At 73.7% G+C, this 52,689-nt stretch carries 59 protein-coding genes and 4 tRNA genes (2 of these 63 running past the window's edge); 25 read left to right on the top strand and 38 right to left on the bottom strand.

Annotated features, from left to right (window positions below; genetic code table 11):
* Positions 1–1,141, bottom strand: partial view of a threonine--tRNA ligase gene (gene thrS, locus ACTHM3_RS08835; RefSeq protein WP_440405726.1) — the 5' portion only. 827 nt of this gene lie to the left of the window's left edge; 1,141 of the gene's 1,968 nt are visible here — the first part of the coding sequence; it begins with the start codon at positions 1,139–1,141; its stop codon lies off the left edge, out of view.
* 56 nt (positions 1,142–1,197) lie between these two features.
* On the opposite strand from thrS, the gene ACTHM3_RS08830 reads away from it, so the two are divergent.
* The 4 genes from ACTHM3_RS08830 to ACTHM3_RS08815 are packed head-to-tail and all read left to right on the top strand — an operon-like array spanning position 1,198 to position 5,028.
* Positions 1,198–2,712 (top strand): MmgE/PrpD family protein, encoded by a 1,515-nt coding sequence (locus ACTHM3_RS08830; protein ID WP_440405725.1) that lies wholly within the window; start codon positions 1,198–1,200, stop codon positions 2,710–2,712.
* On the top strand, positions 2,712–3,620 hold the full coding sequence (gene prpB / locus ACTHM3_RS08825; protein ID WP_440405724.1) for a methylisocitrate lyase: 909 nt from the start codon (positions 2,712–2,714) through the stop codon (positions 3,618–3,620). The genes ACTHM3_RS08830 and prpB overlap by 1 nt, the downstream gene beginning before the upstream one ends.
* 5 nt (positions 3,621–3,625) lie before the next feature.
* Positions 3,626–4,750, top strand: coding sequence for a bifunctional 2-methylcitrate synthase/citrate synthase (locus ACTHM3_RS08820; RefSeq protein ID WP_440405723.1), 1,125 nt, complete (start codon positions 3,626–3,628; stop codon positions 4,748–4,750).
* Complete coding sequence (locus ACTHM3_RS08815; protein ID WP_440405722.1) at positions 4,747–5,028, top strand: putative quinol monooxygenase; 282 nt, start codon at positions 4,747–4,749, stop codon at positions 5,026–5,028. Before ACTHM3_RS08820 ends, ACTHM3_RS08815 begins: the two co-directional genes overlap by 4 nt.
* Before the next feature lie 166 nt (positions 5,029–5,194).
* On the opposite strand, the gene ACTHM3_RS08810 is transcribed toward ACTHM3_RS08815, so the two are convergent.
* The 3 genes from ACTHM3_RS08810 to ACTHM3_RS08800 all read right to left on the bottom strand — a co-directional run bounded on the left by ACTHM3_RS08810 (position 5,195) and on the right by ACTHM3_RS08800 (position 5,476).
* A tRNA-Val gene (locus tag ACTHM3_RS08810) sits at positions 5,195–5,266 on the bottom strand.
* A 28-nt stretch (positions 5,267–5,294) separates the two neighbouring features.
* Positions 5,295–5,365 (bottom strand) — tRNA-Cys (locus ACTHM3_RS08805).
* Positions 5,366–5,403: 38 nt separating this feature from the next.
* Positions 5,404–5,476 (bottom strand) — tRNA-Gly (locus tag ACTHM3_RS08800).
* A 122-nt stretch (positions 5,477–5,598) separates the two neighbouring features.
* On the opposite strand from ACTHM3_RS08800, the gene ACTHM3_RS08795 reads away from it, so the two are divergent.
* Both ACTHM3_RS08795 and ACTHM3_RS08790 read left to right on the top strand, forming a co-directional pair.
* Positions 5,599–5,671: transfer RNA gene (locus ACTHM3_RS08795), tRNA-Val, on the top strand.
* A 91-nt stretch (positions 5,672–5,762) separates the two neighbouring features.
* A complete protein-coding gene (locus tag ACTHM3_RS08790; RefSeq protein ID WP_440405721.1) occupies positions 5,763–6,140 on the top strand; it encodes a hypothetical protein in 378 nt (125 codons plus the stop codon).
* A 32-nt stretch (positions 6,141–6,172) separates the two neighbouring features.
* Here the strand turns inward: ACTHM3_RS08790 and ACTHM3_RS08785 are convergent, their stop codons facing one another.
* From ACTHM3_RS08785 to ACTHM3_RS08755, 7 genes are read right to left on the bottom strand one after another with little or no spacing between them, the layout of a single operon-like run.
* A complete protein-coding gene (locus tag ACTHM3_RS08785; protein ID WP_440405720.1) occupies positions 6,173–6,358 on the bottom strand; it encodes a hypothetical protein in 186 nt (61 codons plus the stop codon).
* On the bottom strand, positions 6,355–6,879 hold the full coding sequence (locus tag ACTHM3_RS08780; protein WP_440405719.1) for a pyridoxamine 5'-phosphate oxidase family protein: 525 nt from the start codon (positions 6,877–6,879) through the stop codon (positions 6,355–6,357). Before ACTHM3_RS08780 ends, ACTHM3_RS08785 begins: the two co-directional genes overlap by 4 nt.
* The gene (locus ACTHM3_RS08775; RefSeq protein ID WP_440405718.1) at positions 6,879–7,295 is read right to left on the bottom strand and encodes a pyridoxamine 5'-phosphate oxidase family protein; all 417 of its coding nucleotides are present in this window, start codon (positions 7,293–7,295) and stop codon (positions 6,879–6,881) included. The genes ACTHM3_RS08780 and ACTHM3_RS08775 overlap by 1 nt, the downstream gene beginning before the upstream one ends.
* Positions 7,292–7,738, bottom strand: a complete 447-nt coding sequence (locus ACTHM3_RS08770) for a BON domain-containing protein (RefSeq protein WP_440405717.1) — start codon at positions 7,736–7,738, stop codon at positions 7,292–7,294. The genes ACTHM3_RS08775 and ACTHM3_RS08770 overlap by 4 nt, the downstream gene beginning before the upstream one ends.
* Positions 7,739–7,785: 47 nt before the next feature.
* On the bottom strand, positions 7,786–8,409 hold the full coding sequence (locus ACTHM3_RS08765) for a response regulator (RefSeq protein ID WP_440405716.1): 624 nt from the start codon (positions 8,407–8,409) through the stop codon (positions 7,786–7,788).
* Complete coding sequence (locus tag ACTHM3_RS08760) at positions 8,406–10,097, bottom strand: GAF domain-containing protein (protein ID WP_440405715.1); 1,692 nt, start codon at positions 10,095–10,097, stop codon at positions 8,406–8,408. The genes ACTHM3_RS08765 and ACTHM3_RS08760 overlap by 4 nt, the downstream gene beginning before the upstream one ends.
* 52 nt (positions 10,098–10,149) lie before the next feature.
* Positions 10,150–10,917: an SDR family NAD(P)-dependent oxidoreductase gene (locus tag ACTHM3_RS08755; protein WP_440405714.1), complete on the bottom strand. Its 768-nt coding sequence runs from the start codon at positions 10,915–10,917 to the stop codon at positions 10,150–10,152.
* A 133-nt stretch (positions 10,918–11,050) separates the two neighbouring features.
* On the opposite strand from ACTHM3_RS08755, the gene ACTHM3_RS08750 reads away from it, so the two are divergent.
* Positions 11,051–11,905, top strand: a complete 855-nt coding sequence (locus ACTHM3_RS08750) for a universal stress protein (protein ID WP_440405713.1) — start codon at positions 11,051–11,053, stop codon at positions 11,903–11,905.
* Here the strand turns inward: ACTHM3_RS08750 and argF are convergent.
* Genes argF through ACTHM3_RS08735 form a run of 3 tightly spaced genes read right to left on the bottom strand, consistent with a single transcriptional unit; the run spans position 11,902 to position 15,586 of the window.
* On the bottom strand, positions 11,902–12,897 hold the full coding sequence (gene argF / locus ACTHM3_RS08745; RefSeq protein ID WP_440405712.1) for an ornithine carbamoyltransferase: 996 nt from the start codon (positions 12,895–12,897) through the stop codon (positions 11,902–11,904). The genes ACTHM3_RS08750 and argF overlap by 4 nt on opposite strands.
* Positions 12,894–14,147 carry an arginine deiminase gene (locus ACTHM3_RS08740; protein ID WP_440405711.1) on the bottom strand — a complete coding sequence of 418 codons (1,254 nt, stop codon included), beginning with the start codon at positions 14,145–14,147 and terminating at the stop codon, positions 12,894–12,896. Before ACTHM3_RS08740 ends, argF begins: the two co-directional genes overlap by 4 nt.
* On the bottom strand, positions 14,144–15,586 hold the full coding sequence (locus ACTHM3_RS08735; protein WP_440405710.1) for an amino acid permease: 1,443 nt from the start codon (positions 15,584–15,586) through the stop codon (positions 14,144–14,146). Before ACTHM3_RS08735 ends, ACTHM3_RS08740 begins: the two co-directional genes overlap by 4 nt.
* A 122-nt stretch (positions 15,587–15,708) precedes the next feature.
* Here ACTHM3_RS08735 and ACTHM3_RS08730 point away from each other — a divergent pair, with 122 nt between their 5' ends.
* A complete protein-coding gene (locus tag ACTHM3_RS08730) occupies positions 15,709–16,260 on the top strand; it encodes a flavodoxin family protein (RefSeq protein WP_440405709.1) in 552 nt (183 codons plus the stop codon).
* Positions 16,261–16,267: 7 nt separating this feature from the next.
* Here the strand turns inward: ACTHM3_RS08730 and ACTHM3_RS08725 are convergent, their stop codons facing one another.
* The 3 genes from ACTHM3_RS08725 to ACTHM3_RS08715 form a co-directional block, all read right to left on the bottom strand.
* Positions 16,268–16,702, bottom strand: a complete 435-nt coding sequence (locus tag ACTHM3_RS08725; protein WP_440405708.1) for a pyridoxamine 5'-phosphate oxidase family protein — start codon at positions 16,700–16,702, stop codon at positions 16,268–16,270.
* Positions 16,703–16,896: 194 nt separating this feature from the next.
* On the bottom strand, positions 16,897–17,568 hold the full coding sequence (locus ACTHM3_RS08720; protein ID WP_440405707.1) for a BON domain-containing protein: 672 nt from the start codon (positions 17,566–17,568) through the stop codon (positions 16,897–16,899).
* Positions 17,569–17,575: 7 nt separating this feature from the next.
* Positions 17,576–18,244 carry a BON domain-containing protein gene (locus ACTHM3_RS08715; protein ID WP_440405706.1) on the bottom strand — a complete coding sequence of 223 codons (669 nt, stop codon included), beginning with the start codon at positions 18,242–18,244 and terminating at the stop codon, positions 17,576–17,578.
* A 122-nt stretch (positions 18,245–18,366) separates the two neighbouring features.
* Between ACTHM3_RS08715 and ACTHM3_RS08710 the strand changes: the two genes are divergently transcribed.
* From ACTHM3_RS08710 to ACTHM3_RS08700, 3 genes are read left to right on the top strand one after another with little or no spacing between them, the layout of a single operon-like run.
* Positions 18,367–19,233: a universal stress protein gene (locus ACTHM3_RS08710; RefSeq protein WP_440405705.1), complete on the top strand. Its 867-nt coding sequence runs from the start codon at positions 18,367–18,369 to the stop codon at positions 19,231–19,233.
* Between the two features lie 13 nt (positions 19,234–19,246).
* On the top strand, positions 19,247–19,978 hold the full coding sequence (locus ACTHM3_RS08705) for a hypothetical protein (RefSeq protein ID WP_440405704.1): 732 nt from the start codon (positions 19,247–19,249) through the stop codon (positions 19,976–19,978).
* The gene (locus ACTHM3_RS08700) at positions 19,975–20,439 is read left to right on the top strand and encodes a hypothetical protein (RefSeq protein ID WP_440405703.1); all 465 of its coding nucleotides are present in this window, start codon (positions 19,975–19,977) and stop codon (positions 20,437–20,439) included. The genes ACTHM3_RS08705 and ACTHM3_RS08700 overlap by 4 nt, the downstream gene beginning before the upstream one ends.
* A gap of 3 nt (positions 20,440–20,442) precedes the next feature.
* Here ACTHM3_RS08700 and ACTHM3_RS08695 read toward each other — a convergent pair whose 3' ends face one another.
* The 6 genes from ACTHM3_RS08695 to ACTHM3_RS08670 all read right to left on the bottom strand — a co-directional run bounded on the left by ACTHM3_RS08695 (position 20,443) and on the right by ACTHM3_RS08670 (position 29,156).
* Complete coding sequence (locus tag ACTHM3_RS08695; RefSeq protein WP_440405702.1) at positions 20,443–22,260, bottom strand: heavy metal translocating P-type ATPase; 1,818 nt, start codon at positions 22,258–22,260, stop codon at positions 20,443–20,445.
* Between the two features lie 73 nt (positions 22,261–22,333).
* Positions 22,334–24,748: a phosphoketolase family protein gene (locus ACTHM3_RS08690; RefSeq protein WP_440405701.1), complete on the bottom strand. Its 2,415-nt coding sequence runs from the start codon at positions 24,746–24,748 to the stop codon at positions 22,334–22,336.
* 71 nt (positions 24,749–24,819) lie between these two features.
* Positions 24,820–25,950 carry an acetate kinase gene (locus tag ACTHM3_RS08685; protein WP_440405700.1) on the bottom strand — a complete coding sequence of 377 codons (1,131 nt, stop codon included), beginning with the start codon at positions 25,948–25,950 and terminating at the stop codon, positions 24,820–24,822.
* Positions 25,947–28,022: a phosphate acetyltransferase gene (gene pta / locus ACTHM3_RS08680; protein WP_440405699.1), complete on the bottom strand. Its 2,076-nt coding sequence runs from the start codon at positions 28,020–28,022 to the stop codon at positions 25,947–25,949. Before pta ends, ACTHM3_RS08685 begins: the two co-directional genes overlap by 4 nt.
* A gap of 26 nt (positions 28,023–28,048) precedes the next feature.
* The gene (locus ACTHM3_RS08675) at positions 28,049–28,477 is read right to left on the bottom strand and encodes a universal stress protein (RefSeq protein ID WP_440405698.1); all 429 of its coding nucleotides are present in this window, start codon (positions 28,475–28,477) and stop codon (positions 28,049–28,051) included.
* Positions 28,478–28,481: 4 nt separating this feature from the next.
* The gene (locus tag ACTHM3_RS08670; protein WP_440405697.1) at positions 28,482–29,156 is read right to left on the bottom strand and encodes a universal stress protein; all 675 of its coding nucleotides are present in this window, start codon (positions 29,154–29,156) and stop codon (positions 28,482–28,484) included.
* 111 nt (positions 29,157–29,267) lie between these two features.
* Here ACTHM3_RS08670 and ACTHM3_RS08665 point away from each other — a divergent pair, with 111 nt between their 5' ends.
* On the top strand, positions 29,268–30,113 hold the full coding sequence (locus ACTHM3_RS08665) for a universal stress protein (protein WP_440405696.1): 846 nt from the start codon (positions 29,268–29,270) through the stop codon (positions 30,111–30,113).
* A gap of 68 nt (positions 30,114–30,181) precedes the next feature.
* On the opposite strand, the gene ACTHM3_RS08660 is transcribed toward ACTHM3_RS08665, so the two are convergent.
* From ACTHM3_RS08660 to ACTHM3_RS08650, 3 genes are all read right to left on the bottom strand, one after another.
* Entirely contained in the window at positions 30,182–30,598 is a 417-nt protein-coding gene (locus ACTHM3_RS08660; RefSeq protein ID WP_440405695.1) for an Hsp20/alpha crystallin family protein, read from the bottom strand.
* Complete coding sequence (locus ACTHM3_RS08655; protein ID WP_440405694.1) at positions 30,595–31,263, bottom strand: BON domain-containing protein; 669 nt, start codon at positions 31,261–31,263, stop codon at positions 30,595–30,597. The genes ACTHM3_RS08660 and ACTHM3_RS08655 overlap by 4 nt, the downstream gene beginning before the upstream one ends.
* An 89-nt stretch (positions 31,264–31,352) precedes the next feature.
* On the bottom strand, positions 31,353–32,345 hold the full coding sequence (locus ACTHM3_RS08650; RefSeq protein ID WP_440405693.1) for a zinc-binding alcohol dehydrogenase family protein: 993 nt from the start codon (positions 32,343–32,345) through the stop codon (positions 31,353–31,355).
* A 112-nt stretch (positions 32,346–32,457) separates the two neighbouring features.
* Here ACTHM3_RS08650 and ACTHM3_RS08645 point away from each other — a divergent pair, with 112 nt between their 5' ends.
* From ACTHM3_RS08645 to ACTHM3_RS08625, 5 genes are all read left to right on the top strand, one after another.
* On the top strand, positions 32,458–32,895 hold the full coding sequence (locus ACTHM3_RS08645) for a universal stress protein (protein ID WP_440405692.1): 438 nt from the start codon (positions 32,458–32,460) through the stop codon (positions 32,893–32,895).
* Positions 32,892–33,248: a DUF805 domain-containing protein gene (locus ACTHM3_RS08640; protein WP_440405691.1), complete on the top strand. Its 357-nt coding sequence runs from the start codon at positions 32,892–32,894 to the stop codon at positions 33,246–33,248. The genes ACTHM3_RS08645 and ACTHM3_RS08640 overlap by 4 nt, the downstream gene beginning before the upstream one ends.
* Complete coding sequence (locus ACTHM3_RS08635; protein WP_440405690.1) at positions 33,245–33,679, top strand: hypothetical protein; 435 nt, start codon at positions 33,245–33,247, stop codon at positions 33,677–33,679. Before ACTHM3_RS08640 ends, ACTHM3_RS08635 begins: the two co-directional genes overlap by 4 nt.
* A gap of 3 nt (positions 33,680–33,682) precedes the next feature.
* A complete protein-coding gene (gene mgtA, locus ACTHM3_RS08630) occupies positions 33,683–36,208 on the top strand; it encodes a magnesium-translocating P-type ATPase (protein ID WP_440405689.1) in 2,526 nt (841 codons plus the stop codon).
* A 68-nt stretch (positions 36,209–36,276) separates the two neighbouring features.
* The gene (locus ACTHM3_RS08625; protein ID WP_440405688.1) at positions 36,277–37,068 is read left to right on the top strand and encodes a universal stress protein; all 792 of its coding nucleotides are present in this window, start codon (positions 36,277–36,279) and stop codon (positions 37,066–37,068) included.
* Positions 37,069–37,071: 3 nt separating this feature from the next.
* Here ACTHM3_RS08625 and ACTHM3_RS08620 read toward each other — a convergent pair whose 3' ends face one another.
* Together ACTHM3_RS08620 and ACTHM3_RS08615 are read right to left on the bottom strand one after the other, a co-directional pair.
* Positions 37,072–37,923, bottom strand: coding sequence for a universal stress protein (locus ACTHM3_RS08620; RefSeq protein WP_440405687.1), 852 nt, complete (start codon positions 37,921–37,923; stop codon positions 37,072–37,074).
* A 45-nt stretch (positions 37,924–37,968) separates the two neighbouring features.
* Positions 37,969–38,643 (bottom strand): phosphoribosyltransferase, encoded by a 675-nt coding sequence (locus ACTHM3_RS08615; RefSeq protein WP_440405686.1) that lies wholly within the window; start codon positions 38,641–38,643, stop codon positions 37,969–37,971.
* Between the two features lie 103 nt (positions 38,644–38,746).
* On the opposite strand from ACTHM3_RS08615, the gene ACTHM3_RS08610 reads away from it, so the two are divergent.
* Both ACTHM3_RS08610 and ACTHM3_RS08605 read left to right on the top strand, forming a co-directional pair.
* Complete coding sequence (locus ACTHM3_RS08610) at positions 38,747–39,172, top strand: hypothetical protein (protein ID WP_440405685.1); 426 nt, start codon at positions 38,747–38,749, stop codon at positions 39,170–39,172.
* Between the two features lie 100 nt (positions 39,173–39,272).
* Positions 39,273–39,470, top strand: coding sequence for a hypothetical protein (locus ACTHM3_RS08605; RefSeq protein ID WP_440405684.1), 198 nt, complete (start codon positions 39,273–39,275; stop codon positions 39,468–39,470).
* A gap of 1 nt (position 39,471) precedes the next feature.
* On the opposite strand, the gene ACTHM3_RS08600 is transcribed toward ACTHM3_RS08605, so the two are convergent.
* On the bottom strand, positions 39,472–40,734 hold the full coding sequence (locus ACTHM3_RS08600; RefSeq protein WP_440405683.1) for an erythromycin esterase family protein: 1,263 nt from the start codon (positions 40,732–40,734) through the stop codon (positions 39,472–39,474).
* A gap of 134 nt (positions 40,735–40,868) precedes the next feature.
* On the opposite strand from ACTHM3_RS08600, the gene ACTHM3_RS08595 reads away from it, so the two are divergent.
* The gene (locus ACTHM3_RS08595; protein ID WP_440405682.1) at positions 40,869–41,114 is read left to right on the top strand and encodes a hypothetical protein; all 246 of its coding nucleotides are present in this window, start codon (positions 40,869–40,871) and stop codon (positions 41,112–41,114) included.
* Between the two features lie 146 nt (positions 41,115–41,260).
* Here ACTHM3_RS08595 and ACTHM3_RS08590 read toward each other — a convergent pair whose 3' ends face one another.
* From ACTHM3_RS08590 to ACTHM3_RS08580, 3 genes are all read right to left on the bottom strand, one after another.
* The gene (locus ACTHM3_RS08590) at positions 41,261–41,734 is read right to left on the bottom strand and encodes a DUF6069 family protein (protein ID WP_440405681.1); all 474 of its coding nucleotides are present in this window, start codon (positions 41,732–41,734) and stop codon (positions 41,261–41,263) included.
* 66 nt (positions 41,735–41,800) lie between these two features.
* Positions 41,801–43,453 (bottom strand): alkaline phosphatase family protein, encoded by a 1,653-nt coding sequence (locus ACTHM3_RS08585; RefSeq protein WP_440405680.1) that lies wholly within the window; start codon positions 43,451–43,453, stop codon positions 41,801–41,803.
* Complete coding sequence (locus tag ACTHM3_RS08580; protein WP_440405679.1) at positions 43,450–43,686, bottom strand: YgaP-like transmembrane domain; 237 nt, start codon at positions 43,684–43,686, stop codon at positions 43,450–43,452. The genes ACTHM3_RS08585 and ACTHM3_RS08580 overlap by 4 nt, the downstream gene beginning before the upstream one ends.
* 134 nt (positions 43,687–43,820) lie before the next feature.
* Here ACTHM3_RS08580 and ACTHM3_RS08575 point away from each other — a divergent pair, with 134 nt between their 5' ends.
* The 4 genes from ACTHM3_RS08575 (at position 43,821) to adhP (ending at position 46,897) form a co-directional block, all read left to right on the top strand.
* A complete protein-coding gene (locus ACTHM3_RS08575) occupies positions 43,821–44,513 on the top strand; it encodes a response regulator transcription factor (protein WP_440405678.1) in 693 nt (230 codons plus the stop codon).
* 82 nt (positions 44,514–44,595) lie between these two features.
* Entirely contained in the window at positions 44,596–44,802 is a 207-nt protein-coding gene (locus tag ACTHM3_RS08570; protein WP_440405677.1) for a DUF1508 domain-containing protein, read from the top strand.
* Positions 44,803–45,023: 221 nt separating this feature from the next.
* Entirely contained in the window at positions 45,024–45,800 is a 777-nt protein-coding gene (locus ACTHM3_RS08565; protein ID WP_440405676.1) for a hypothetical protein, read from the top strand.
* Positions 45,801–45,886: 86 nt separating this feature from the next.
* A complete protein-coding gene (gene adhP / locus ACTHM3_RS08560; protein WP_440405675.1) occupies positions 45,887–46,897 on the top strand; it encodes an alcohol dehydrogenase AdhP in 1,011 nt (336 codons plus the stop codon).
* Here adhP and ppsA read toward each other — a convergent pair.
* The 5 genes from ppsA to ACTHM3_RS08535 form a co-directional block, all read right to left on the bottom strand.
* Positions 46,887–49,292 (bottom strand): phosphoenolpyruvate synthase, encoded by a 2,406-nt coding sequence (ppsA, locus tag ACTHM3_RS08555; RefSeq protein WP_440405674.1) that lies wholly within the window; start codon positions 49,290–49,292, stop codon positions 46,887–46,889. The two genes, adhP and ppsA, sit on opposite strands and share 11 nt — an antisense overlap.
* Positions 49,289–49,744, bottom strand: a complete 456-nt coding sequence (locus ACTHM3_RS08550) for a pyridoxamine 5'-phosphate oxidase family protein (protein ID WP_440405673.1) — start codon at positions 49,742–49,744, stop codon at positions 49,289–49,291. The genes ppsA and ACTHM3_RS08550 overlap by 4 nt, the downstream gene beginning before the upstream one ends.
* A complete protein-coding gene (locus ACTHM3_RS08545) occupies positions 49,741–49,959 on the bottom strand; it encodes a hypothetical protein (protein ID WP_440405672.1) in 219 nt (72 codons plus the stop codon). The genes ACTHM3_RS08550 and ACTHM3_RS08545 overlap by 4 nt, the downstream gene beginning before the upstream one ends.
* A gap of 13 nt (positions 49,960–49,972) precedes the next feature.
* A complete protein-coding gene (locus tag ACTHM3_RS08540; RefSeq protein ID WP_440405671.1) occupies positions 49,973–50,641 on the bottom strand; it encodes a BON domain-containing protein in 669 nt (222 codons plus the stop codon).
* Between the two features lie 82 nt (positions 50,642–50,723).
* Positions 50,724–51,188, bottom strand: coding sequence for a universal stress protein (locus ACTHM3_RS08535; RefSeq protein WP_440405670.1), 465 nt, complete (start codon positions 51,186–51,188; stop codon positions 50,724–50,726).
* A 370-nt stretch (positions 51,189–51,558) separates the two neighbouring features.
* On the opposite strand from ACTHM3_RS08535, the gene ACTHM3_RS08530 reads away from it, so the two are divergent.
* A complete protein-coding gene (locus tag ACTHM3_RS08530; RefSeq protein ID WP_440405669.1) occupies positions 51,559–52,044 on the top strand; it encodes an FBP domain-containing protein in 486 nt (161 codons plus the stop codon).
* Here ACTHM3_RS08530 and ACTHM3_RS08525 read toward each other — a convergent pair.
* Positions 52,010–52,689, bottom strand: partial view of a hypothetical protein gene (locus tag ACTHM3_RS08525; protein ID WP_440405668.1) — the 3' portion only. Its footprint extends 382 nt past the window's final position; 680 of the gene's 1,062 nt are visible here — the last part of the coding sequence; the start codon falls outside the window, past its right edge; its stop codon occupies positions 52,010–52,012. The two genes, ACTHM3_RS08530 and ACTHM3_RS08525, sit on opposite strands and share 35 nt — an antisense overlap.

The raw sequence follows: 52,689 nt of genomic DNA, 5'->3' as shown, positions 1-52,689 counted from the left end.
AGAGCTCGTTGCGATAGACCGTGCCGTTCTCCGCCAGCCGCATCGGGAGGTCGCGGTAGCTCCGCGCGCGCTCCTTGTAGATCAGGATGTGCATCGGGCAGTTCATCGGCTTCAGGTAGTAGTCGGTGCCCTGCTTGGTGATGGTGCCCTCGGCGTCGCGCTCCTCGTCCATGTTGATGGGCGGGAACATGCCCTCCTTGTAGGTCTGGAGGTGGCCGGAGGTGCGGAACAGGTCCTGCTTGGAGATGTGGGGCGTGTACACGTAGGTGTAGCCCGCGTCGACGTGGCGCTTGCGGGCGTGCTGCTCCATCTCCATGCGGACGATGCCGCCGCGCGGATGCCAGACCGACAGGCCGGAGCCGATCTCGTCCGGGAACGAGAAGAGGTCGAGCTCGCGGCCGAGCTTGCGGTGATCGCGCTTGGCGGCCTCCTCGAGGCGCTCGAGGTACGACCGGAGCTCGTCCTTGGTCGGCCAGGCGGTGCCGTAGATGCGCTGCAGCTGCGGGTTCTTCTCGGACCCGCGCCAGTAGGCGGCGGCGATCCGCATCAGGCGGTAGACGCCGAGGGCGCCCGTGTTCGGCACGTGCGGGCCGCGGCAGAGGTCCTTCCAGGCGGTGTTCCCGTCGCGGTCGACGTTGTCGTAGATGGTGAGCTCGGCGCCGCCGACCTCGACCGACTCCCCGTCGTCGCCCGATCCCTCGCCGTGCCCGACGCGGCCCTTCAACCCGATGAGCTCCAGCTTGTAGGGCTCGTCGGCGAGCTCGGCGCGCGCCTCGTCCTCGGTGACGACGCGGCGCACGAACCGCTGCCCGGAGCGGATGATGCGGTCCATCTCCTTCTCGATCGCCTTGAGATCCTCCGGGGTGAAGGGCTCGGCGACGTCGAAGTCGTAGTAGAAGCCGTCGGTGACGGGCGGCCCGATCCCGAGCCTCGCCTCCGGGTTGATGCGCTGCACCGCCTGCGCCATGACGTGCGCGGTGGAGTGGCGGAGGATGGCGAGGCCGTCGGCGGAGTCGACGGCGACGGGCTCCACACCCTCGGTCGTCGTGAGCTCGGTCGCCTTGTCCTTCAGCTCGCCGTTCACGCGGATCGCGATCACGGAGCGGTCGGGGAACAGGTCGAAACCGGTCTGTGCGCTCACCCTGCCAACGATATCGTCGCGACCGCGCGGGCTCGTTCCTGCCTAACCTGGACCCGATGAAGACCGTCGTGGTGCGCCCCCGTCCGAGTTCCGAGCCGTTCCCGCGCGAGGAGCAGCTCGCCTGGCGCATCGCCGAGGTCGCCGCCGACCCGGTGGAGGTCGCTCCCGAGGTCGCGGAGATGATCGTGAACCGGGTGATCGACAACGCCGCGGTCGCGGTCGCGTCGCTCGGCCGGGCGCCGGTGACGGCGGCCCGCGACCAGGCGCTCGCGCACCCGGCCGCGCCCGGGGCGGCGGGTCCCGGCGCCGCGGTGTTCGGGGTGACGGAGCGGGTGTCGCCGGAGTGGGCGGCGTGGGCGAACGGCGTCGCCGTGCGCGAGCTCGACTACCACGACACGTTCCTCGCCGCGGAGTACTCGCACCCGGGCGACAACATCCCGCCGATCCTCGCGGTCGCGCAGCACGCCGGCCGCTCGGGCGCCGAGCTGGTGCGCGGGATCGCGACCGGGTACGAGGTCCAGATCGACCTCGCGAAGGCGATCAGCCTGCACGCGCACAAGATCGACCACGTGGCGCACCTCGGGCCGAGCGCGGCCGCGGGCATCGGGACGCTGCTCGGGCTCTCTCCCGAGGTGATCTTCCAGGCGATCGGGCAGGCGCTGCACGTGACCACGGCGACCCGCCAGTCGCGCAAGGGCGAGATCTCGACCTGGAAGGCCTACGCGCCGGCGTTCGCGGGCAAGATGGCCGTCGAGGCGGTGGACCGGGCCCTGCGCGGGCAGACGTCGCCGTCACCGATCTGGGAGGGCGAGGACGGCGTGATCGCGTGGCTGCTCGACGGCCCGGAGGCCCGCTACGAGGTCCCGCTGCCGGAGCGCGGCGAGGCCAAGCGCGCGATCCTCGACTCCTTCACCAAGGAGCACTCGGCGGAGTACCAGGCGCAGGCGTTCATCGATCTCGCCCGGCGGGTGGGCGCCGAGCACCCGGAGCTGCGCGACCCGGAGAGGGTCGCCTCCATCGTCCTGCACACCAGCCACCACACCCACTACGTGATCGGATCGGGCGCGAACGACCCGCAGAAGTACGACCCGACCGCGAGCCGCGAGACCCTCGACCACTCGGTGCCCTACATCTTCACGGTGGCGCTGCAGGACGGCGCGTGGGATCACGTGGGCGCCTACGCCCCGGAGCGCGCGGGCCGCGCCGACACGGTCGCGCTGTGGCGCAAGGTGACGACGCTCGAGGACCCGGAGTGGACGCGCCGCTACCACTCGCTCGACCCGAAGGAGCAGGCGTTCGGCGGTCGGATGGAGGCGACGCTGACCGACGGCAGCCGCATCGTGGAGGAGATCGCGGTCGCGGACGCGCACCCGCTCGGCGCCCGGCCCTTCCAGCGCGCCGACTACGTGCGGAAGCTGCGCACCCTGGCCGACGGCGTGATCGACGGCGCGGAGATCGACCGCTTCCTCGCCCTGGCGGAGCGCCTGCCGGAGCTGACCGCCGACGAGGTGCGCGAGCTCAACGTCGTCGCACCCGCGGGGCTCCCGACCGGACCGAAGGGACTGTTCTGATGCTGCACTCCACCGTCACGCCGTCGCAGAAGCGGCAGGCGTTCCGCGCCGGGCTCGCGAGCGGCACCATCCAGCGGTTCCCGGGCGCGTTCACGCCGCTCAGCGCGCGCCTCATCCAGGAGAAGGGCTTCGAGGGCGTCTACATCTCCGGCGCCGTCATGGCCAACGAGCTCGGGCTCCCGGACATCGGCCTGACGACGCTCACCGAGGTCGCGCAGCGCGGGGCTCAGATCTCGCGCACCACCGACCTCCCGACGCTCATCGACGGCGACACCGGGTTCGGCGAGCCGATGAACGTCGCCCGCACCGTGCAGCTGCTGGAGGACGCGGGCGTCGCCGGCGTCCACCTGGAGGACCAGGTCAACCCCAAGCGCTGCGGGCACCTGGACGGCAAGGAGGTCGTCGACCAGGCGACCGCCGTGAACCGGATCCGCGCGGCGGTGCAGGCGCGCCGCGATCCCGACTTCGTGATCATGGCCCGCACCGACATCCGCGGCGTCGAGGGCCTCGAGGCCGCGACCGAACGGGCGAAGGCGCTGGCCGACGCCGGCGCGGACGCGATCTTCGCGGAGGCGATGGCCGACCTCTCCGAGTTCGAGGCGATGCGCCGCGCGGTCGACGTGCCGATCCTGGCCAACATGACCGAGTTCGGCAAGAGCGAGCTGTTCACCGTGCAGCAGCTGCAGGACGTCGGCGTCAACATGGTGATCTTCCCGGTGTCGCTCCTGCGGATCGCGATGGGCGCCATCGAGCGCGGGCTCGACGCGCTCGCGGCGGAGGGGTCCCTCCAATCGCAGGTGCCTACCATGCAGACCCGCGCCCGCCTCTACGAACTCGTCGACTACGAGGCGTACTCCGCCTTCGACGCCGACGTCTTCACCTTCGACCTCGCCAACAACAGGAGCTGACCACCATGACCGACATCAAGAAGGGGCCGGACATTCGAAAGGGACTGGCCGGCGTCGTCGTCGACACCACCGCGATCTCGAAGGTCAATCCCGACACCAACTCGTTGCTCTACCGCGGCTACCCGGTGCAGGAGCTCGCCGACCGGTGCTCGTTCGAGGAGGTCGCCTACCTGCTCTGGCACGGCGAACTGCCCGACGAGCTGCAGCTGGCCGAGTTCGAGCGGGCCGAGCGCGGGCAGCGGCACCTCGACGAGCGCGTGAAGCGGGTCATCGACGACCTGCCGCGCGACGCCCACCCGATGGACATCGTCCGCACCGCCGTGAGCTTCCTCGGCGCGGAGGACCCGACCGCCGCCGACGACACCCCGGAGGCGAACCTCGCGAAGGCGACGACCCTGTTCGCGAAGCTCCCCGCGATCGTCGCGTACATCCAGCGCCGCCGGCACGACCTGCCGCTCGTCGAGCCGCGGGACGACCTCGGCTACAGCGCCAACTTCCTGCACATGGCCCTAGGCGAGGTCCCGGAGCTCGTCGTGGTCGAGGCGTTCGACGTCTCCATGACCCTCTACGCCGAGCACTCCTTCAACGCCTCCACCTTCACCGCCCGCGTCGTCACCTCCACCCTCGCCGACATCTACTCCGCGGTCACCGCCGCGATCGGCGCCCTCAAGGGCCCGCTGCACGGCGGCGCCAACGAGGCCGTCATGCACGTCTTCGACGAGATCGGCGACGCCTCCCGCGCCGAGGCCTGGCTCGACGAGGCCCTCGCCGAGAAGCGCAAGATCATGGGATTCGGTCACCGCGTCTACAAGAACGGCGACTCCCGCGTGCCGACCATGCGCGCCGCCCTCGACACCCTCGTCGCCGAATACGACCGCCCCGACATCATCGCGATGTACGACACGCTCGCCGACGCGATGGACGCCCGCAAGAGCATCAAGCCCAACCTCGACTACCCGTCCGGCCCGGCCTACCACCTCATGGGCTTCGACACCGAGGTCTTCACGCCGCTGTTCGTCGCGGCGCGGGTGACCGGCTGGACCGCGCACGTGATGGAGCAGCGGAGCGCCAATGCGCTCATCCGGCCGCTGTCGGAGTACGTCGGACCCGGCGAGCGGCACGTGCCGTGACCTGCGCGGTGGTGTCGGTCCATTCGCCGCGGCCCGAGCATCGGGCGGCGGTGCTCGATTCGATGCAGCGCTATAGCCGGGTCGCGCGGACCCGCCCGGGCCTCGTCTGGACCGGGGTCGTCGACGACGACGGCGGTCGCTTCGTCGGGGTCGCCGTGTGGGAGTCGGAGGAGGCGGCCAGGGCAGCATCACCGGCCCTCATGGCGGAGGTGGGCGACGATCCGTTCAGCGACTGGGACGTACGACCGATCGACGGACTGCGCGGACCGGTTCGCTGAGCGCGTGACTCCCCGGCACGGGTGGCCGCGAGGCGCGCCGTCCGACGCCACCGTCGACGGCTCGATCGTCGAGCCGGACAAGTACCGGAACTGGTGAGTGCGCGGGTGGCGCGAGCGGGTTTCCAAGAGCGGCGAAATGCCGCTTTCACCTGGGATTTCCTCGTTGTGGGCGATACTGGGATCGAACCAGTGACCTCTTCCGTGTCAGGGAAGCGCGCTACCGCTGCGCCAATCGCCCGTTCCGACTCGCGTCGGGGGTCCTGCCGAGGTGGCGACGGGATTCGAACCCGTGTGGACGGCTTTGCAGGCCGCTGCCTCGCCTCTCGGCCACGCCACCAGGTGTGCGGTCCTGACGAACCGTGAGACTTTTCCTCGAGCGGATGACGAGACTCGAACTCGCGACCCTCACCTTGGCAAGGTGATGCGCTACCAACTGCGCTACATCCGCATTGCCGCCTTGCGGCGACTCGGATGACTTTAGCATCTCCGGCCGGGTCGCCAAATCGTGTGACACCCGGCGCGTCGAGCGGCGCGGGAGCCGGTTCCCCGTGTGGCAAGATGGTGGACCGCGGGCGATTGGCGCAGTTGGTAGCGCGCTTCCTTCACACGGAAGAGGTCATCAGTTCGAGTCTGGTATCGCCCACCGATTCGCCACAGAAGCCCCCCGCGTCCGGAGTGCGGTGCGTGCGTGACCGGCTCAGCATGTTCGTGGCCGGCCGAGCTCGTGTCGCGGAATGCTCCCTGTGCGCCCTGTCCGGCTCGCCGTCGCGGTGTCGCTGTTCGGCGGCGCCCTCGCAGCTGCTGCCGGTGCGGGCTTCGGCATCTACGCGCTCAATCGCAATGCGCTGTACGTCTGCACCGGGACGCTGTCACCTCAGGGTGCTCGACCCCATGAAGCGGGATACGCCGGCAGCGGAGCAATGGTGTTCCCTGTCGCGGGGACGCGCTGCGACTGGAACGGCATCGACGGGACGGTGTTCAGCACCGTCGACGGGCAGCCGGTCACGACGGCCCTGGTCTGGACTGCGGTGGCCCTCGCGGTTGCCGGGGCCGCGGTCCTCGTGGTTCGCGCGATCCGACACCGGTGGCGCATGAGCTCACCAGGACGGTGACAGCGGAGCTCCTCCGCGCGGCCGCCGGATGATCAGCGGCGGATTCCGACGGAGAGCTCCGGCCCTCGGCTGAGCGGGAGCGCGGCGCGGGAGCCGCGACCGAAGATCCGGCGGGACAGCTGCGCCGCGAGGATGACCACGGCGATCGCGGCACCCAGGACGACCGCCGCAGCGCCGAGCGCCGCCTCCTCCGCCGCCTCGGAGGCGCCGGCCGTCATCGTCCCAGCCAGATCGACGCCGCGCCGAGGATCAGCGCGGCCGACCCGACGACGATCGCCAGCGCGATGAGCGGCACCGAGCCGGTGAAGACGCGGAACTCGCGGCCGGAGACCACCTCCGGGGTGAGCTTCACGTAGTTGAACTTCTCCCCGTGGTGCAGGGCGGGCAGCTCGCGGACGCCGGAGTCGAGGATGTCGGAATCCAGGTTCATGCGCACGGCGCGCCCGCGCGCGACGACGCTCCAGGCGCGCCCGCGACCGCGACCGTCGATCTCGAACGCCGCGTCGCCGTGTCGGGCCAGCTGCAGCATCTTCCGGCCGGGGGCGCTGCGGAGCACGATGGAGTGGTCGTGCACCAGGTAGGTGACCGGGAAGATGTCGACGCCGTCGTCGGTGGCGAGCGCCAGCCGGCCCGTCGAATGCCAGCTGAGTCGGCGCCAGCACTCCGCGACGGTCAGCTCTTCGGACGGAGGCTCCGGCGGCGCAGCGCGCTGAGCCCGCGGGCGTGTCTGAGTCGCCATCAGTACCGGGCCGGCTCGGCGGCGCGCTCGAAGGCGACGCCGCGGACGAAGGTCGGCACGATGCGGACCCAGCGGTATTTGGGCGTGGGGATCCAGGGAAGCAGGGGCAGCCGGTCCGCCTCATCGATCTCCGACTGGAGCTCCAGCCTCTCCGCGACTCCCTTGACCACGACGCTGCGGGCCTCGCCGTAGGTCCAGCTGTCGATCTCGAAGGCGACGCGCTCGTTCACCGTGAGCTCGAGCAGCTTCGACCCGGGTGCGGTGCGGAAGTAGAGGGCGCCCTCGTGCGCCACGAAGTTGATGGGGAAGACGTCCGGCTCGTTGCGGACGGAGACCGCGAGCCGGCCCAGCTGCGCGTGACGCAGGTCGGTCCAGCACTCCGCCTCGCTGAGATCGCGGACGTGCGGCTCGCTCATCGATATCCGATCTCCACCTCGTTGTCGACGAAGTCGACCCCGGGAACGGTCTCGACGACGTGACGGATGAGGGCGCGTTCGCGGAGCGTCGGCACGCGACCGGTCAGCGCGACGACGTGGTGGTCGACCGTGAAGTCGACGCCGCCCGACTCGACGAGAGCGAGCCCCAGACGACGCCGGACATCGTCGGCGATCTCGGTGTCGGGGATTCTCCAGCGCTCCCCGTACGGGCGCACGCCGAGCTCGTTGACGACGTCGGCGCCCGGGGTGAAGCGCCGGGTCAGGGCGACGGCCTCCAGCTTCTCGGCATAGCTGCCGACCACGCCGTGCAGGTGCGCGACGCCGCCCTCCACCGTGACCTCGACCGCGAACGCGTCGACGGCGGGATCCGCGTCGAGCGCGTCGCGGATGCGGCGGAGGAGCAGCTCGTCCGGAGAGGGCATGCGAGCATCGTGACCGGGCGACCGGGCACGCCGCAGGGCCGAAGGTCCTACCGCTTGCGCGCCGCCCCGTAGACCGCCGCCTGGGTGCGGCGCTCCATGCCGAGCTTCGCCAGCAGGCCGGAGACGTAGTTCTTGACCGTCTTCTCGGCGAGGTCGAGGCGCTCGCCGATCTGCCGGTTCGTCATCCCGTCGGCGATGAGGTCGAGCACCTGCCGCTCGCGGAGCGACAGGTCGATCCGCGATCCTCCGTCCTCGGCCCTGATCGCCTCGACGACGCGTGCCGGAATGCCCGGGCGGAGGAGCGAGCCGCCGCGGGCGACCTTGCGGATGCCCTCCAGCAGCGACTGCCCGCGCACGTCCTTGAGCACGTAGCCGCTGGCCCCGGCGAGGACGGCGGCGCGGCTGGCCTCGTCGTCGTCGTACGCGGTGAGCATGAGGCAGCGGGTCTCGGGCAGGTCCGAGCGGATCTCGCGGCAGAGGTCGATGCCCGAGCCGTCCGGCAGCCGGACGTCGAGCACCGCGACGTCGGGGCGGGTCGCCTGGATGCGGCCGAGCGCCCGGGCTGCGGAGTCCGACTCCCCCACCACCTCGAGGTCGGGCTCGGCGTCGACGAGCTCGGCGATGCCGCGACGCACGATCTCGTGATCGTCGACCAGGAACACACGGATCATGGGGCTGCCTCCTCGTGCACGGGGATGCTCCAGGTCACGACCGTGCCGCCGCCGTCACCGGGGCGGATGTCGCAGCTGCCGCCGAGCCCGTGCGCCCGGCTGATGAGGTTGGCAGTGCCGCTCCGCGGCACGTCCGGCGGGATGCCGACGCCGTCGTCGGTGACGGTCACCGTGAGAACGGACCCGTCGACGCGCACGTCGACCGACGTCGAGCGGGCGTGCGCGTGCCGGACCACGTTGGTCAGCGACTCCCTCACCACGGCGACGACATCGTCGACGAGGTGCAGCGGCACGACGAGATCCACCGCGCCGGAGAACGAGAGGTGCGGCGGAGCGTGCATCGCCGGGGCGATCTCCCCCACCACGTCGAGGATCCGGTGGCGCAGCGAGACGCCGGTGCGGCCCGAGGAGAGGGCGAAGATCACGGTGCGGATCTCGGAGATCGCCGTGTCGATGGCGGCCACCTGCTCGGTGAGCCGGTCGCGGGCGCCGGGCTCGGCCCGCGCCGCTTCGGCCTGGACGGCCAGGCCCGCCGCGAACAGGCGCTGGATGACGTGGTCGTGCAGGTCGCGGGCGATCCGGGAGCGGTCGTCGATGCGCTCGAGCTCCTGCTGATCCAGCCGCCCCTGCGCGATGCGGAGCGCGATGCTCGCCTGGAACGCGAACTCCGTCGCGCGGAGCCGCTCGCCCGTCGAGAAGTGCGCGGCTCCCATCGGGCGGGAGATCGACAGCGCCCCGATCGGCTGGTCGTCCGTGATGAGCGGCACGACCAGCGTCGGCCCGAGCGCCGGCTGACCCGGGAACTGCACGTCGGCCGGCTGCGACGCCGAGACGACCGACTCGTGCGTTCGCATCACCTCGCCGGCCAGTGAGCTCTCGGCGCCGTAGACCCGGCCGCGCACCTCGTCGGCGCCGCTCCCCCGGGCGGCCGCGACCCGAAGGGCCCCGTCCGCCTGCGGCACGATCACGCAGGACAGGTCGGCGTCGACCAGCTCGGCGATGCGCTCCACCACCACGGAGAGAGGATCGGATTCCGCGGAGAGGAAGGCCGACGTGACGTCGGCGAGAGCCGCCGTCCAGCGCTCCCTCTCGCGCACCTCCTCGTACAGGCGCGCGTTCTCGATCGCGACCCCGGCCGTCGCGGCCAGGACGCCCACCAGCTCCTGGTCCTCGTTGGTGAACCGCCCGGCGTGCGGCTCCGTGAGGTAGAGGTTGCCGAACACGCGGTCGCCCACGTGGACCGGGACGCCCATGAACGCGTCCATCGCGGGGTGGTGCGGGGGGAACCTGCTCGACCGCGGGTCGTCACGCAGGTGCTCGAGGCGGATGGGGGCCGCCTCGCGGATCACGGCGCCGAGCACGCCGCGACCCTCCGGGAGATGGCCGATGAGCCGGGCGTCGTCCTCCGACATGCCCACGTGGATGAAGCGCTCGAGCCCGCCGTCCACGCCGATCACGCCGAGCGCCCCGTAGCGCGCGTCGACGAGATCCACGGCCGCCTCGACGATGCGCCGCAGCACCTCCTCGATCTCCAGACGCTCGACCACGACGCGATTGGCATGCAGGAGGCTGCGCAGCCTGCCCTGCGTGCGCAGCACCTGCTGCGCACGCTCCACGAGCTCCTCGATGGTCCGCTCCAGCTCAGAGCGGGGCGTGTCCGGGAAGCCGATCTCCTCGACGGAGGCCACGGCCGAGAGTGTAGCTCCGGCCTCGTCGACGATCAGCGGGTCACCGCCGCGGTCACACGGCCGCCCATCCGCCGTCGACGGGCAGGATGGCGCCCGAGACGTCGCTCGCGTCGTCGCTCAGCAGCCAGGTGATCGCCGCCGCCAGCTGGTCGGGCTGGGCCACGCCGGGGATCGTCGCCTGCATGAACGGGCCGAGCCGCTGCTGTGCCCACTCCGATCGGAACGGAGCCTCGATGTTGGTGGCGACCGCGCCGGGGGCGACGGCGTTGCAGCGGATGCCCTTCGGCGTGTAGAAGAACGCCGTGCTCCGAGTGAAGCCGTTCACCGCGTGCTTCGACGTCGTGTACGCCGTGCCGGCGGCGGAGGCGCGCATCCCCGCCTCGGACGAGACGTTGACGATCGCGCCCTTCCCGGCCCGCAGCATCGGCCCCAGCGCCGCGCGCGTGAACCGCATCATCGCGGTGAGGTTGACGGCCAGCACGCGCTCCCAGGTGGCGTCGTCGAGCTCGGCCGCGGGGAGGAATCCGTCCATGATGCCCGCGATGTTCGCGAGGCCGTCGATCCGGTCGCCGGCGGCCTCGACGGCCTGAGCGACGGTCGCCTCGACGCTCACGTCGCCGGCGACGGTCACGAGATCGCCGCTCGCGAGGGCGTCGCCGACCTCGTCGGCGAGAGCGGCGAGCCGCTCCGGGAGGAGGTCGACCGCGACGACGCGCGCGCCCTCCATCAGCAGGCGGCGGGCGGTCGCGTGCCCGATGCCGGACCCCGCCCCGGTCACGACGACGGTCCAGCCGGAGAAGCGGTGCTGGGTCAGGTCCATGTCGACTCCTTCCGTGCCCATCCCAGCGGCCGACGGGCCGGGACCGTGGGACGAAGGTCCCGCGGGACCTCCGACCCTGGGCGCGAGTCCCGCGCCGCGGCAGCCTGACGGCACCCGAGCACCAGGAGCATCCATGGAGAAGATCGTCATCGGCGTCGCCGACCTCGCCGCGCAGCACGGAGCCGTCGAGTGGGCGATCCGACGGTCCGAGCACCACCGGTGCCACGTGGTCCTCGTCCGGGCGTTCGACCTGGTCGTGTCGGATCCCGTGGTGGAGCAGCGACGGCTGGACGAGCTCCGGACCGCTTGGCTGCGCCGCTCACCCGAGACCGTCGTCGAGACCTCGATCGTGACCTCGTCCGTGCCCTCCGCCCTTCTCGAGGCATCCCGCGACGCCGACCTGCTCGTCGTGGGCACCCATCGCGGCCACCCCTTCTTGTCCGCGATGGCGGGGTCCCTTCCGCTGCGGGTCGCGGCGCAGTCGCACTGCGCGACCGTCCTCGTGCCGGAGGACTGGGCGCCCTCCCTCCGCCGCCGAGTGGTGCTCGGCCTCGCCGCCGACGGGTCCAGCGACCGTGCCGCGCTCTTCGCCGCACGGGAGGCGGCCGGCACGCTCGCCGAGCTCGAGGTCGTGCACGCCTGGACGGCGTCCGTGCCGTCGGTCCGCGAGGAGGAGCCGTCGCCCGAGCGCCTCGCGCACCGCCGGATCCTGCAGGAGGCCCTCGATCGCATCCGCGCCGCGTACCCGCGGGTGCGTCTGCGCGGACTGCTCGGGCAGCGGCCGCCGGTCTCCCTGCTGGCGGGTCGCGCGGACGACGCGGAGATGCTCGTGCTCGGGAGCCACCGTCACGCGATCGGCATCACGCTCGGCACGTGCGCCCGCGACCTGGTGCCGCTCAGCGCCACGCCGATGTGCATCGTGCCGCCGGCCGTGCGGAGCCGGGTCGACGGCGGCGTCCCCGCGGCGGCGGGTGCCGCGGCGGGTTAGGCGAGCTGCGCCACCAGGAGGGCCTTGATGGTGTGCAGGCGGTTCTCCGCCTGCTGGAACACGACCGAGCGCGGTGAGCGGAACACGTCGTCGGCGACCTCCGCGCCGACCAGGCCGGTCAGCCGGTGCAGTCGCTGACCGACGGTCGTCGAGGCGTCGTGGACGGCGGGGAGCGGGTGCAGGAACCGCGCGCGGGGCGAGCCGGTCGCCGCCATCAGGTCCGCGTCGACGCGGTAGCTGCGCAGGGCCTGGGCGCGCTCCTCCCAGAGCTCGTCCGACTCCCCCATGCTCACCCAGACGTCCGTCATGACGGCGTCGGCCCCCGCCACCGCCATCCGCGGGTCGGTGGTGATGGCGACGGTGCCGCCGCTGCCGACGGCGAGCCGGCGCGCTGTCTCGACGACGTCCTCCCGTGGCGCCAGCTGGGCCGGGCATCCGACGCGCACGCGGGCGCCGAGGGCGGCTCCCGTGACGAGGAGGCTGTGGACGACGTTGTCGCGCCCGTCGCCGACGAACGCGACCGTGATCTCGGAGGCGGGTCGGCCGACGCACTCCTCGAGGGTGAGGAAGTCGGCGAGGGCCTGGGTCGGATGCCAGTCGTCCGAGAGCGCGTTCCACACCGGCGCGCTCGACGCGGCGGCGAGCTCGACGAGGCGGGACTGCGCGAAACCGCGGTACGCGATGCCGTCGTAGATGCGGCCGAGCACGGTGGCCGTGTCCTCGACGCTCTCGGTCTCGCCGAGGTGCGTCTGGCGCGCGTCGATCGCGGTGACATGGGCGCCCTGCTGGACGCCGGCCAGCTCGAATGCGGTGCGGGTGCGGGTCGACGGCTTCTCGAACAGCAGCGCGATGGCACGGCCGCGGAGCCGGAGCACCTCGTCACCGTCGCGGTGCTCGCGCTTCAGGCGCGCGGCGAGGTCGAGGAGGTGCCGCGCGTCGGGAGCCATGCCCACGTCGTCGAGGAGGCCCCGCGCCGCGGCCACCACGGTCATGGCTCGGTCACCAAGTCGCGCCGGATGGGGCAGGTCATGCAGCGGGATCCGCCGCGCGCCCGACCGAGCTCGCTGCCGGCGATCGTGACGACCTCGATGCCGTGACGGCGGAGGGAGGTATTCGTCGCCACGTTGCGCTCGTAGCCGACCACCACGCCCGGCGAGAGGGCCAGGAAGTTGTTCGCGTCGTCCCACTGCTCGCGCGCAGCCGACCACTCGTCCTCCTCGGTCCGCAGCACCGTCATCGCGGTGTCGAGGGCCTCCTCGATCATGCGCAGGAGGGGGCGGCGCTCCGAGACCTCGACGTCCCGGCCCGAGCCGGGCTCCAGGAGCCAGCCCTCCTGTGCGGCCGGGTCGAGGCCCGCTCCCATGGCGATGACGCCGCGGTCGACCATCGTCATGAGGGTGTCGAGGTGCATCGTCGCGTGCGACCTCGGGATCGCGACCACGATGACCCGATCGGCCTGCCCGGTCGCGAACAGTCGGCTCGCGAGGCGCTCGATGCCGGCCGGCGTCGACCGCTCGCCCATGCCGATCAGGACGGAGCGGTTGCCGATCACGAGGATGTCGCCGCCCTCGGTCGCGGCGGCGGCGCCGGTCCGTGCGGGGTCGTCGTAGCGCAGAGCGTCGACGAAGCGCGGGTGATACCGGTAGATCAGGTCGACGAGCAGCGACTCGCGATGCCGGGCCGGCTTGGCCATCGTGTTCACCTGCACCCCGCCGTAGATCCACGCCGAGCTGTCGCGCGGGAATCCGATGTTCGGCACCGGGGGCAGCAGGAATCCACCCGGGGCGGCCGCCTCCATCGCGAGCGATCGGCCGATGCGGGCGTCGATGTCCAACGGGACGAGTCCGCCGACGAGGACGTCGTAGAACCAGCCGACGGGGGCGTCCTCGGCCTGGTCGCGCAGGACCCGTCCGAGCCGTGGTCCGAACCGCTCGTCGGTGAGCACCGCCGCGATCGCCTCCTCCCGCGCGTCGTCGTGCCCGAGCGCCGTGCGCAGGAGGTCCCCGTACAGGTGGACGGAGATGCCGCGGGAGCGCAGCTGCTCGACGAACGCGTCATGCTCGGATCGGGCGCGGGCGAGCCACAGCACGTCGTCGAAGAGCATCTCCTCGACGTTGTCGGGGGTGAGCCGGGTGATCTCGACCCCGGGGCGGTGGACGATCACCTCGCGGAGCACGCCCACCTCGGAGTCGACCCGCAGACCGGTCGTCGCCTCGAGGAGGGGCGTCTCGGCGATGGTCATCGGACCGACTCCAGGGTCGCCGCGCGCTGCTCGGTCTCGGCGTCGGGCGCCGGAAGGGGACCGCCGAGGCGCGCATCCGGGGACGATGCGGCCTCGGCGGTCGGCTCGGGGAGCAGATCGTTGGCCCGGCGCCGCGCCGCGCGGGTCATCGCGTACAGCGGGATCGCGAGCAGCACGCACGCGGTGCCGGCGAAGACGGCCTCCTGCCCGCTGCCGAGCAGCGCCCAGAAGGTGAACGCGAGGGCGATGATCGCGATCGTGAGATCGCGGGCGAAGCGCGCGCCCCGCACTCCGCGGCCCCGCACGAGGTCGAGGATCTGCGCCCCCGCCGAGAACATGTACGGCACGACCGACGTGAAGACCGTCAGGAGCGCGACGAGCACGAAGACCTGGTCGAAGCTCGTGTACGCGAGCACGGTCAGCAGGCTCGCCAGCACGGTGGAGACCACCACGCCCACGATCGGGACGTTGCGGCGCTCGGTCAGGAACACGCGCGGGAAGAGGTCGTGCTGCGCGGCCGCGAACGGCATCTCGCCGATGATGAGCGTCCAGCCGATGAGGCAGCCGAGCCCGGAGACGATCGCGAACACCGCGATCACCTGTCCGGCCCAGGTGCCGCCGAGCATCGCGTTGGCGGCATCGCTGAACGGGGCGGTCGACGTCCGCAGCGCGGCGTTGGAGACGAGCCCGAAGACGGCGAGCGTGCCGAGGATGTAGACGATCGCGCTGATGAGGGTCCCGATGACGGTGGCGCGGGGGACGTTGCGTTCGGGGTCGCGGACGCGTTTGGCGGCGACCGACGCCGTCTCGATACCGAGGTAGGCGAAGAGGGCGAGCGCGCCGGCGCCGGCGAGGGCGGTCCACCCGTCGGAGCCCGACGAGTTGAAGGCGCCGAAGTTCTCCGGCCGGATGAAGAAGACCCCCACGAGCGCGATGAAGGCGAGCGGGATGATCTTCAGCACGGTGAAGACGGTCTGAGCTGCCCCCATGGAGCGGAGCCCGAGAGCGTTGACCAGCACGGGGATCCAGAGGCCGACGAGGGCGATCACGAGCGACCACCACCGGTTGTGGTCGGTGTTGACGAACACCTCGACGTAGCCGACGAGCGCCACGACGATCGCGGCGTTGCCGGCCCAGGCCGTCACCCAGTACGTCCAGGCGTTGAGGAAGCCGGCGAACTCGCCGAACGCCTCGCGCGCGTAGACGTAGGGGCCGCCGGATGCATCCCCGGCACGCCGGGACAGCGCGCCGAACACGAGGGCGAGCGCCAGCGCGCCGACCGTGACGAGGACGAAGGCGACGAGGCTGATCGGACCGAAGCCCGCGAGGCCGGCGGGGATCCCGAACACGCCGATCCCGATGACCGACCCGACGACGAGCGCGGTGGCGGCGGGGAGGCGCAGCTGGTGGGCGGCCGGACGCGTGCGGTGTGTGCTCATGGGCCCTCACGCTCGCCACGGCGCGGTCGACGGTCCAGGGGCGAAGGTCCCGGCGCGGCGGTCCGTGGGCGGAGGGACCTTCGCCCCTGAGCGCCGAGGGGCTCGGCGACGACGCTCGGGCCATGGATGAGACCACGCCGCGCGCCCTGGTCGCGTACGAGTCGCTGTTCGGATCGACCCGGCAGGTGGCGGAGGTGATCGCCGCCGGGATGTCGCAGTCGGTGCCGACCGACTGCCGCGACGTGCGGCGCCTCTCGCCGTACGAGCTCCGCGGGTTCTCCCTCCTCGTCATCGGCGCGCCCACGCACGCCCGCAGCCTGCCGACCCCGGCCTCGCGGGCGGAGGGGGCGAAGTGGCTCGAGAACCGGATGTACGGCCGCACGCTCGAGGGGCGCGCGCTGACCCCGGGCATGCGCGAGTGGCTCGGCGCGACGGCCCTCACCGGCCTGCGCCTGACGACCTTCACCACCCGCACCGACCTGCCGCGGCTGCTGAGCGGGTCGGCGCTCCCGGCCATGGCGCGGCTGGCGCGTCGCGCCGGCGCCTGGGTCGACGGGCGCGGCTTCGAGGCCGTGGTGGACGAGAAGGGACAGCTGGTCGCGGGAGAGCTCGACCGGGCGCGCGAGTGGGGGCTGCTCCTCGGCCGGAGCCTGCGTCGACCGGTCCGCGCCTGACCTGTCGCTAGGCGTTCCAGAGGCTGCCCGGCTGCGGCGGCAGGAAGCGCCGGCCGCTGATCGACCGCGGCCGGAGCCGGATCACCATGTGCTTCGGCGAGGGATGCAGCGCCACGAGGTCGTCGAGCCGTCCGAGCAGCGACGGGTCGTCGGCGCCCAGGATCGTGACGTCGCCGTCCACGACGACGCTCCAGAACTCGTCCTGATCGCGCCCGTCGACCTCGAACGCGGCACGCGGATGCGCCGAGCCGGCGAGCATCTTGAGGCCCGGCCCGCTCCGGAACACGACCGCCCCGTCGAGGACCAGGTGGTTGACCGGGAAGATCCGCGGACCGCCGCCCGACTCGACCGCGAAGCGCCCGATGCGCTCCCCCGCGAGCCGCCGCCAGCACTCCTCTTCGGAGATCACGTCGGCGGGTTGCGTCCGGGGGTCGATCGTCATGCTCGCAGCCTGCCGACACGACGGATCGGCGCCGAGGGCCGTTGGTCCCTTCTCCCTCGTGGGACGGCGGAGCACACTGGACGCACCGCGGACCGGTCGGAGGGTCCACCGGCCGGGGCGCACCGCCGACTGCGGCTACGCGCCCGCCCTCGGGACGGAGGCCGCCGGCGGCACTCATCCCGCGGGCGTCCGCCTCACTGCTCGCCGGTGACCGTCAGACGGTTCTCGACCGCCGTGACGTTGGGCGAGCCCCACGCGGCGTGCTCGGCATGGCGGCTCTCGGCGGGCGTGCGGACCGTGCCCGTGAGGGTGACCCGCGTCCCGACCGCCGCGACGTGGACCGAGGGCTCGTCGACGTGCGCGTGCCGGCGGAGCGCGTGCCGGATGACCTCCTCCGTCTCCGCCGCTGAGGCCCGCAGCGACAGGACGATGCGATTCTTCACCGCGCGCACACCGCGGGTGCGCGCGGCGAGGTGCTCGGCGGCCTGCCGCTGGTGCTGCCACATGACCTCGCCGTGAAGGGTCGCGACCCCGTCGCGCACCACGACCTGCACGCCGTCCGGCACGTCGGTCGCCCAGGCCAGGCCGTGCTCGATCGCGTGCGCGATCGCGGAGTCGGACAGCCCCTCCCCCGTGACCGGACGGACCCGCAGCTCGTCCGCGAGGGCCGTCACGCCGCGGACCCGGAGCGCCGCCTGCGCCGCCGCGACGCGTTCGATGTAGCTGTCGACCTGCCCGGTCAGCGTGACGGTGCCGTCCTCGACGGCGACGCCGATCCCCGCCGCATCCACGTCCGGCGTCCACCGCAGCTCGGCGAGCACGTCCTCCTGGATCTGCTCGTCGGTGCGCCCCTCCGTCGCGTTCATGACGGCGTCACGGTGCGATGGTCAGGAGGTCGACGACGCGCTCGACGTGGGGCGACCCCCAGGCGGCGTGGACGGCCTCGCGGCGTTCGAGGGCGGAGTGGACGCGTCCGGTCAGTGTGACGGTGGTGCCGTCGACCGCGACCTCGATGTCCTGCGCGTCGAGGGCGGCCCGGCGCACGAGGGCGGCGTGGATCCGCTCGGCGGTGTCCGGCGCAGACAGCCGAGGCGTCAGCTCCGTGCGATCGACGACCTCGCGGACACCGACCACGGCGCGCGCGAGAGCCCGCGCGGCGCGGCGCTGGTAGTCCCACTCCACCTGGCCCGTGATGGTGACCCGGCGGTCGTCGACCGCCGCATCGACGGAGGCCGGCACCGCGCTCGACCACGCGAACGCCTGCTCGACGGCGCGGGCGATGGCGCGGTCGTCGACCTGCTCGTCCGGGGGGCCCGCGACCACGAGGTCGTCGGCGAGGGTGACGACGCCCCGGACCCGCAGGCCGGCGCGCGCGGCGGCCCGGCGTTCGTCGAGGGTGAGGACCTCGCCCGAGAGCATGACGGCGCCGGCGTCGACCGCGACGTCGACCGCGTCCGCCCGGACGTCGGGCGCCCAGTCGAGCTCGTCACGCACGGCCTGCAGGATCTCGAGATCCGTCCGCGCGGCCGGGGATGTGCTCATGCGCCGAGCATCGGCCGGGGCGCCGACCCCGTCGAGGGCCGAAGGTCCTCCGCACGAAGGGGACCTTCGGCCCTCGTCGTGCGGGGATCGGCCGGCGAGCGTGGGGGTGGGAAGGACCGGTCATGGAGCGCATCGCAGTGGGGATCGGGGGCGCCGCATCCCGGCCGGCCGTCGACTGGGTGATCGAGCGCGTGCGGCGACGGCCCGCCGAGATCGAGCTGGTCCGCGCCTTCGACATGCTGGCGTCGGACCCGTCCGAGAACCGTGCGGAGCTCGAGCGCACCCGCCGGCGCGTCCAGGAGGCGCTGCCGCACGCGGAGGTCCGGACCTCGCTCGAGATGAAGACCGTGCCGGATGCACTGGTCGATGCCGCCGAGCACGCCGATCTGGTCGTCGTGGGCGCGCGCCGCGATCACCCGGTCCAGTCGACCCTGCACGGGTCCGTGCCGCTGCGCATCGCGTCGCGCTCTCGCGCCGTCACCGTGATCGTGCCCGCTGACTGGACGCCGGGACCCACCCGTGACGTCGTCGTCGGCCTCGACGAGGGCGACACGAGCGACGAGGCGCTGGAGTTCGCCGCGCACGAGGCGGTCGCGGCGCACGCCCGACTGACGGTCGTCCACACCTGGGCGGTGCCGGTGCAGTCGCGCGCCAACCTCCTCTCCCTCATCACCGACGAACCGGACTTCCGCGACGCGCACCGGAAGGAGCTCACGGAGGCCGTCGAGCGCCTCCGCGACGAGGTGCGCCATCTGGATGCGCACGGGGTCCTCGAGGAGCGGCCGGCGGCGGACGCCCTCGCCGAACACGCCCGCGACGCGGGGATGGTCGTGATCGGCAGCCATCGTTGGGGCCCCCTGACCGGCCTCGTCCTCGGCTCCACCGCGCGGGCGCTGCTCGCGCGCACCGCCGCGCCGATCTGCGTCGTCGCCCCCTCCCCCGCGTACGGCGCGGCGATCGAGGCCGACGCCCTGGCCGCCGACGCCTGAGAGAAGGACCGAGATGACCGAGACCTTCCGCTCTGCCGACGTCGAACACGATGCCGGGGAGTTCGAGCCCTTCGCCCACGTCTGGGTGGCCGACGACGGCGGGTCCGCCGCGCACCGGGCCCGCGCCTGGGCCGAGGAGCGCATGGCCATCCGCGACATCCCCCTCGACGCGTTCCGCGTCGGGGACGACGGCGATCCCGAATCGATGCCCACGCTGCCGATGCCGCATCCCGCGGACGTCGTCGTCGTGGGCGTCTCGGACGCCGAGAGCCGCCGGCGCGCCCGGGGGCTCGTCACGCTCTTCGGGTGCTCCGTCGCGATCGTGCCGGAGGACGCGGCGCCGGGATCGGGGATCGTCTGCGGCGTCGACCGCCTCAGCGACGCGGGGATGACCGCCGCCGCCGCGGGAGCCGAGGCCGAGCACGCGGGAGCGCCGCTCCTGCTGGTCCACGCCGTCGCCGCGCGCTTCGAGCCGTTCTCCACGCGCGAGGGCCGCACCGACCCCGCCCTCCGCATCGGGCGCGCGACCGTCGAGCGCCACCACCCGACCGTGGAGCTGAGTTCGCGGGTGCGCTCGACCGCCGCTGCGCACGCGCTCCTCGACGAGTCCCGCGGGCGCGAGCTCCTCGTCGTGGGCGGTGAGCGGATCAGCTCGCCCGCCTCGGTGCTCGGCGAGCTCATCGATCGGACGGCGATCCCGCTCCTGGTCGCCCGCGGGGGCGGCTCGAGCCGGCTGCGGGAATGATCGCGACCGTCGTCTACGACGCGACGGCACCCGTCGTCCGTGAGGTCGCGGAGGCGATCGCCGAGGGTCTGCGGGTGCGCTACACGGTCCGCTGCGTATCGAGTCGCGAGGCGGACGACGCCACGATCCGCGACGCCGGACTCGTGGTGCTCGGCGCTCCGACCCGTCGCGGGACCCTGCCGGACGTCGAGGGCGGGCTTCGGCGCTGGATCGACGCGCACCACCTCGACGACCACGGGGTCCTCGTCTTCACGACCCGCCCGCGGCGGCGTCTGCTGCCCGATACCGCGCTGCGCGCGCTCCGGCGCCGGGCGCGGCGGGCGGGCGGGGCGCTGCTGAGCGCGGGGCGCGGATTCCGGGTCGACCCGTCGGCGGCGCAGCTCGCCGGCGTGCTCATGGAGGCGCGCGACTGGGGCCGCCTGATCGCCCTCGGCCGACCGGGCTGGGACCGACCCGACTGAGTGTCAGGACCGGCCGGCGCGGGTAGCGCGGAGCGCGTTGAGGATGGTGAGGACGTCGACGGCCTCCTGCGCCACCGCCCCGAGGATCGGCGGGAGCACGCCGGTGGTCGCCACGAGCATCAACGCGACGCTGATGCCCGCCCCGAGCCAGACGCTCTGCCGGGCGATGCGCCGGGTGCGGAAGGCGATCCGCCGCGCCGCGAGCAGCGCGTCCAGCCGCCCGGTCAGGATCACCGCGTCGGCCGACTCCCCGGCGGCGCCGAGACCGGATCGGTTCATGGCGACGCCGATGTCCGCCGAGGCCAGGACGAGCACGTCGTTGATGCCGTCGCCGACCATCATCGCCGGTCGCGGAGAGAGCGCCGCGACGATCCGCGCCTTGTCCTGCGGGCTCAGGGCCGCGTGGACCTCCTCGATGCCGGCCTCCGCGGCGACGGTCCGCGCCGTGCCGACGTCGTCGCCGGTGACCATCGCGATGCGCTCCACCCCGTCGGCCCGCAGCGCCGCGATCACCTCGCGCGCGTCCGGCCGGATCGGGTCGCGCAGCACGATGCGCCCGCGTTCGCGTCCGCCGACGGCCACGTGCACGATCGCCTCTCCCGCGGCCGGGCGAGGCTCCGCCCCGGTGAATGCGGCGGCGCCCACCCGCAGCTCCTGGCCGTCGAGCCGGGCCGACATCCCCTCGCCGGGATGCTCCTCGACCCCCGAGAGCGCGGGCATCGCCACGGCGTGCTCACGGGCCGCCGCGACGACGGCAGCGGCCAAAGCGTGCGACGACGCCGATTCCGCCGCGGCGGCCTCCCCCAGCACCGCGGCCTCGTCGCTGCCGGCCTCCACCTCGACGCGGGAGACCGAGGGCGAACCGCCGGTGAGCGTGCCGGTCTTGTCGAACGCTGCCGCCCGCACGGAGGCGAGGCGCTCGAGGGCGGCGGCGTTCTTCATGACGACGCCGGCGCGGGCCGTGCGTCCCATGCCGGCGACGAATGCGGCCGGCGCGGCGATGAGGAGCGAGCACGGCGTGGCCACGACGAGGACCTCGGCGAAGCGCAGGAAGGAGCCGGAGACGGCCCAGGCGATTCCGGCGATCGCGAGGGAGACGCCGGTGAACGGGACCGCGATCCGGTCCGCCAGCCGCACGAATCCGGAGCGGGAACCGGCAGCCGCCTCGACGGCGCGCACGATCCGCTGGTATTCGCTCGCCTCCGCCACCACGGCGCAGCGCACCCGCACCGGGGCCGTCGTGGCGACGGCGCCGCTCGGCACCCTCTCGCCCGCCCGGCGGGTCTCGGGCAGGCTCTCGCCGGTGATCGCCGACAGGTCGAACGCGCCGCGCGCGTCGACCACGTCCGCGTCGACGGGCACGACGTCGCCCGGCCGGATGAGCAGCACGGCGCCGATCGCGATCGCGGCGACCTCGATCTCGACGGGCGGCGCGTCGGGCGCGTCTGCCGGCGGCAGGCGCAGCGCCGTCCGCGGCGCGCGCTCCAGCATCGCCTGGATCTCGCCGTGCGCCCGGTGCGACGCGTACGCCTCGAGCGCGTCCCCGCCGGTCATCATCACCGTGATCACCCAGGCCGCCCAGAACTCGCCGACGACGACGGTGCTGCCGACGGCCAGCACCGCGAGCACGTCGACGCCCCAGCGCCGGTCGCGCAGGTCGGCGATCATCCGCACGAGCCGCCACGCGGCGACCGCGACCGCGAAGGAGGCGAGGACCCAGGCGACCGCGGCGGCGGCTCCGGCCGCGGCGAGGACGCCGGCCAGGGCGCCGTCGACGAGCGTGGCGCCGAGGAGCACCATCGACGCCGCGAACGATCTCACTCCTCGACCGTGCCGGGGCGGCGCCGCCGCGGCCAGGGCCGGAGGTCCCGGATCCCGGACGGATCCCCGGAGGTCAGCGCGGCGTCCAGCGCCAGTCGCGCACCTCCGGCAGGTCGTCGCCGGTCTCGCGCGTGTGCGCGCGGGCGCGGAGGCGCGCGTCGACCAGCTCCTGGCGGAGCTCCGCGTGCGCCGCCCCCAGCCCCGGCACCCGGTCGAGCACGTCGATCGCGAGGTGGAAGCGGTCCAGGTCGTTGAGCATGACCATGTCGAACGGCGTCGTGGTGGTGCCGCGCTCGAGGAATCCGCGCGCGTGGATGTTGTCGTGGCCGTGGCGGCGGTAGGTCAGCCGGTGGATCATCCAGGGATAGCCGTGGTAGGCGAAGATCACCGGCTTGTCGACGGTGAACAGCGCGTCGAACTCGATGTCGGACAGCCCGTGCGGATGCTCGCGCTCGGACTGGAGGCGCATCAGGTCGACGACGTTGACGACGCGGATCGCGAGCTCCGGGATCCGATCGCGGAGGAGCTCGGCGGCGGCGATCGTCTCGAGCGTCGGCACGTCGCCCGCGCAGGCGAGCACGACGTCCGGCTCCTCGCCGTCGCGCTCCGTGCTCGCCCACGGCAGGATGCCGAGGCCGCGCGTGCAGTGCTCGACCGCCTCCTCCATGGTCAGCCACTGCGGGGCGGGCTGCTTGCCGGCGACCACGATGTTCACGTAGTCCTCGGAGCGGAGGCAGTGGTCGTAGGTCGACAGCAGGGTGTTGGCGTCGAACGGGAAGTAGACGCGCACGACCTCCGCGCTCTTGTTGACGGCCAGGTCGACGAATCCCGGGTCCTGGTGGCTGAAGCCGTTGTGGTCCTGCCGCCAGACGTGGCTCGAGAGCAGGTAGTTGAGGCTCGAGATCGGGCGCCGCCAGGGGATCCGGCGCGAGGACTCCAGCCACTTCGCGTGCTGGTTGAACATGGAGTCGACGATGTGCACGAACGCCTCGTAGCAGTTGAAGAGGCCGTGCCGGCCCGTGAGCAGGTACCCCTCGAGCCAGCCCTGGCACTGGTGCTCGCTCAGCATCTCGAGCACGCGCCCCGCGCGGGCGAGGTGCACGTCCTCGTCGAGGTAGGCGCCCTCCCACTGCTTCGCCGTCGCCTCGTACACCGCGGGCGCGAGCCGGTTGGACGCGGTCTCGTCGGGCCCGACGATGCGGAACGTGTCGGGGTTCATGCGGATGACGTCCGCCAGCCAGCGCCCGAGGACCGCGGTGGCCTGATCGTCGGCGGCGCCGGGGACCGTCACCTGCACGCCGTAGTCGCGGAAGTCCGGGAGCCTCAGCGGCACCCGGAGGAGGCCGCCGTTCGCGACCGGGTTGGCGCTCATCCGCCGGTCGCCCTCCGGGGCGAGCGCGACCACCTCAGGGAGCGGCGCCCCCGCCTCGTCGAACAGCTCCTCCGGGCGGTAGGACCGCATCCACTCCTCGAGCACGCGGAGGTGGGCCTCGGTGTCGCGCGCATTGGCGAGCGGCACCTGGTGCGCGCGGAAGGTCCCCTCGACCGGGACCCCGTCGATCTCGTCCGGGCAGGTCCAGCCCTTCGGGGTGCGGAGGACGATCATCGGCCACGCCGGTCGTTCGCCGTCCTCCCGCGCGGACGCCTTGATGTCGCGGATCCGGTCGAGGACGACGTCGAGGGTCGCGGCGAGCCGGGCGTGCACGTCCCGCGGATCCTCCCCGTCGAAGCCGCCGCTGACCACATAGGGCTCGTGTCCGTACCCGCGCAGCAACGAGAGCAGCTCCTCCTCCGGGATCCGCGCGAGCACGGTCGGGTTCGCGATCTTGTAGCCGTTCAGGTGCAGGATCGGCAGCACGACCCCGTCGCGCACCGGGTTCAGGAACTTGTTGGAGTGCCAGCTCGTCGCGAGGGCCCCCGTCTCGGCCTCGCCGTCGCCGATCACGCAGGCGACCAGCAGGTCCGGATTGTCGAAGGCGGCGCCGTAGGCGTGGCTCAGCGAGTACCCGAGCTCACCGCCCTCGTGGATCGACCCGGGGGTGTCGGGCGAGGCGTGGCTCGGGATGCCGCCCGGGAACGAGAAGCGGCGGAACATCCGCAGCACGCCCGCCTCGCTGCGGTCGACCTCCGGGTAGAGCTCCGAGTAGGTGCCGTCGAGCCAGGCGCTCGCGACCAGGCCCGGGCCGCCGTGGCCGGGGCCGCAGATGAAGATCGTGTCGAGGTCGCGCTCGCGGATCGCGCGGTTGAGGTGCGCCCACAGCAGGTTGAGGCCGGGGGTGGTCCCCCAGTGGCCGAGCAGCCGCGACTTGACGTGCTCCGGTCGGAGCGGTTCGCGCAGCAGCGGATTCGCCAGCAGGTAGATCTGACCGATGCTGAGGTAGTTGGCGGCGCGCCACCACGCGTCGATCCGATCGATCGTCTCCTCGGTGACGGCCGGGGTGCTGAGGCCCGGAGTGCTGACGGCAGGGGCGACGGGTGCGGTGTCCACGCGCCCAGCCTGACGCCGGCGCCGCCGTGCTCCCAGGGCCGGAGGTCCCCTCCCACCCGATGCACACGGGATCAGCGCCGGGTGACCGCCGCCGTCTCGCGGGCGATCTGCCACTCCTCGTCGGTCGGGACGACGAGCACCGCGACCGGACCGTCCGCGGGCGAGATGCACCGCGCTCCGTCGTCGGCCGCGTTGTTGGCGGCCGCGTCGACGGCGATCCCGAGGAAGCTGAGCCCTTCGACGGCGCCGGCCCGCACCGGGGCGCTGTTCTCCCCCACTCCCGCGGTGAAGACGAGCGCGTCGATCCCGCCCAGGACGGCGGCGTAGGCGCCGATGTAGTGGCGGATCCGGTGCAGGTAGACGTCGAGCGCGAGCCCCGCCGCCCGGTCGCCGCCGGTCGCGGCCTCCACCACGTCGCGCATGTCGGAGCGTCGCGCGAGGCCGAGGAGCCCGCTGCGACGGTTCAGCAGCGCGTCGAGCGCGTCGACGTCGAGGCCGGCGTGCCGCGCGAGGTAGAGCGGGATCGCCGGGTCGAGGTCGCCCGATCGGGTGCCCATCACGAGGCCCTCCAGCGGGGTGAGGCCCATCGACGTGTCGACGGACCGGCCGCGGTCGATGGCCGCCGCCGACGCGCCGTTGCCGAGGTGCAGCACCACCATCCGCAGCTCCGCGAGCGGGCGCCCCAGGAGCTCGGCGGCCCGCTCGCTCACGATCCGGTAGGACGTGCCGTGGAACCCGTACCGGCGGACGTCGTGCCGGGCGGCCAGCTCGGCGTCGATCGCGTACGTCGACGCGGCGAGCGGCAGCGTGTGGTGGAAGGCGGTGTCGAAGACGGCGACGTGCGGCACGCCCGGCAGCGCGCGGCGGGCGGCGCGGATGCCCGCGAGGGCCGGCGGGTTGTGGAGCGGCGCGAGCGGGGCGAGCTCCTCGATCGCGGCCTCCACGTCGGCGTCGATGACGACGGCCTCGGTGAACCGCGCCCCGCCGTGCACGACCCGGTGGCCGACGGCGTCGAGGGCGGGGCCGTCCAGGTCGGCGAGGATGCGCTCGATCGCGGCCGCGTGATCCGGCACACCGGACCCCGGCTCGCCGACCCGCTCCACGATCCCGTCGGCGTGCGCCTCGCCGGTCGACGCGTCGAGCAGCCGGTACTTGACCGACGATGAGCCGGTGTTGAGCACGAAGACGGTCGGACCGCTCACGCATCCTCCTGGGCCTGGATCGCGGTGATCGCGATGGTGTTCACGATGTCGCGCACGAGCGCGCCCCGCGAGAGGTCGTTGATGGGCTTGGCGAGACCCTGCAGCACCGGGCCGATCGCGACCGCTCCGGCGCTCCGCTGCACCGCCTTGTAGGTGTTGTTGCCCGTGTTGAGGTCGGGGAACACGAACACCGTCGCCCGGCCGGCGACGTCGGATCCCGGCATCTTCGCGGCGCCGACGTCGGGGTCGGCGGCCGCGTCGTACTGGATGGGTCCTGCCACGGGCAGCTCGGGGTCGCGTCGTCGCACCAGGTCGGTCGCGGCCCGCACCTCGTCGACGTCGGAGCCGCTGCCCGACTCCCCCGTCGAGTAGCTGAGCATCGCCACGCGCGGCTCGATCCCGAAGCGGCGGGCCGTGTCGGCCGACGAGATCGCGATGTCGGCGAGCTGCTCGACGGTCGGCTCCGGGATCACGGCGCAGTCGCCGTAGACCAGCACACGATCGGCCAGCGCCATGAGGAACACGCTCGAGACCACCGAGACGCCCGGCCGCGTCTTCACGACCTCGAACGCCGGCCGGATCGTGTGCGCGGTGGTGTGCACGGCGCCCGACACCATGCCGTCGGCCAGGCCGAGGAGCACCATCATGGTGCCGAAGTAGGCCACGTCGGTCACGACCTCCGCGGCGCGTTCGAGCGTGACGCCCTTCGCGGCGCGACGCCGGTGGTACTCCTCCGCGAACCGGGCGACGAGCTCGGGGTCGTGCGGCGACACGACCGCGGCGCCCGCGATGTCGACGCCGAGCTCCGCCGCCCGCGCGCGCACCGCCGCCTCCTCGCCCAGGATCGTGATGTCGGCGATGCCGCGCTGCAGGGCGGCCGCCGCCGCGCGGAGGATGCGGTCGTCTCCGCCCTCCGGGAGGACGATCCGACGACGGTGGGCCCGCGCGCGCTCGACGAGCAGCTGCTCGAACCGGAGGGGCGTCATGACCGGCGAGGCCGGGACGCTGAGGAGCCGCACGATCTCGCCGAGGTCGACGTGGCGCTCCGCCAGTCCGAGCGCCAGGGCGTACTTCTCGGGCGAGTCGGCGGCGAGCCGGCTGCGGGCGCGGGTGATCCGCACCGCCGTGTCGTAGGTGCCGAGCGCGGTGCGGGCGATCGGCACGCGGGCGCCGAGGCCGTCGAGCAGGCGGGTGACCGGCTCCGAGGTCGCGAACCCGCCGTTCAGCACGATGCCGGCGAGCGTCGGGAACGTCTGCGCCAGATGGGCGACGACGCTGCCGATCAGCACGTCGCTGCGGTCGCCGGGGACCACCACGACCGCGCCCTCCTGCAGGCGAGGGAGCACGTTCTCCATCGTCATCGCGGCGACGACCGCGCCGCTGACCGGGCGGGACAGCAGCTCGGGATCGCCGCGCCAGAGCTCCGCGTCGGCCGCGGCGAGCACCGTCGAGAGCAGCGGCGCCGAGAGCGTCGCATCCTCCGGGATCGCCCAGGTGGGTGCGCCCGTGCGCTCGCGCACCGCGTCGGCGATCGCCGGGAGCGCGCCGGGGTCGGCGCGGTTGACCACGATCGCGATCGGGCGCGCGTGCTCGGCGCGCAGCTCGGCGACGGCGATCCGCCCGACCTCGGCGACCGCCGAGGCGGAGCGCCACGCGCCGTCCGGGTCGCGGCCGGCGAGCACGAGCACGACGGGGGCGTCGAGGGTCGCGGCGATGCGCGCGTTCACCGCGAGCTCGGTCGGCGCGGCGACGTCGGTGTAGTCGGAGCCGAGGATGAGCACCGCGTCGGCGTCGTCCTCCAGCGCGCGGTACCGCTCGAGGATGCGCGCGAGCGCGGCGTCGGGGTCCGCGTGCAGGTCGTCGTAGCCGACGCCGATCGCGTCCCCGAGCGGGACGGTCGCGCCCGAGTGCGCGCGGAGCGCCTCGAGCACGTAGTCGTCCGCACCGCGTGCGATCGGACGGTAGACGCGGACCGCCGCCGCGGAGCCCGTCAGGGCCTGCAGGAGCCCGACCGCCACCGTCGACTTGCCGGATCCGCCCTCGGCGGAGGTCACGAACACGCGTGTCGCCACGCGGTCCACGGTACGCGGCTCGGGTGTCAGGCGGCGCTCGGGTGCACGACGAGCACCGGGCAGCCCGCGTGCTCGGCGCACTCCGCGCTCACCGACCCGAGCAGGAGCCCGGCGAAGCCGCCGTGTCCGCGGCTGCCGACCACGAGCATCGCCGCTCCGTGGCTCGCCGCGATGAGCGCCGCCGCAGCCGGCCCGTGCACGATCTCCACGTCGATCGCGTGCCCAGCGCCGAAGACCGACTCGACCGCGTGGTGGACGACGCGGGTGATGTCCTCCTCGGGCGTGTAGTCGGGCGTGACGAGCGGGTCCCACATGAACGGCCACTCCCAGGCTCCGACGACGCGCACGTTCGCGCCGAGCGCGTCGGCCAGCTCCTTGGCGTGCCGCAGCGCCTCGATCGAGTGGTCCGATCCGTCGACGCCGGCGACGATGACCGGCCGTGTGCTCTCGCTCATGGGGTCAGGGTCCGCCCTCCGGCACGAGCGGCCACAGGGGCGAAGGTCCCGGTCGGCTCGTCGGGGGCGAGGAGGAGCGGGCAGGGCGGCGGGTCAGGAGGCGCCGTCGGACGGCGATGGAGCGGCGGACCACCAGGAGCCCGGCGTCGCGCAGGCGGCCGGGCTCGGTCTCCGGGCCGACGACCCGCAGCGCGCCGCCGAGCCGCCACTCGGCCTCGCGCCCGAGCACCGCGACGGGCGAGTCGGAGGGCACCCGCTCGACGAGCAGGTCACCCGCCGGTGCGCCCGCGCGCATCGGGAGCAGCAGCACCGGGCACGGCGCCTCGCGCGCGATGCGCGCGCTCCGACTCGGCGCCGACCCGGCGGCGAGGATCAGGAGATCCGCCGTCCGGCAGCTCTCCTCGAGCATGGCGCGGGCGTCGCCGTGCGCCGCCGTGGTGCGGAAGCGGACGCCGGGGGCGCTGGCACCCATCCACTCACGGGCATCCCGCAGCGCTCGATCCGCCGACCGGGGCGCCAGCGCGCGGTCGCCCCGCCGGAGCCGCTCGACCACGACGGCGATGACGGTCCCGCCGCCCGACGCCCAGCGCGCCCCCCAGGCGAGCGCGTCGTAGGAGGCGGCCGAGCCGTCGAACGCGACCACGACCTGCGCCTCATCCGGATGCACCGCCGGGAACACGGCACCATGCTCGCCCGGTCCCGGGCGCCCACGCAGAGCCGAAGGTCCCGCGGGACCAAGGCCCCTGACCCGGCCGAGCGACGGGGCCGAGAGTGGCGGCGGGAGGCGCCCATGAGGAACGGTCGGATCGAGCGCATCGTCATCGGCGTGGGCGGACCGTCCACGGAGAAGGCGGTCGGCTGGGCGATCGAGCGGGCCGGCCGCCGCGCCGCGGCGATCGAGCTGGTGCGGGGCTACGACCCCCTGCGCACGAGCGAGAAGGCCGAGGGCGACGCGCTCGAGGAGGTGCGCGACCGGATCGTCCGCCGGGTCGCCGAGACCACCGTCTCGACGACCCTGTCGGCCATGGCGACGCCCGACGCGCTCGTCCGCGCCGCGGCGCGCGGAGACCTGCTGGTCGTCGGATCCCGTCGGCATCGGGCCATCCGCTCCGTCCTCGCCGGGTCCGTGCCGCTCGCGGTCGCGTCCCGGTCGAGCTGCGCGACGATCATCGTGCCGGACGACGCGGTCGAGCACCCCGGCGGCCCGGTGGTGACCGGGGTCTCCGGCGATCACACCGGCGATCGCGCGATGCTCTTCGCCGCCCGGGAGGCGCGCGACCTCGACGTCGAACTGCACGCCGTGCACGGCTGGACGGCGTCGCAGGCCTCCCTCGAGGCCGGGCTCGTCCCGCCGAGCCTGGCCGAGGACCGCGCGCGCCACCGGCGGATCCTCGACCTCGCGCTGGTCAGGATCGAGGACGCGCGACCCGGGGTGCGCGTGCGCGCCGTCCTCGACCAGCAGCCGCCGGCGTGGGCGATCGCCGACCAGGCGGAGCAGGCGCAACTCGTCGTGCTCGGCAGCCACCGCTGGGGGCCGCTCGCGGGCATCGTCCTGGGCTCGACGGCCCGCGAGGTCCTGAGCCTCACGAGCACCCCGGTCGGAATCGTTCCGCCGGGCGCCGGGACGATGGGCTGACCGCACACGGCGAGGGGCGACGGAGCCGGAGCCCCGTCGCCCCTCGCCGGGCCGGCATCAGGTGGGTGTCAGGCGATCTCGAGCTGGCGGCTCGTCGGCTGCTCGGCGAGGGGCACCGTGACCGTCAGCGCCCCGTCGGCGAAGCTCGCCGTCGCGCGCGCGATCTCCGCCCGCGGCGGGAGCGCGATCGTGCGCGAGATCGACTCGTGCGACTCGTGCAGGACGTAGGCCCGCTTGTCGTCGTCCTTCTCGTGCCGCTGCGCGGTGATGGTGATCTCGCCGTCGCGGGTCTGCACCTCGATGTCCTTCTTCTCGAACTGCGGCAACTGCACCCGCACGATGAAGTCGTCGCCCTCGACCCAGGCGTCGGTCGCCGGGATCTGGAGCCGGGCGAGCGGCGACCAGAGCGTGTCGTTCCACGACCGCACGAGCGCATCGATGGTGGGGAACCCGGCCGCGCGGCGCACCTCCCGTCCGGTGCTCACGGCACGACCATCAGGTTGTTCGTGACCGCGGTCACGTGCGGGGACGCCCACGCTGCCGTGGCGGCCTGGCGCCGCTCGGCGAGCGACTTGACGACCCCGGAGAGCGTCACCGTCGTGCCGGCCGTCGTGACGTGGATGTCGCCCGCGTCGAGGTCGGCGTTGCGGACGAGCGCGGCGTGGATGCGCCGGCTGGTCTCCGACGCGGAGACGCGCGGCGTCAGCTCGATGAGGTCGGTGACGTCGATGACGCCGCGGATGTTGCTCACGACGCGCCGGGCGGCCGCGCGCTGGTAGTCCCAGTCGGCGTGACCGGTCAGCGTCACATGGTGCGCGTGCACCTTCGCCTTCACGTCCGGCGGGATCGTGGCCGACCACTCGAACGCGCTCTCGATCGCCTTCGCGATGGCGGAGTCGGTCATGAGACCGCTCGCCGGCGGGTTGACGACGAGCTCGTCGGCGAGCGCGGCCACTCCGCGCACCCGCAGCGCCGCGCGCGTCGCCGCGACGCGCTCCATGTAGCTGTCGACCTCGCCGGACAGCGTCACGCTGCCGTTCTCCACCGCGACCCCGATGCCGGCGGCGTCGACGTCGGGGGTCCAGTCCAGCTCGTCCTGAACCGCCTTCTGGATCTCGTGATCCGTCCGGTTCAGCGTGGCTGCCTTCATGATTGCTCTCCTTCCGGGACGCGTGCGCGTCGGGTCGAGCGTCTCGCCCCGCGCCGCGCCGGTGCAGAGCCGAAGGTCCCGCTGACGGCTCAGGCGACGCCGCGGAGAACGAGCGACCCGGCGCGGCGCCCCGTGCGGAGGTCGTCGAGCGCGGCCGGCAGCGCGTCGAAGGGGTAGGCGGTCGTTGCGGCCCCGAGGTCGAGCCGCAGCGCCAGCCGGATGAATGCGTCGCCGTCGGCGCGCGTGTTGGCGGTCACCGATCGCAGGTCGCGCTCGCGGAAGAGCAGCCCGTCGTAGTCCAGCTCGGGGATCGGGGTCATGTGGATGCCGGCGAGCACCACCGTCCCGCCGGGGCGGGTGGCGCGCAGTGCGGCGGGCACGAGGAAGCCGGCCGGCGCGAAGACGATGGCGGCGTCGAGGGGCCGCGGCGGATCGTCCGCCTCCCCGACGACCGGGATCCCCATGCGGCGCGCGAGCGCCCGGTTCTCCTCCCCGCGGGTGAGCGCGATCACGTCCGCGCCGGCGGCGCGCGCGATCATCGCGGTGAGGTGCGCGCTCGAGCCGAAGCCGTACAGCCCGAGCGTGCCGCCGGGCTCCAGGCGCGCGCGGCGGAGCGCACGGTAGCCGATGATGCCCGCGCAGAGAAGCGGCGCCAGCCGCTCCGTGTCGGCGTCCTCGGGCAGCGGGTAGGCGAAGGCGGCCGGCACGGTGAGGAGCTCGGCGAAGCCGCCGTCCGCATCCCAGCCGGTGAATCGGGCCGCCTCGCAGAGGTTCTCCCGCCCGCTCCGGCAGTAGGCGCACGCCCCGCAGGTGCGGTGCAGCCACGCGACACCGACGCGGGCACCGAGCGCGACCGCCGCCCCGCGCCCGGCCGCCACGACCCGCCCCACGACCTGATGCCCCGGCGTCACGCTCCGGCGACGGCGCGCCAGCTCCCCGTCGACGACGTGCAGGTCGGTCCGGCAGATGCCGCACACCTCGGGCCGCACCAGGAGCTCGTCCCGGCGCGGCCGCGGTCGCGCGACCTCCTGCAGCGTCAGTCCCGCGGCACCCGATCGCCACGCGCGCATGGTCGAGGTCATCGGAACACCGTTCCGCGGCGCCGGACCCGCCGAGGGGGCCGAAGGTCCCGCGCCGGAGCGTGAGGGACCTTCGGCCCTGCCTCCGTCCGGACCCGCGGCCGACCATCGCCCCATGACCAACAACAGCCGGAAGCCGATCGTGGTCGGCGTCGACGGGTCCGAGCCGTCGATCGTCGCGCTCCGGCATGCCCGGACGCTCGCCGACGCCCTGCACCGTCCCGTCCGGGTCCTCATCGCCTGGCACCTGCCCGTGTTCGCGGGAGCGGGAGCCGTCTCCTACGCCTGGAGCCCGGTCGAGGACGCCCAACGGGTGGTGGACTCCGCGGTCGTCGACGTGTGGGGGTCGATCCGACCGGCCGACGTCACGACCGAGGTGGTGGAGAACGGAGCGGCCCCGGCCCTCATCGAGGCGTCGGACGACGCGTTCATGGTGGTCACCGGCAGCCGCGGTCACGGCGGATTCGCCGGCCTGCTCCTCGGCTCGGTGAGCGCGGCCGTCGCCGAGCACGCCCGGTGCCCGGTTCTCGTGGTCCCCGGAGGTCGCGCATGATGACCTTCCCGCAGGCCATCGCGACGGTGTTCCGCAAGTACGCGGAGTTCACCGGCCGGGCCTCGCGCGCCGAGTTCTGGTGGTTCGCGCTGTTCGGCGCCCTCGTCTCGACGGCGCTCGGCGCGCTCAACCTGGTCACCCCCCAGGGCACCATCGCGATCGGATCGAGCCTGGCCGGGGCATGGAGCGTCGCCACCCTGCTGCCGTCCCTCGCCGTGACCGTGCGACGTCTGCGCGACGCGGGATTCGCCTGGGGCCATGTCTTCTGGCTGCTGCTGCCGGTCGCGGGCGTCGTCATCCTCATCGTGCTCCTCGCGCAGCGCAGTTCGGCCACGGCCCCGAGACCGGCATGAGCCGGCGTGCCCGGGTATCCCGGGCGCTGCTCGCGGTCCTCCACGGCACGGTCGCGGCGACCGCCCTCGTCGGCGGGATGCTGATGATCGCGGGGACGGTCGCCCCCGCCCTCCGCATGCCCGTCGCTCCACCGACCGGATACCTGGACGACTCGCCCTTCCGGTCCTACCTGATCCCGGGGATCCTGCTCGCGGTCGTCGTCGGCGGCGCGCAGCTCGTCGCCTTCGTCGCCCAACTGCGCTCGACCCCCCGCGCTGCCGCGTGGTCGGCGGTCGCCGCCTTCGACGTGCTCATCTGGATCTTCGTGCAGATGATCTGGATCCCGTTCAGCCCGCTGCAGGCCGCGTACTTCGCCGCCGGCGTCGCGGAGGCGGGGCTCGTGATGCTGTCACTGGGCGTGCTGCGGCCGGTGGGCCGTCGCACGGTCTGAGCCGTGGCGGAGGACTGGTGGGCGCAGCCCCCCGAGCAGGTCGTCGCCGCCTTCCGGAGCTCGCCGGGCGGGATCTCCGACCACGAGGCCGACGAGCGCCGCACCGCGGAGGGACCGAATCTCCTGCGCCCCGTGCGGGCGCGGGCGCTGCGCGTCCTCGGGCGCCAGTTCCGCAACGCGGTGCTCATCCTGCTCATCGTGACCGCCACGGCCTCCAGCCTGCTCGGGCAGGTCGCCGACGCCGTCATCATCGCCGTGATCCTCGCCGGCAGCGTCGTTCTCGGCTTCGTCGACGAGTACGTCGCGGAGCGCACCACCGCCCGCCTGCAGGCGTCGATGACCCACCGGGCGATCGTCCAGCGCGACGGGCGGCCCCGATCCATCCCGGTGGACGAGGTCGTGCCCGGCGACATCGTGCACCTGACGACGGGATGCCGGGTGCCGGCCGACCTCCGGCTGACGGGGGTCGCGGAGCTGCTCTGCGACGAGAGCATGCTGACGGGCGAGCAGGCCCCGGAGACGAAGACGATCACGCCGGTTCCGGAGGCGGCCCCGCTCGGCGACCGCCTGTCGATGGCGTACCAGGGCACCATCGTGCGCGGCGGGACCGCGACGGGGGTCGTCGTCGCGACCGGGCGGAGCACGGAGATCGGACGGATCGCGCAGCGTCTCGGGCACCGTCCGCCCGAGACGACGTTCCAGATCGGGCTGCGGCGGTTCTCGCTGCTGCTGATGTGGGTCGCCGCGGGGCTCGTCACGGTCGTCCTGCTGACCGGGGCGCTCCTGAACCGCCCGTGGATCGAGTCGCTGCTCTTCGCCCTGGCGATCGCGGTGGGGATCACGCCGCAGCTCCTCCCCGCCGTGGTGAACACATCCCTCGCCACGGGAGCCCGCCGGCTCGCACGACGGAAGGTCGTGGTCAAGCGCCTCGTCTGCATCGAGGACCTCGGCGGGATCGACGTTCTCGTGACCGACAAGACCGGCACCCTGACGACGGGCGACATCGTCTTCCTCGGCGCGACCGACCCCGCGGGCGCTCCGGATCCGACCGTCGCCGACCTCGCCGCCGCCACCGCCGACCCGGCCGGCGCAGGGGCGGGAACCACCGATGCCCTCGATGCCGTGCTCCTCGCCGCGACGACGGCGCCGGCCTCGGCGGAGCTGCGGCTGCCCTTCGATCACGACCGCCGTCGGGCCGGCGCGGTCACCCGGGAGGCAGGGCTGAGCACTCTCGTCTGCAAGGGCGCCCCCGATGCGGTCCTGCCGCAGTGCGGGGACGTGCCGCCCGAGGTCGACGCGATGGTCGCCGCACAGCTCTCGGCCGGGGTCCGGCTCCTGGCCGTCGCGTCGAAGCCGTTCGACGCGGACCGGATCACCCCGGCGGACGAGAGCGGGCTGCGGCTGCGGGGCTTCCTCGCCTTCGGCGACGCGGTGCGCGACGACGCGGCCGCGGCCGTCCTCCGCCTGGCGGGGCTCGGCATCCGCACCGTCGTCGCGACCGGCGACCACCCGGCGGTGGCCGAGGCGGTGAGCGCGCGTCTCGCGCTGCCGTCGGGGAGCACCGTGACCGGGACGGAGGTCGACGCGCTCGACGACGACGGGCTCCGGGAGGCGCTCCGCGGCGCCGCGATCGTGGCGCGGGTGAGCCCCGAGCAGAAGGAGCGCGTCGTCTCGACCCTCCGCCGCGACGGCACCGTCGCGTTCCTCGGCGACGGGGTCAACGACGCTCTGGCCCTGCACGTCGCCGACGTGGGCATCTCGGTCGACACCGCGACCGACGTCGCCAAGGACGCCGCGGACGTCGTGCTGCTGGAGAAGAGCCTCGACGTCATCGCCGACGGCGTGGAGGGCGGGCGCCGCATCTTCCGCAACACGCTCAAGTACGTGTTCATGGCCGCCTCCGGCAATCTCGGCAACATGATCAGCGCCGCGGCGGCGTCGGCGTTCCTGTCCTTCCTCCCGATGCTGCCCGGGCAGATCCTGCTGGGGAACCTGCTGTACGACGCGAGCCAGCTGGCGATCTCGACCGACCGCGTCGATCCGGAGGCCGTCGCCCGACCGGCACGGTGGAACATCGGCTCCATCGGCCGGTTCATGCTGGTCTTCGGACCGCTGAGCTCGGTGTTCGACCTGACGACGTTCGCGATGCTGCTGGGACTCGTCCACGCCGATCCGATCGGGTTCCGGACCGGCTGGTTCATCGAGTCGCTCTGCTCGCAGGCCCTCGTGGTGCTGGTCATCCGCACGAGACGGGTGCCGTTCGTGCGAAGCCGCCCCGGTCTCCCCCTGCTGTTCGCGGTGCTCGGCGTCGCGGCGCTCGCGGTGGCGATCCCGTTCCTGCCGATCGCGGCGGAGCTCGGGCTGCAGCCGCCGTCGATCGAGGTCCTGGTGGCCGACGGCCTCATCGTCCTGGCCTACCTCGCGCTCGCGGACGCGACGAAGGCGCTGTTCTACCGGATGCAGGAGCGCGCCGCTCTGCCCCGAGCGCCGCGCGCGCTGCATCGCGCGATCGGCGGGTTCACCCGCTGACCGCGATCGGGACCAACGACCCTGGGCCGGAGCACGTCGCCGCCCGAGACTGGCGCCGAGGTGAGGGCATGGAGCGCGTGGTGCTGGCGGTCGGCGACGGCGACGATGCGGCGGCCGGAGCGCCCTGGTGGACGCTGCAGCGGTCGCGGGAGACGCCCTTGCGGGTGGAGCTCGTCCACGTGATCCGAGCCGAGCGCGACCGCGCGGAGGCGACGCGCCGGCTCGACCGGCTGAAGCGCGGCATGCTCGCGCGCGCGCCGCACGTCATGGTGACCGAGTCGGTCGTCGCGGGCGACCCGCGACGGGTGCTGCGGCGGGAGACCCAGGGAGCCGACCTGCTCGTGCTCGGCACCGGTCGCCGCGGATCCCGCCCGCGGTTCCGGCTCCGCGGGCTCGCCGGCCGGCTGCTCGAGGACGCGCCGACGACGACGGTCCTCGTGCCGGACGGGTGGGGCCCGGCGGCCCGGGGACCGGTGCTCGCGGCTGTGGCTCCGAACGCCGCCAGCGCCCGTGCCGTGGTGATCGGCGCCCGCGACGCGGCCCGTGCCGGGGTCGACCTGCAGCTCGCGCACGCCTGGGAGGCGGATCCCGCTGTCGCCCCCGAGCACGCGGGGCGGGCGGCGCACCGCCGCGTGCTCGACGACGCCGTCCAGCACGTGCACGACGAGGTCCCGGAGGCCCGGGTCGTGCCCCTGCTCGAGGAGGGCGAGGTCGACGAGGTGCTGACCGAGTTGGCCCGGCACGCCCGCCTGGTCGTGATCGGCGGCCGGACGCGCGCCCGCGGCTCGGCGGCCGTCGCCCGCCGGCTCCTCACGCGCACCCGCACACCGTTGTGCGTCGTCCCGGCTGCCGCCGGGTGAGCGTCAGGGTCGACGGGCGACGGGGACCACGGCCACCGGACACACCAGGTCCGACAGCAGGTCGAGCGCGAGCGTGCCGAGCAGCCACTGCACGAGCAGCCCGCTCCGCCGCCGACCGAGAACGAGGAGCGAGGCGTGCCGCTCCTGCGCGCGCAGCGCGACGTAGGCGTCGCCGATGATCGAGTCGACCGTCACCTCGAGCCCCGGATGCCGCGCGCGGGCGGCCTCGGCGGCTCGATCGGCGATCCCCTGGTGGTAGTCGGTCGCGTCGAGCGGCTCGCCGCGCGCGTCATCCGGCACCTCGTACGACCACCAGGCATGGACGATGTGCAGGACGCGGTTCGCATCCGCCGCGACGTCGGCGGCGAAGTCGAGCGCGGCCGTGGATCGCTCCTCCATGCCGACGCCGACCACGACCGGGCCGTCGGGTTCCGGGTGGTCCACGGGGACCAGGACCACCGGGCACTCGGCGGTGGCGGCGAGCTTGCGCGACTCCGGCTCGAAGAGCGAGCGGTGCCCGGGATGGGCGCGGCGCCCCATCACCAGCAGACCCAGGTGCCGGCTGTGATCGACGAGGACCTCGGCGGCGTCGCCGTGCTCCGCGAGGGGCCGGATCGGCACGGACGGCGCGTTGACGTGCACCCACTCCACCGCGTCCGCGAGGCGGCCGACGATCGCGTCGGGCGCTTCGCCCTCCGCCCACGCCGCATCCGGATCGGCATCACCGTCGGCACCGATCGCGACGACCGCCGCCCCGGTGATGAGCGCGTGCTGCACCGACCATTCCAGCGCGGCACGACTGGCGATGCCGCCGTCGAAGGCCACCCCGATCTCCTCGACCGCGTTCTCGTCCATGGCGCGAGTGTCATGGCGCGACGATCAGCGCGGCAGGGCCGAAGGTCACCCCGGCCCGCTCCCCCGGGTCGCGCCGGCGCCCTCCCGGCGGTGCGCCTCCTCGAGGAGGTCGACGACCTCGTCCTCGGTCACCTCGCCGAAGCGGCGGTAGTGCGCTCCGACGGCGAAGAAGCCCAGCGGCACGGACAGCGCGACGACGCGGTCCGCCCCGGGGATCCCGCGGGCCGCATCGGGCGAGACGACCGGCGCCGCGACGATCACCCGCTCCGCCCCGCGCAGCCGCGCCGCGTGGGCCGCCACCGTCGCGGTGGCTCCCGTGGCGACGCCGTCGTCGACGATCAGCGCCGTGCGGCCGCGCAGCGACGCGGGCTCCGCCCCGGAGCGGAGACGGGCGGCGCGCGTGTCGAGCACACGCCGCTCGCGCTCCTCGACGTCGACGACCTGATCGGCGCCGACCCCGAGGCGCTCCAGCAGCGCCTCGTCGAGCAGCCGGATCCCGCCCTCGGCGATCGCGCCCATCGCGACCTCCGGGTGGGACGGGACTCCGAGCTTCCGGACGATGACCACGTCGAGCGGCAGCTCCAGTCGACGAGCGACCTCGGCCGCGACCACCACGCCGCCCCGCGGCAGGCCGAGCACCGTGGTGGCGGTGCCGCGCAGGTCGGCGAGGCGCGCGGCCAGCAGGTGACCGGCGTCCAGGCGGTCCCGGAAGACGTCCATCCCCTCAGCATCGGCCTGTGCCGCGGGAGGACCAGGGTCTTTCGGCCCCGCCGCAGGACGAACGGCCCTGCCCTGCTGCGGGCCGGGCCCCGACGCTGAGGACGTGTTCCGCGTGCTCGTCGTGTCGGCGCCCGGGGAGGCCGCGGTGCGCTGGGCACGACGGCACGCCCACGGCGACTGGGGCATCGAGGTCCTGGTCTGCTCTGTCGCCTTCACGGACCCGAGCTCGGCGCGCGATCGAGCCGGCCGGATCCTCGCCGGCTGCCCCGCCGCCTCGCGCGCGGTCCGTCCGGTCGAGGGCACGGTCGAGGACGGCCTGCGCCAGTCCCGGCCCGCCGATCTGGTCGTCATCGGAGGCTCCGTCGACGACCGGCTCCGACACGTCCTGCGGGAGGCGGGCCACGCCCTGATGCTGGTCCCGTCCTCGGAGGCCGAGCCGGGACCTTGGACCCTGTCCGGGTCCCGGTCCCCCGGGTTGCATGGGCGGCGCGAGGACCTCCGGGGTCCTCCGGCCGGGCCACCGGGCTGACGGCTTCGGCTCTCACCACGGCGGCGATCGCCTGTCGCGATGCGGGCGGGGCACATCCCCCCGCACCGCCCGGCCCCTCCCGACGAGCAGGAGATCCGACATGGCGGAGCGCACCCGCGTGGTCGAGCGGAACGGGGCCTGGGGCCTCCTGATGCTGATGGCCTACATCGGCGCGGCGATCTACTTCATCCAGCGCACGGACGGCGGCTTCTGGCCCGTGGTGCTCGCCCTGCTCCAGGCGATCGTCTGGCCGGTCTACGCCGTCCACGCGATGCTCGGGGCCCTGTCCGTCGGGTGACTCAGAACCCTGTCGGCTCCGTCTCCCGTTCCGGCCCCGCCGGCCCCGGTTCCCGGCGGATCGGCGTGATCGCCTGCGTCGCCTCGATCCAGATCAGGGCGTCGTACCGATCGTCGAGCAGAGTCGGCACGAAGTTGCCGGATTCCCGACGGGGGTCGTAGACGACCCCGATCGCCCGGTGCCCCCGCCACTCGTCGTAGCCGTCGCGCGCCTCGTCGAACACGAGGACGACATCCCGCGCGAAGTGCCGGTGCAGGTTGTCCTCGTGACTGCCCCGGCTCGCGGGCGGCACGTCGTAGACCCGCGGCTCTCCTCCCCAGCGCGGCGCCGCGAGCACCGTCCCGCGATGCGTCGCGGTGCCGATCAGCACGACCTGGCCGCGTCCGTAGCGCTCGCGCAGCAGCTGGCCGATGTTGAGGAGTCCGGCCGTGCTCATGTCCGTCGCGCGCGCGTCGCCCACGTGGGTGTTGTGCGCCCACACGACCCCCCGCGAGCCCGGGCCGAAGTAGGTGCTCAGCCGCCCGACGGTGTCGGCCATGTGCACGTCGCGAATGTTCCACGACGCCCGGTCCCCGCCCATCATGACCCGGTAGTAGTGCTCCGCGGCGGCGGCCACCTCGGCGTTCTGCGCAGCGTCGAAGGCCGCCCAGTCCCCGGCGAGCGCGTCGCGCCGGGTGCGGGCCAGCAGATCCACGACCTCGCGCTCGCACGACGCGGGCACGACGCGGGTGCGCAGGGCGTACCGCTCGGGATCCTGGTACGAGGGGAGGAAGCAGCGCCAGGCCTCGACCGCCGCGGGGAGGTCGTCGGGCGAGTTGACGGCGAGCCAGTCCGCCACGCGGCGCATGGAGTCCCACAGCGAGTAGACGTCCAGGCCGTAGAAGCCGACCCGGTCCCCGGCCGATCGTCGCAGGTTCTCGGCGTGCAGCCAGTCGAGGAAGTCGGCGACCGCGGTGTTCGCCCAGAGCCAGGTCGGCCAGCGTTCGAACCGGGCGAGGACCGAGCGCGCGTCCTCGCCGCGGTGCTCGATCCCGCGCAGCCACCGGTCGATCCGCCAGCAATCCGGCCAGTCGCCCTCGACGCCGATCCACGAGATCCTCTGCTGCTCGATCAGCCGGCGCGTGAGCACCGCTCGCCAGGCGTAGAACTCCTCGGTGCCATGGGATGCGTCCCCGATGGCGACGAATCGCGCCGACTCCGCCCTTCGGGCCAGGCCGTCCAGGTCGGCGATCCGGCCCAGCGGGCCGGCACCCCGTGCGAACATGAGCGCCTCCTCGTCGTCGCCGCGGTGACCCCAGCGAAGCGAGACGCCGTCGGCTGTTCCAGGGCCCAAGGTCCCCGCGAGCCAGGGACCTTGGGCTCTGCCGGGTCGGCGGCGGCGGGGTTGGGCTGGGCGCCATGAACATGCACAGGAACGTCCTCGGCCACGGTCGCGGCGACGACTGCCTCCGTCATCACGGCGGGTACCGACGTCATCCGCTCGAGCGGGTCGTCGTCCCGGCGGCTCTCGGCTGGGTGCTCGGCTTCTCGTCGGGCGCCATCGTCGGACTGATCGGCGCTCTCGACATCCTCGCCGTGTCGGGTGCCGCGCGGCGTGGCCGCGGAGCCGAGGTCGCGGACGACGACGGCCCCGTCTCGTTGTGACGCGGCGGTGCGGGAGGGATCAGGGCTCCCCGCACCGCCGCGGTCGTCCGCTATGACGTGCTGGTCACCGCTGCGACGACCGGGGCCCGCCGGCCCCGCCGGACCAGGCAACCGGGAATGCCTGTGCGCGCGTAGGGCCGAAGGTCCTAGTGGCGGCGACGCTGCGGCGCGAGGCCGAGGAGCGCCGCGACGGTCACCGCGCCGACGGCGACGTGCATGATCGCCAACGCGAGGACGCCGATGAGCGGCTGGCCGCGGTAGAGGATCCAGAGGTCCGGCACGAAGCTCGCCACGAGGCCCAGCACCGCCAGCACGAGGTACAGCCGCCGCGCACGGGTGGACAGGAGGGTCGCGAGGGGCCACACGACGGCCGCGACGGCCACGCCCGCGATGGTCAGCTTCGCGTAGTCGGCGAACTGGAAGTGGTCGTAGCCGGCTGTCGAGGGGAACGCGGCGGCGGTGGCGGCGGCGACGGCCCAGCAGGCCGCCACGGACACGACGACGGCGACGACGGAGGCGACAAGCCACCTCCACCACCGGGGCTGCGCCGATCCCGCGGGGAGGTCGAGGAGAAGCCAGGACGGGCCGAGGGGGCGGCGGACGGAGGTCTGATCGCTCATCGTCTCGACCCTCGCCGATCGGGATGAGAGGTTTCTCCGCGTGGGCGGCCGCGAAAGCGAGGAGATTCACATCCGGCGGCGCTCGGTGGACGGCGCTCGCGGGGACCGGTCGAGGGTGCCGAACAGGCCGGCGCCGTGGTCGGCGAGGGTGTCGGCCGCGGACGCGAGGTCGACCGGGCGCGGCGCGCCGGGGTCGAACCGCGCGAGGACCAGCCCGAGCATCCCGAGCGCGGTCGACGTCGGTGGGTGCGCGGCGGACGTCGGCGGGACAGGCACTCTCGGAGCGACGGCGACCGGCCAACTCGACGGCGGGCGCGGTGCCGCCCGGGTGACCGAGGCGAACAGCGGACGCGAGGCCGCATCCCGGTCCGTGAGCGGCGCGAGGCCGTGCTGTGCGCAGATCGTGGCGACGATCGAGGTGTGATCGACCCGGCCGTTCAGCACAGTCCCCGGGTCCGTCCACGCCGAGACGACGATGGCAGGCACCCGGCAGCCGAGCCGATCGAAGCCGAAGCCGAGCTCCCGCCGCGCCGGTCCGTCCGGCGGGACCGCGGCAGGCGGCGGCACGTGGTCGAAGAGGCCGCCGGCCTCGTCGAAGGTGATGACGAGGGTCGTGTTCTGCGCGTTCGATCCCCGGCTCGATCGACTGGTGCGGATGCTCTCGTAGACCTCGGCGACGAGGGCCTCCGCGGCGAGCATGTCCGCCACGCTCTTGTTGTAGACCGACGTGCCGTCGATCGGCAGATCGGCCGCGGCGACGGTCGGTGGATGCATGCTGTTGCGGTTCACGATCATCCGCGGCTCGATGAACGCGTAGGCCGGGAGGCGGCCGTCGCGGGCGTCGGCGTGGAACTGCTCCATGCTCCGGAAGTCGCTCTTCCAGTACGGCTCGGTCGACGGCGCCGAGAGGATGCCGGTCAGCGACACCGCCTGAGTCGCGTCGTAGTACACGCGCCACGACAGCCCGGCTTCCCGCAGCCGGTCGAAGACCGTCGGAACCGCGGGTGCGTCCCACCACTTGGCGTAGCCGCCGCTGCCGGCGTTGGTCACGAATCCGTGCGACGTCGCGGCGTGGACGAACGAGCGGTTGCAGAACGTGTCCGAGGGCACCGCGGCGAACCAGTGGTCGTACACGCCGAAGCTCCGCGCGAGGGTGGCCAGGACCGGCAGGGCGTCCGGAGCGAACCCGCCCATCACCTGGCGGTACTCCTCGAACGTCGGCGCCCGGCCGCGGTTCGCGCGGACGGCGTCGACGTAGTCCGCGACGAAGCCGCTCATCGACGGCCGCCCGCGGGCCGGCGCCCCGCCGTAGAGCTGGCGGGTGACGTGGCGCAGCTCCTCGCCGGCGTTGGTGGTCGGCTGCTGGAGCACCGAGCTGCGCGGCCCGCTGTACGGATAGGCCGCGACGGGCGTGCCGTCCGGGGCGGCGTTCACGGGCGCGGGCCGGGGCACTCCCTCGAAGCGCTGTCCGGGGCGGAGCGCACCGTCGGCGTAGAGCCGCCCGAGCAGGTGGTCGAACGACCGGTTCTCGAGCATCAGCACCACGAGGTGCTCGTAGGCGGGCACACGTGCCGGCCTGCCGGGCCCCGCGCTCTCTGGGTCCCAGGCCGACCCGCCGCCACCGGGGCCGGCCACACCGTCGGCGAGCAGGATCCCGCCCGCCGCGAGCCCCAGCCCGGCCAGGAAGGCGCGCCGCGCGATCTCGCCGCGGTCGCTCACCGGCGGGATTCGCCCGACCCTGCCGCCGGGATGTCCGCGCCGCGGAACGGGACGCCGAGCAGCGGTGCGATGAGGCACCGGTTCGTCAGCCCCGCGACGGCGACCGCCGCGCCGACGACCACGAGGATGAGCCCCCACGGCAGCAGGAACAGGCCGACCAGGGCGAGCCCGGCCCCGACGACGACCCGGAGCGTCCGCCCGGCGTCGGTCGCCATGAACCTCGCGAACCTCATGAGCTTCTCCTCTCCCGCCGAGCGCCGGCACCGTCCTCGGATGCTCCCGCCCCCGCCCGACGCACCCCAGGGGCCAACGTCCCGCGGGACCATCGCCCCTGCCGTCGCCGTCTCCCGGGCCCGATGCTCCCCCCATGCACCGCACCACCGAGGGAGCGGACTCGTCTCCGCTCGGAGCGGGGCCGCAGTTGCTGCTGGTCGAGGACTCCGCCGATCTCGGGCGCGCGCTCGAGACCGTCCTCCGGCCCCTCTACGCCGTGACCACCGTCACCGACGCCCGATCCGCGCTCGAGCTGGGCGGCGACGACCACGACGTGCTGCTGGTGGACGGCCAGCTCTCCGACGGCGACGGCGTCGAGGTGGTCGCGGCGCTTCGACGCCGGGGCGTCACCACCCCGGTCCTCGTCCTGGGAGGAGGCGGGACGCCCGATGCGGTGCGCGCGCTCGACGCCGGCGCGGACGATCACCTCACCCCGCCGTTCTCGTTCGAGGAGCTGCTCGCCCGCCTGCGGGCGATCCGCCGGTCTCGCGGGGGCGGTCTCGATCGGATCCGCATCGGGAGCTGGGAGCTGGAGCCGCTCGAGCGCCTGCTCCACTCCCCGTATACCGGCCGGGTCGTCCTCACCGCCCGGGAGACGGGTCTCCTGACCCTGCTCGCGCGGCGGCCGCATCGCACGTTCGCGCGCGAAGAGCTCCTGCGCCGCGCGTTCCCCGGCTGCGACAACCTCGGCACGGTGGACACCTACGTCCACTACGTCCGACGCAAGACGGGTCCCGAGATGATCACCACGGTCCACGGACGGGGGTACCGCATCGGATCGCCGTGATCGCTCCGCTGATCGAGCCTCTTGATCGGTGACCGCGAGGGCGCGATGATAGACGGGGCCCGTGCGGCCGCTGGGAGGCCCCATGAGCGGGGATCTGACGTTCCACATCTTTCGGGAGCGCCGCGGCTACATCTGGACCGTGAACTCGCGCCACACGGGCGACGTGATCGCGACGAGCGAACTCTACCCGGCGAAGGAGCTCGCGCTCCGGGCGCTCGAGGCGATCCGCCGGGAGGCCGTCGGGTCCGACGTGACCGACCACACGGCGGAGGCCGACGGCGAGACCTGAGGCCTCGCGAGGCGGGACCTTCTACCCTGCCGCGCATCGTTTCCACCCGCTTGCCTGGATGCGTCATCACGCGACGTCATCGGGTTGGCGACGGATGACGGTGGCGACGCGAGGCCCGCCCACAGCTCCTCGCGTCGCCACGCCGCTCGGGCGCAGCGGAGGGCGACGGGAGCGACCGGATGGGCCAACACGACTCCGTCTCCGGCAGATCGGCGTGCGGGTTGTGCGCGCGACCGCGCAGCGACGCGTGGACCCTCGACCTGCCGCGCGACGAGCCGGAGCGGAGGGGACTCGAGGAGGTCCTCCTCGGTCTCGGGAACGGCTATGTGTTCGTGCGCAGCGCTCCGCCGGAGGCGCCGGGCGGCGACGGCCGATACGCCGGGGTGTATGTCGCCGGCGTCTACAACCGGCTCGCGACCCCGGGCCCCGGGGGCGTGAGGGTCGACGAGAGCGTCGTCAATCTGCCGGACTGGGCGCGCGTCGCCGTGAGGTCGCCGCGCGGCGACCTGTTCGACCCGGGCGGCGCCCGCACCGTGCACGACCACCGGCGCCTCGATCTGCGCCGAGGAGTCCTCCATCGGGTGGTCCTCGTGCGGGAGGCGGCCGGTGAGCGCACCGCCGTCGAGCAGGAGCGCTTCGTCTCGATGTCCGACCCGCACCTCGCGTACCTCCGCGTGCGCGTGCGCCCCCTCGACTGGTCGGGAACCGTCGCGGTGACCACCGCCGTCGACGCCGATGTCGCGAACGACAACGTGCCCGCCTTCGCGGGCCTCGCGAACCGGCATCTGCGGATCCTGCAGGACGACGCCGACGCGCGTGGCATCCGGGTGCTCGGTGAGACGACGCAGTCGCGCATCGTCGTCGCGACGTTCTCGCGCTCGTCCGTCGACCCGGCCCCGACGAGGGAGCTGGTCGGCCCCGGGCCTCGGCGGACCGTCGAGATCCACGTCGCTCCCGACCGACCGGCGGCGATCATGACCAGCCTGTCGCGCATCTGAGAGCACGCGGGACGTTCGGCCCTGCCCCCGGGCGACCCGCGTCGCGAGCATCGCCCCATCGTCCGACCGAGGAGAGGAACACCATCATGCGCGCTGCCGTCGTCGAGGGCTTCGACCAGGAGATCAGGATCGAGGACGTCCAGCGTCCGTCCGTCTCGGCCGGCCAGGTGCTGGTCCGCATCGAGGCGAGCGGGCTCTGCCACACCGACATCCACGCGGCCCACGGCGACTGGCCCGTCACCCCGACCCCGCCGTTCATCCCCGGTCACGAGGGCATCGGGATCGTGGAGGAGGCCGCCGCCGACGTGCGCGGCGTCCGGATCGGCGACCGGGTCGCCCTCCCCTGGCTCGGCCACGCCTGCGGCCACTGCGAGTACTGCATCGACGGCCGCGAGACCCTCTGCCTCGAGCAGCGCAACACCGGGTACAGCATCGACGGCGCGTTCGCGGAGTTCGCGGTCGCCGACGCCGACTACGTCGTCCGCGTGCCGGACGGGATCGCGCCCGCCGAGGCGGCTCCGCTCACCTGCGCCGGGGTGACGACCTACAAGGCCGTGAAGGTCGCGCACGTCGTCCCCGCCGAGCGCGTCGCCGTGTTCGGGATCGGCGGCCTCGGCCACCTGGCTCTGCAGTACGCCCGGATCGTCGGCGCGCTGGTGACGGCGGTCGACGTGACGGCCGAGAAGCTGCAGCTCGCCCGCGAACTCGGGGCCGACGACGTCATCGACGCCGCCGCGCAGGATCCCGTCGCCGCGCTGCAGGCGATCGGCGGCGCGGACGTCGCGATCGTCCTCGCCGCGAGCCCCGCGGTCTTCGAGCAGGCGTACCGGAGCCTCCGCCGCGGCGGTCGCCTCGTCTGCGTGGCCCTGCCCAAGGACGGCGCCTTCCCGCTCCCGATCTTCGACCTCGTGCTCGGCGGCAAGAGCGTCATCGGATCCATCGTCGGAACCCGGGAGGACCTGCGGGAGGTCTTCGCCCTGCACGCGGCCGGACGCACCCGGGTCATCGCCGAGACCCGGCCGCTCGAGGACGTGGCGACGTCGATGGCCGACGTGCTCGCCGGGAAGGTCCCCGCCCGGATCGTCTTCACCCCGTGACGGCGACCGGTCGGATCGACCGCTCGACCTCGGCGACGTGCTGCGCGGTCCGCAGGAAGCTGTCCGGGTTCAGGGAGATCGCGTCGATGCCGCGCCGGACGAGGAACTCGGCGAACTCCGGGTGGTCGCTCGGGGCCTGACCGCAGATGCCCACCTCGATCCCCGCCGCGTGCGCCCCCTCGATCGCCAGCTCGATCATCCGGAGCACGGCCGGGTCGCGCTCGTCGAAGAGCGCCGCCAGGTCCTCCGCGTCGCGGTCGACCCCGAGGGTCAGCTGCGTCAGATCGTTGGAGCCGATCGAGAAGCCGTCGAATCGGGTGGCGAACCGCTCGGCCAGCACGACGTTGGCGGGCAGCTCGCACATCATGTGCACGCGGAGGCCGTCCACGCCGCGTTCGAGGCCGTTCCGCGCCATGAGCGCCAGCACCCGATCGGCCTCGTCCAGGGTGCGGCAGAACGGGATCATCACGGCGATCGAGGCGAACCCGAACTCGCTCCGCGCCATCCGCACGGCCCGGCATTCGAGCTCGAACCCCTCGCGGTAGCGCGGGTCGTCGTACCGCGACGCGCCGCGGAACCCGAGCATCGGGTTCTCCTCCGGCCGCTCGAAATCGGCGCCGCCGAGCAGCCGCGCGTACTCGTTCGACTTGAAGTCGCTCATCCGCACGATCGTCGGATGCGGGTGGAAGGGGGCCGCGATCGTGGCGAGGCCCCGCGCGAGCGTATCGACGAAGTAGGCGGACCCGTCCGGCCACCCGCGGGTGAGCCCGGCGATCCGCTCGCGCTCCGCCGGGTCGCTCACGCGCTCCGGGTGGACGAGCGCCATGGGGTGGACCCGGATCCGGTCCGAGACGATGAACTCCATGCGCGCCAGCCCGACGCCGGCGGCGGGCAGCCGCCACCAGCGGAACGCCGCGTCCGGGCTCGCGACGTTGACGAGCAGCCGGGTCGTGGTCGACGGGATGGAGCCGGGATCGATCTGCTCCCGCTCGAACGGCAGGATCCCGGCGTAGACGCGCCCCTCCTCGCCCTCGGCGCAGCTGAGCGTCACCGCCTGCCCGTCGCGGAGCGACGAGGTCGCGTTCCCGGTGCCGACCACGGCGGGGATCCCGCGCTCGCGGCTGACGATCGCGGCGTGACTGGTCGTGCCGCCGTGCTCGGTGACGATGCCCGCCGCGCGGGCCATCACCGGGCCCCAGTCGGGGTCCGTCATCTCGGTGACCAGGATCGCCCCGTCGCGGAACCGCGCCATCTCGGAGGGGTCGCGGATCACGCAGACCTCGCCCGCCGCGATCCCGTCGCCGATCGCGGCACCGCGCACGAGCACCGGCCCCGTCCCGGTGAGGCGGTGGACCACGAAGGATGCGCCCGATCGGGTCGAGTGCACGGTCTCGGGGCGGGCCTGCACCAGGAACAGCTCGCCGGTCGCGCCGTCCTTCGCCCACTCCATGTCCATGGGGCGGCCGTAGTGCTCGGCGACCGCGGCCGCCCAACGGGCGAGCTGAAGGACGTCGGCATCGTCGAGGACGAGGGAGTCGCGCTCGCGCCGCGTGGTCGCGACGGTCCGGGTGCGCGCGGTGCCGCCGCGCGCGTGGACCATCTTCTGCTCCTTCGCGCCGACCTCGCGCTCGATGATCGGGCGGAGCGACGCGTCGCCGAGCAGGGGCGTGAACACGGTGTAGCGGTCGGGGTCGACGACGCCCTGCACCACGAGCTCCCCCAAGCCCCAGGCCGCGCTGATCACGACCACGCGCGGGAAGCCGCTCTCCGGGTCGAGCGAGAACATCACGCCGGACGCGCCCACGTCGCTCCGGACCATGCGCTGGACGCCGATCGACAGGGCCACGTCGAGGTCGTCGAACCCCTTCGCGCGGCGGTAGTCAATCGCGCGGTCGGTGAACAGCGAGGCGTAGCAGCGCCGGCAGGCCTCGAGCAGCTGCCGCTCGCCGACCACGTTGAGGAACGTCTCCTGCTGGCCGGCGAAGCTCGCGTCGGGCAGGTCCTCCGCCGTCGCGCTGCTGCGGACGGCGACCGCGGGGTGCGGGATGCCGCTGCGCCGGCCCAGCTCGCGGTAGGCCTCCCGGATCTCCACCGCCAGCTCGGGCGGGAGCTCGGCGGCGAGGAGCGCCTCGCGGACGGCCTCCCCGGTCGCGGCAAGCGATGCCGTCCCGGACCGGTAGGCCGCGAGCTCGGTCGCGATCCGCGGACCGAGGTCGCCGTGGGCGATGAGCTCGCGGTAGGCGTCCGCCGTGGTCGCGAACCCGTCGGGGACGCGGATCCCCGCGGGCTCCAGCGCGCGGATGAGCTCGCCGAGGGACGCGTTCTTGCCGCCTACGCGCGGGACGTCGTCGATGCCGATGTCGCGGAACCACAGAACCCGGTGCCCGCCGGTCATGGGTACGGCTCCGGCTCGGGCTCGCGACGGAAGACCCGCCCCGTCACCTCATGGGCGCGGATGCGCACCCAGCGCAGCTTGAGCGTCGGGATCCAGGCGGTCAGCGAGAGCGCGCTCGCCTCGTCCAGCACCGAGGGCGCCTCGACCCGCTCCGCCGTGCCCTTGACGAGGATGCTGTACGCCGCACGCTCGTCGAACGCGTCGATCTCGAGGGCGACCTGCGGATGGGCGGTGACGGCCGTGAGCTTCGATCCCGGGGCGGTGCGGAAGTAGATCCACGTGCCGTCGACCGCGTAGTTGATCGGATAGATCTCGACACCCGCGTCGGTCGCGACACCGAGCCGGCCCATGCTCGTGGCCTCGAGCGCCCGCCAGCAGAGCTCCACCCCGACCTCGCCGACGCGCCCGGGGATCGCCGCGCGGGAGAGCAGCTCCGCCGCCCCGATCGTCATCGGCCCCGACCGCCGTAGACGATGATCGCCACCGCGGGGATGAGCAGGAACCAGAGCCAGGCGTACGCGTAGCCGAACAGCGCGCCGAACGCGAAGAACAGGGTCACCGCGACGAGGGGCGAGAGCGCGACGGCGACGTTGCCGGCACGCCGACGCGGGGGCCGGCCCTCGGGCTCGGATCCGGGCTCGGGGCGATCCGAATCGATCCCGCTCATGACGACGCCCCGGTCAGACCCGGATCACGATCCGGTTGTCGACGTCGGTCACGTGCGGCGACCCCCACGCGGCGATCCCGGCCTGCTGCTTCTCGGCCCAGGAGTGCACGGTGCCGGTGAGCGTCACCTGCGTCCCGGTGACCTTCACGGCGACCGTGTCGGCGTCGATCTGCGCGTTGCGCGCGAGCGCCTTGCGGATCCGGTCCTCCGTCTCGATCGCCGAGGGGCGGGAGTCGAGGACCACGTCGTTCTTGACCGCGTACACGCCGCGCAGGTAGCGCACGGCGCGCTCCGCCGCGGTCCGCTGGAAGTTCCAGCGCGCGGAGCCCGTCAGCGTCACCCGGCGCCCGTCGATCTGCGCCTTGATCGTGTCGGGCACGTCGCTCGCCCACTTCAGGGCGCGTTCGACCTCCTTGGCGATGTCGGTCTCCGTGACGCTCCACGCGTTGCGGGGGTGGACGATCATCTCGTCGACGACCGCCCGGACGCCGCGCACGCGGAGCGCCGCGTGCATCGCCGCGACGCGCTCCGCGTAGGAGTCGGTCTCGCCCGAGAGGGTGACCGTGCCGTCGTCGACCGCGACGCCGATGCCGGCGGCCTCGACCTCCGGGGTCCACTGCAGCTCGTCCTGCACAGCGACCTGGATGTCGTGGTCGCGGTGCGCGGGGGCGGTGATGGTCATGAGGGTCTCCTTCGTTCTCGGCGCCAGTCCAGCCGGGACCCGGGGAGAGGTGCAGGGGCGAAGGTCCCGCGCGGCGGAGTGATCAGTGCACGACGAGGACGGGGCAGTGCGCGTGCTCGGCGACCGCAGCGCTGACCGAGCCGAGCAGGAGCTCCTGGAAGCCGCCGAGCCCCCGACTCCCGACGACGATCATGGCCGCGCGATCCGACGCGTGGACGAGCTCGCGCGCCGGCGACCCGTCGACCAGCTCGATGGAGACGCTGTCCGGGGGCGGACCGCCGTAGATCGCGCCGACCGCCTCCTCCGCCGCGCGTCGACTGTCGGCCAGCGCGCCCCACAGGTTGAGCACGAGCTCCCCCTTGCCGCTGAGGATCGAGTAGCGCCACGCGACGAGGACCACGAGCGGCAGGCCCAGCGCCTCGGCGAGGCTCCGCGCCTGCCGCAGTGCATCGGCCGAGGGGTCGGATCCGTCGAAGCCGACGATGACGGGTCGGGGCGAGGCGGATTCGGGCGACGCGGGCGTCGGCGACTCGGACGGCGGGGTCATCGGGCTCCTCCTGGTCGCGGGCACGCGGATGGCGCGGGAGGTCCGTGGACCCCTCGCGTCGCGACTCGCGTCACCGCCACCACCGTCGGCCCAAGCCGCCGGTGATGGTGATCCTCGCCGGTTCCTCTCGGATCCGACGTCTCGAGTGAACCGCGGCCGCACGCGGCCGGGAAGGGACCAAGGTCCCGCGACATGAGGTGGGCGGCGTAGCATCGGGGGCATGGTCCGCATTCCGTCGACGCCCGCGCGGCGTGAGGAGGTCGTCGGCGCCCACCGCGCCGGCTGCAGGTAGTCGTCCCGCGCCGCTCGGCGCATCCGACTCCCCGGCTCGTCCGTGAGCCGATCACCTCCATCGACAAGGACCCTCTCCATGCATGCCCTCGACGAGGCGCGGATCCGCGCCTCCTTCGTCAACGCCAGCCGCCGGGAGCGCGGCGACGCCCTTCTGCCCGATCTCTCCGACCTGTCATGGGATCGGCTCGACTACCTCGGCTGGCGCGATCCCAAGCAGCCGCTCCTCGGCTACGTCGTCGCGGAGCTCGACGACGGGCCGGTCGGCGTCCTGCTCCGGCAGGCCGAGCGCACGCCGCGGGCCCGGGCGCAGTGCTCGTGGTGCGAGGACGTGCGGCTCCCGAACGAGGTCGTCTTCTTCGCGGCGCGCCGGGCGGGAGCCGCCGGCCGTCGCGGCGACACGCTCGGCACGCTCGTCTGCTCCGGATTCGAGTGCTCGACGAACGTCCGCCGGATGCCGCCCCTCGCGTACGAGGGCTTCGACCGCGAGGCCGAGATCGCCCGGCGCATCGCGTCGCTGCAGCAGCGGGTCAGGGACTTCGCGGAGCGCGTCCGCGCCGACTGACCGGGCGCCGGCCGACCCGGCGTCCCCCGGCATACCGGAGCGCGAGCCAGACCGGGATCGAGAGGACCGCGGCGGCGGCCGCCACCGCCGCTGCGGCCTCCACGGGGACCGGGAGCGCGTCGATCTGAGCCGTGAACAGCACGCCGACGGCGTCGCCCGACACGACCGGCGCGAGCAGACCCACGAACGCAGCCGCGAGGACCGCACCGCCGGCGCGCGGCACGGATGATGTGCTCCGTCCGGCCACGCCGGCCGCGATCGCGGTGCCGAGCGCGCTCACCGCGAGGGAGAACGGCGGGGCGACCGTCGCGGCGCCGGCGAGCGTCGCGACCATCCCCACCATGGCCCCGAGGGCGAGGGAGCGGGCGACCGGTCGGTCCGCGCGGCGGAGGACGTCGATCAGCAGCCAGATAGCGGCCCCCACCGCGGGACCGACGGCTCCCGCGATCAGCAGCGTCGGCGTGTAGGCGTCGAGCGCCCCCTCCATCGCGGCGATCCACAGCACGGACGCGGCCCACACCGTCGCCCCGAGCAGGACCGACGCGCCCGTCGACAGCGCCGGCAGCCCCCGCCGAGCCCCGCGCGGCAGAAGCAGCGCCCCGAGCGCGACCACGGCGGGTCCCAGCGCGAGCGGCAGCGCACCGC

The organism is Pseudolysinimonas sp. (genome assembly GCF_051954455.1).
Lineage (GTDB): Bacteria > Actinomycetota > Actinomycetes > Actinomycetales > Microbacteriaceae > Pseudolysinimonas.
Note: the sequence above shows the minus strand (reverse complement) of the source record. Positions and strands in the feature narration are given on the sequence as shown.

Excerpts from the sequence above, each read along its gene's own strand:
- ACTHM3_RS08595 (WP_440405682.1), top strand. The coding sequence starts at position 40,869 with ATGAACATGCACAGGAACGTCCTCGGCCACGGTCGCGGCGACGACTGC.
- ACTHM3_RS08725 (WP_440405708.1), bottom strand. The coding sequence starts at position 16,702 with ATGACGATCGACCCCCGGACGCAACCCGCCGACGTGATCTCCGAAGAG.
- ACTHM3_RS08675 (WP_440405698.1), bottom strand. The coding sequence starts at position 28,477 with ATGAGCGAGAGCACACGGCCGGTCATCGTCGCCGGCGTCGACGGATCG.
- argF (WP_440405712.1), bottom strand. The coding sequence starts at position 12,897 with ATGACCGTGGTGGCCGCGGCGCGGGGCCTCCTCGACGACGTGGGCATG.
- ACTHM3_RS08540 (WP_440405671.1), bottom strand. The coding sequence starts at position 50,641 with ATGACCATCACCGCCCCCGCGCACCGCGACCACGACATCCAGGTCGCT.
- ACTHM3_RS08535 (WP_440405670.1), bottom strand. The coding sequence starts at position 51,188 with ATGACCCCGCCGTCCGAGTCGCCGACGCCCGCGTCGCCCGAATCCGCC.
- prpB (WP_440405724.1), top strand. The coding sequence starts at position 2,712 with ATGCTGCACTCCACCGTCACGCCGTCGCAGAAGCGGCAGGCGTTCCGC.
- ACTHM3_RS08590 (WP_440405681.1), bottom strand. The coding sequence starts at position 41,734 with ATGAGCGATCAGACCTCCGTCCGCCGCCCCCTCGGCCCGTCCTGGCTT.
- ACTHM3_RS08775 (WP_440405718.1), bottom strand. The coding sequence starts at position 7,295 with ATGAGCGAGCCGCACGTCCGCGATCTCAGCGAGGCGGAGTGCTGGACC.
- ACTHM3_RS08705 (WP_440405704.1), top strand. The coding sequence starts at position 19,247 with ATGACCGAGACCTTCCGCTCTGCCGACGTCGAACACGATGCCGGGGAG.
- adhP (WP_440405675.1), top strand. The coding sequence starts at position 45,887 with ATGCGCGCTGCCGTCGTCGAGGGCTTCGACCAGGAGATCAGGATCGAG.
- ACTHM3_RS08625 (WP_440405688.1), top strand. The coding sequence starts at position 36,277 with ATGGAGCGCGTGGTGCTGGCGGTCGGCGACGGCGACGATGCGGCGGCC.
- ACTHM3_RS08665 (WP_440405696.1), top strand. The coding sequence starts at position 29,268 with ATGAGGAACGGTCGGATCGAGCGCATCGTCATCGGCGTGGGCGGACCG.
- ACTHM3_RS08545 (WP_440405672.1), bottom strand. The coding sequence starts at position 49,959 with ATGAGCGGGATCGATTCGGATCGCCCCGAGCCCGGATCCGAGCCCGAG.
- ACTHM3_RS08780 (WP_440405719.1), bottom strand. The coding sequence starts at position 6,879 with ATGGCGACTCAGACACGCCCGCGGGCTCAGCGCGCTGCGCCGCCGGAG.
- ACTHM3_RS08620 (WP_440405687.1), bottom strand. The coding sequence starts at position 37,923 with ATGGACGAGAACGCGGTCGAGGAGATCGGGGTGGCCTTCGACGGCGGC.
- ACTHM3_RS08645 (WP_440405692.1), top strand. The coding sequence starts at position 32,458 with ATGACCAACAACAGCCGGAAGCCGATCGTGGTCGGCGTCGACGGGTCC.
- ACTHM3_RS08550 (WP_440405673.1), bottom strand. The coding sequence starts at position 49,744 with ATGACGATCGGGGCGGCGGAGCTGCTCTCCCGCGCGGCGATCCCCGGG.
- ACTHM3_RS08720 (WP_440405707.1), bottom strand. The coding sequence starts at position 17,568 with ATGAACGCGACGGAGGGGCGCACCGACGAGCAGATCCAGGAGGACGTG.
- ACTHM3_RS08600 (WP_440405683.1), bottom strand. The coding sequence starts at position 40,734 with ATGTTCGCACGGGGTGCCGGCCCGCTGGGCCGGATCGCCGACCTGGAC.
- ACTHM3_RS08575 (WP_440405678.1), top strand. The coding sequence starts at position 43,821 with ATGCACCGCACCACCGAGGGAGCGGACTCGTCTCCGCTCGGAGCGGGG.
- ACTHM3_RS08615 (WP_440405686.1), bottom strand. The coding sequence starts at position 38,643 with ATGGACGTCTTCCGGGACCGCCTGGACGCCGGTCACCTGCTGGCCGCG.
- ACTHM3_RS08765 (WP_440405716.1), bottom strand. The coding sequence starts at position 8,409 with ATGATCCGTGTGTTCCTGGTCGACGATCACGAGATCGTGCGTCGCGGC.
- ACTHM3_RS08570 (WP_440405677.1), top strand. The coding sequence starts at position 44,596 with ATGAGCGGGGATCTGACGTTCCACATCTTTCGGGAGCGCCGCGGCTAC.
- ACTHM3_RS08820 (WP_440405723.1), top strand. The coding sequence starts at position 3,626 with ATGACCGACATCAAGAAGGGGCCGGACATTCGAAAGGGACTGGCCGGC.
- ACTHM3_RS08655 (WP_440405694.1), bottom strand. The coding sequence starts at position 31,263 with ATGAAGGCAGCCACGCTGAACCGGACGGATCACGAGATCCAGAAGGCG.
- ACTHM3_RS08730 (WP_440405709.1), top strand. The coding sequence starts at position 15,709 with ATGGATGAGACCACGCCGCGCGCCCTGGTCGCGTACGAGTCGCTGTTC.
- ACTHM3_RS08580 (WP_440405679.1), bottom strand. The coding sequence starts at position 43,686 with ATGAGGTTCGCGAGGTTCATGGCGACCGACGCCGGGCGGACGCTCCGG.
- ACTHM3_RS08650 (WP_440405693.1), bottom strand. The coding sequence starts at position 32,345 with ATGACCTCGACCATGCGCGCGTGGCGATCGGGTGCCGCGGGACTGACG.
- ACTHM3_RS08735 (WP_440405710.1), bottom strand. The coding sequence starts at position 15,586 with ATGAGCACACACCGCACGCGTCCGGCCGCCCACCAGCTGCGCCTCCCC.
- ACTHM3_RS08635 (WP_440405690.1), top strand. The coding sequence starts at position 33,245 with ATGAGCCGGCGTGCCCGGGTATCCCGGGCGCTGCTCGCGGTCCTCCAC.
- ACTHM3_RS08605 (WP_440405684.1), top strand. The coding sequence starts at position 39,273 with ATGGCGGAGCGCACCCGCGTGGTCGAGCGGAACGGGGCCTGGGGCCTC.
- ACTHM3_RS08770 (WP_440405717.1), bottom strand. The coding sequence starts at position 7,738 with ATGCCCTCTCCGGACGAGCTGCTCCTCCGCCGCATCCGCGACGCGCTC.
- ACTHM3_RS08715 (WP_440405706.1), bottom strand. The coding sequence starts at position 18,244 with ATGAGCACATCCCCGGCCGCGCGGACGGATCTCGAGATCCTGCAGGCC.
- ACTHM3_RS08700 (WP_440405703.1), top strand. The coding sequence starts at position 19,975 with ATGATCGCGACCGTCGTCTACGACGCGACGGCACCCGTCGTCCGTGAG.
- ACTHM3_RS08790 (WP_440405721.1), top strand. The coding sequence starts at position 5,763 with ATGCTCCCTGTGCGCCCTGTCCGGCTCGCCGTCGCGGTGTCGCTGTTC.
- ACTHM3_RS08750 (WP_440405713.1), top strand. The coding sequence starts at position 11,051 with ATGGAGAAGATCGTCATCGGCGTCGCCGACCTCGCCGCGCAGCACGGA.
- ACTHM3_RS08530 (WP_440405669.1), top strand. The coding sequence starts at position 51,559 with ATGCATGCCCTCGACGAGGCGCGGATCCGCGCCTCCTTCGTCAACGCC.
- ACTHM3_RS08740 (WP_440405711.1), bottom strand. The coding sequence starts at position 14,147 with ATGACCATCGCCGAGACGCCCCTCCTCGAGGCGACGACCGGTCTGCGG.
- ACTHM3_RS08830 (WP_440405725.1), top strand. The coding sequence starts at position 1,198 with ATGAAGACCGTCGTGGTGCGCCCCCGTCCGAGTTCCGAGCCGTTCCCG.
- ACTHM3_RS08755 (WP_440405714.1), bottom strand. The coding sequence starts at position 10,917 with ATGGACCTGACCCAGCACCGCTTCTCCGGCTGGACCGTCGTCGTGACC.
- ACTHM3_RS08710 (WP_440405705.1), top strand. The coding sequence starts at position 18,367 with ATGGAGCGCATCGCAGTGGGGATCGGGGGCGCCGCATCCCGGCCGGCC.
- ACTHM3_RS08640 (WP_440405691.1), top strand. The coding sequence starts at position 32,892 with ATGATGACCTTCCCGCAGGCCATCGCGACGGTGTTCCGCAAGTACGCG.
- ppsA (WP_440405674.1), bottom strand. The coding sequence starts at position 49,292 with ATGACCGGCGGGCACCGGGTTCTGTGGTTCCGCGACATCGGCATCGAC.
- ACTHM3_RS08785 (WP_440405720.1), bottom strand. The coding sequence starts at position 6,358 with ATGACGGCCGGCGCCTCCGAGGCGGCGGAGGAGGCGGCGCTCGGCGCT.